Below are 57,671 nucleotides of genomic sequence, written 5' to 3' on the forward strand. Positions count from 1 at the left end.
ACGTGCATATCCACCAGGCCGGGGACGAGATATTTGCCGGAAAGGTCGCGGACCTCGGCTCCCTCGACGGCGAGATTCTCGCCGACCTCGGCGATCTTATCGCCGTCAATCAGGACGTCAACGACACCGTCAAGCTCGACGGACGGGTCGACGACGTGGGCATTCTTAAGAAGCAAGGCCATTATCGGCACCTCCAAGCAGCAGATACAGGATAGCCATACGCACGCAGATACCGGCGTAGACCTGCTCCAGGATGACGGAGCGTTGCGGGTGGTCGGCCATATAGGAGTCGAACTCGACGCCGCGGTTGATGGGGCCCGGGTGACAGATGATCGCGTCGGGCTTCATGAGCTTCTCGCGGTCCTTGGTCAGGCCGAAGAGCTTGTGGTACTCACGAATGGTCGGGAACGGAGCGCCCTCGAGGCGCTCCTGCTGCACGCGCAGCATGTAGACGACGTCCAGCTCGGGGAGTACCGAATCGAGGTCGCTCGTCACGTGGTCGCAGCCCAGGACCTCGGGCGCCGGCGGCAGCAGCGTGCCGGGGGCGACGGCGTAGGTCTCGCAGCCCATGATCTTAAGGGCGGGGATCAGCGAGCCGCAGACGCGGGAGTGCGCGATATCGCCGACGACGGCGACCTTAAGACCGTGGAAGTCGCCCTTGTGCTCCCAGATGGTGTACAGGTCGAGCAGGGCCTGCGTGGGATGGTTGTGCTTGCCGTCGCCGGCGCAGATGACGCTCGCGGGCGAGTTCTGCGTGACGATGTAGGGAGCACCGGCGTGCTTATCGCGAACGACGATGCAATCAATCTTGTAGGCGTTGAGGGTCTCGACGGTGTCGACGAGGCTCTCGCCCTTGACCGTGGAGGTCGAGGAGCCGCCAAAGTTGAGGCTGTCAGCCGAAAGACGCTTCTCGGCGAGCTCGAAGGAGCTGCGGGTGCGCGTCGAAGGCTCGTTGAACATGTTGACGATGGTCTTGCCCTTGAGCGTGGGGACCTTCTTGATCGCACGCTCATTGACCTCGGAGAACGCCTTGGCGGTCTCGAGGATGAGCTTGATGTCCTCTTCGGAGTACTCGGTAATGTCGATCAGGTGCTTATGGTTGAACGCCACGGTACTACTCACCTCCCAGCGGCGCGGAGCCCACGTGGGAACCCGGCGCGACGTCGTTAATCTCGACGGCGGTGTGGCCGTCGACTTCCTTCATATACAGGTGCACGTTCTCCTCATGCGACGAGGGAACGTTCTTGCCGACAAAGTCCGGCGAGATGGGGAGCTCACGGTGACCGCGGTCAACGAGAACTGCCAGCTCGATGCGGCTCGGACGGCCCAGGTCCATGACGGCATCCAGAGCGGCGCGGATAGTACGGCCCGTATACAGGATGTCGTCCACCAGCACGACGCGCTTGCCGTCGACGCTGAAGGGAATGTTGGTAGCGTGGATCGCGGGAGCGAAATTGGTCGCATAGTCATCGCGGTAGAAGCTGATGTCCAGGCTGCCGAGCGGAACGTCGACGCCCTCGATCTCCTTGATCTCCTCGGCGAGCTTCTTTGCCAGAAGGTCGCCGCGCGTGACGATGCCGACCAGAGCGAGGTCTTCACAGCCCTCGTTGCGCTCGAGAATCTCGTGCGCGATGCGGGTCATCGCTCGATTGACGGCGGTCTCGTCCATGATGACCGCCTTGGGGGAAGTCGTGCCCATCGATCTCCTTCCTCACATGTCTTGACTGCTGACACAGTCAAAAAAATAGATGCCCGACCGCTTAAAGCGGACCAGACACCCACAGGAAGGGCTGCTCTTTGGCAGCTATGTAATTCCATGTGGGTATCTCGTACCCCTTTAATGGTCAAGGGATAGTGTAGCCAACCTCGAGCTTAATTGCGAGCATAAATACAGAACAATCCGTAAACGGGCGCAGGCGCTCCATAAACCTATATATATTTGTGGGACGAGCTTGAAAACGCACGCACGAGCTGGCATAATCCCCTCTGCTGCACGCAAATCGGATCTACGTCCAGGGCCGTGGCGTGAGCACTATCGCCAAAAGAGGAATATCTCTGTGTAGATTACGCACAGGGAGCTGCTTCTGTGCTATAGTTCAGGCTTGTTTGTTAACGCGACATGTTCGTTTGTCGCCCAAGGAGGGTCAGTTATGTCCAAAGTTTGCGAAGTTTGCGGTAAGCACCCCGTTGCCGGTCGCTCCATCAGCCACTCTCACCGCGTCACCAACCGTAAGTTCCGCCCCAACATCCAGCGCGTTTACGTCGTCGTCGATGGTCACCGTCGCAAGATGAACGTTTGCTCCACCTGCCTCAAGTCCGGCAAGGTTGCGCGCTCCTAAATAAGGTCTTACCAACAAGTACCTCGGACTCTCCGGGTCAAAGACCTCGCGTTCATATAGAACTTACCAAAGGCGTCCTCCCCCACGGAGGGCGCCTTTTTGCACTCATTGGGGACAGACTTACATGAGTGTTTGCAGATGTCAAAGGAATCATAGCCCAGCTGATATGCCTTGAAGCTTGACCAGCGGTACGCATCGAGCGAGTCGAGCGCGCCTTTCACAGGATTGAGATGGATATAATCGAGCAACTGGACCGCCTGCGTGTCCGACTCGACCGCGACCCGCGAATAGCGATTGTCAAACAGGTGCCCCGTTCTCCCCGTTTTCCCATTGAAATACTCATATAAGTCTGTCCCCAATGAGTGGGGCGATGCGGCAAACGGAAAGTTAAAAGTTATAGTTGAAGCGTTTCAGTTTATTGAAGCGTTTTAGTGTGCCTTTTACGGGAATCTTACCGTTCGCCGAATTATTTCTTGCTATCATGCAAGACGTAGGGTAAATCTCCGATCGCAAGGAGACACAAATGGTGAAAAAGTCACCGGAAAACACTACTCCCGCAATTGTGGACAACGTAGAGGCGCTTGAGGCTAAGCTCGCTCAGATGCGAGAGGCCCAGGCGCTTTTTGCTACGTACACGCAGGAGCAGGTCGACAAGATCTTCTATGAGGCCGCCATGGCCGCCAACAAGGCTCGTATCCCGTTGGCGAAGATGGCCATCGAGGAGACCGGCCGCGGCGTTCTTGAGGACAAGGTCATCAAGAACCACTACGCCGCAGAGTACATCTACAACGCTTACAAGAACACCAAGACCTGTGGTGTCCTGGAGCGCGACGAGGCTTATGGCATCACCAAGATCGCCGAGCCCATCGGTATCGTGGGCGCCGTCATCCCGACGACCAACCCCACCTCCACCGCGATCTTCAAGACGCTGATCAGCCTGAAGACCCGCAACGGCATCATCATCTCCCCGCACCCGGCAGCCGCCAAGTGCACCATCGCCGCCGCCAAGCTCGTGCTTGACGCCGCCGTCAAGGCCGGCGCCCCCGAGGGCATCATCGGCTGGGTCGATGTCCCCTCCATCGAGCTGACCAACATGGTCATGCGTGACGTCGACATCATCCTCGCCACCGGTGGCCCGGGCATGGTCAAGGCCGCCTACTCCTCGGGCAAGCCCGCCCTGGGCGTTGGCGCCGGTAACACCCCGGTCATCATCGACGACACCGCCGACGTGCTGCTCGCCGTCAACTCCATCATCCACTCCAAGACCTTCGACAACGGCATGATCTGCGCTTCCGAGCAGTCCGTGACCGTCATCGACACCATCTATGACCAGGTCAAGGCCGAGTTCCAGAAGCGCGGCTGCTACTTCGTCAAGCAGGGTGCCGAGATGGAGGCCCTGCGTGCCGCCATGTTCAAGAACGGCGCCCTCGATCACCGCATCCCCGGCATGGCTGCCGCCAAGATCGCCGAGCTCGCCGGCATCGAGGTTCCCGCCAAGACCAAGATCCTGATCGCCGAGGTCACCTCCACCGACCCCGCCAAGGAGGAGTTCTCCCACGAGAAGCTCTCCCCGGTCCTGGCCATGTACCACGCCAAGGACTTCCAGGAGGCCGTCGACAAGGCCGAGCACCTCGTGCTCGCCGGTGGCCCGGGCCACACCGCCTCTCTGTACGTGCACCCCGCCCAGGCCGAGAAGATCAGCCTGTTCGAGCACGTCATGAAGGCCTGCCGTATCGTCATCAACACCCCGTCCTCGCACGGCGGCATCGGTGACCTGTACAACTTTGGCATGAAGCCGTCTCTGACCCTGGGCTGCGGCTCCTGGGGCGGCAACTCCGTCTCCGAGAACGTTGGGGTGAAGCACTTGATCAACGTTAAGACTGTGGCCGAGCGCCGTGAGAACATGCTGTGGTTCCGCGCTCCCGAGAAGGTCTACTTCAAGAAGGGTTCCACGCCCGTCGCTCTCGACGAGCTCGGTACCGTCATGGGCAAGAAGCGCGCCTTCATCGTCACCGACCAGTTCCTCTTCAAGAATGGCAACACCCGCGCCATCGAGGCCAAGCTCGACGAGATGGGCATCGCCCACGACTGCTTCTACGACGTCGAGCCCGATCCGTCGCTGCAGTGCGCACGTCGCGGCGCCAAGCAGATGGCTCTCTTTGAGCCGGACGTCATCATCGCCGTCGGCGGTGGCTCCGCTATGGACGCCGGCAAGATCATGTGGATGATGTACGAGCACCCCGAGTGCAAGTTTGAGGACATGGCCATGGACTTCATGGACATCCGCAAGCGTATCTTCACTTTCCCCGAGATGGGCAAGAAGGCCTACTTCGTCGCCGTCCCGACCTCTTCGGGTACCGGCTCCGAGTGCACGCCGTTCGCCATCATCACCGACAAGGAGACCGGCATCAAGTGGCCGCTCGCCGACTACGCGCTGCTCCCCAACATGGCTATCGTTGACGCCGACAACTGCATGACCGCCCCGCGCGGCCTGACCGCTGCCTCCGGCATCGACGTCATGACCCACGCCATCGAGTCCTACGTCTCCATCATGGCTTCCGATTACACCAAGGGCCTCTCCGAGCGCGCTGCTAAGCTCGTCTTCGAGAACCTGCCCTCCAGCTTCACGAACGGCGCCAAGGACCCGCATGCCCGCGAGGAGATGCACAACGCCTCTTGCATGGCCGGTATGGCCTTCGCCAACGCCTTCCTGGGCCTCAACCACTCCATGGCTCACAAGCTCGGCGCCTTCCATCACCTGCCTCACGGCCTCGCCAACGCCGTCATCCTGACCCGCGTTATGCGCTACAACGCCGCCGAGGCTCCCGTCAAGATGGGTACCTTCTCCCAGTATCCTTACCCCAACGCGCTGCACAACTACGCCGAGATGGCCAAGTACTGCGGCATCGAGGGCAAGGACGACAAGGAGGTCTTCGAGAACTTCATCACGAAGCTCGAGGAGCTCAAGGACTTCATCGGTGTCAAGAAGACCATCGCCGACTACGGTGTTGACGAGCAGTACTTCCTCGACACCCTCGACGAGATGACCGAGCAGGCATTCAACGACCAGTGCACCGGCGCTAACCCGCGCTACCCGCTCATGAGCGAGATCAAGGAGCTCTACCTGGACGCCTACTACGGCCGCGAGCCTCAGGACTACGCCGTCTGCTAGTTTTAGCACGGTTTTTAACGGCGGGGGTGCACGGGTGTTTCACACACCCCCGCCGTCGCTTCTATCGCATCGTTGAAAGGATGCAACCATGCTGCTACCCGATTCCAAGACCGAGCTCGTCCGCCGTGGCAACAAGGTCGTTTACGACCTGGGCGACAAGATTGTCAAGGTCTTTAACGAGACCAAGCCTGTCTCCGACGTGTTCAACGAGGCTTTGAATCTTGCCCGCATCAATGAGTGCGGCATCCGCAGCCCCAAGGCTCTCGAGGTTTCCCAGCTCGAGAACGCCAACGGCTGGGCGCTCGTGACCGAGAAGGTTCCGGGCACCACCCTTGCCGAGAAGATGACTGCCGAGCCCCAGCGCTTTGGTGAGTATCTCGAGATGTTCGTCGACCTCCAAATCGAGATCCACGGCTACACCTCCCCGCTGCTCAACCGTCAGCGCGACAAGTTCGCCCGCATGATCGACAGCCTTGATCAGCTCAATGCCACCACGCGCTACAACCTTCAGGAGCGTCTGGACGGCATGACCAAGGAGTTCAAGGTCTGCCACGGCGACTTCAACCCCTCCAACGTCATCGTCGGCGACGACGGCCAGCTCTATGTGTGCGACTGGGCACACGCCACCCAGGGCTCCCCTGCTGCCGACGTTGCCACCACCTACCTGCTCTTCGCCCTCAACAGCAAGGATCAGGCCGAGGCCTACCTGGAGCTCTACTGCGACCGCGCCGACATGCCCATGCAGGTCGTGCGTCAGTGGACGAGCATCGTCGCCGCTTCCGAGCTCGCTCGTAAGCGCAACGTGAACGATGAGTTCCTGAAGAACTGGATCGACGTCGTCGATTATCAGTAATATCTGAGCGATTTATTTCGCATCGGAGGCACAAGAAAACCCCGCAGCTCATATGGGCTGTGGGGTTTTCCTTTACCCATCGAGTTTATTCACGCAACAAAATAGACTGCTCCGCATCTCTTCCTAAGAGAGATACGGAGCAGTCCCGCAATTACATCTAATAGCAGAAACGTCGATTAACGGCGGGCCGCCTTAACAAGCTCGGCAACCTTGGCGACGACCTCGTCAATCGCCACGTCCTCGCGCTCGCCCGTGGCACGGTCCTTGAGCTCAACGGTGCCATTCTTAAGGCCACGCTTGCCAAGCACCACCTGATACGGGAATCCCATAAGGTCGTTATCGGCAAACTTAAAGCCGGGACGCTCGTCACGGTCGTCGACGACGACCTCGATACCCTCGGCGCACAAGCCCTCGACGATTTGGTCGCAGACGGTTGCGCACTCCTCCTTCTTGGGATCGAGCGGAATCACAGCGACCTCGTACGGGGCAACGGAAACCGGCCAGACGATACCGTGCTCGTCGTTGTGCTGCTCCACGACGGCAGCAAGCGAGCGGGACACGCCCACGCCGTAGCAACCCATGATAAGCGGCTTCTCCTTCCCGTCCTCGTCCATAAAGGTGGCGCCCATGGCCTCGGAATACTTGGTACCCAGCTGGAAGACCTGCGAGACCTCGATGCCGCGAGCAGCAGAGAGCGGCTTGCCGCAGTGCGGGCAGGGATCGCCGGCAACGACGGTGACCAGATCTGCCCACTCATCGACGGTAAAGTCGCGCTCGGGGCAGGCACCGGTAAAGTGATAATCGACCTCGTTGGCACCGCAGGCCCACTGCTTGGACTCGCGCAGGCTCTCGTCGCACACCAGACGGATGCCCTCGGGCAAGTTAACCGGTCCGATAAAGCCCTTGTGCAGACCGTAGGTCTGAAGCTCCTCGTCCGTCATCATGCGATAACCCTTGCCAAAGACATGCTCGGCCTTGCAGTCGTTGAGCTCATGATCGCCCGGGACGATGGCCACGACGGGCTTGCCCTCGGCATCGATGAGCGCCAGGGACTTGCGCGTGCCGTTCTCGGGGAACCCAAAGAACTTAGCAACGGCCTCAATGGTGCCCATGCCCGGAGTCTCGACCTTGGTAAGCGTACCGTCACCGGGACCCTCAGTCACGATGACCTTGGTGCTTGCAGCCTCATCATCGGCGGCAAAACCGCAGTCATCGCAATAGACGAGAGAAGCCTCGCCGGCGTCGGCCAAAGCCATGTACTCGACGGAGGTATCGCCACCGATCTCGCCGGAGTCGGCAACGACGGGCAAGGCCTTGATGTAGCAGCGCTCGCAAATGTTAGCGTAGGCCTGCTTCATCTTGTCATACTCCTCCTGCAAGCTCTCCTGCGTGGCGGAGAAGCTGTAGGCATCCTTCATGATGAACTCGCGACCGCGCATCAGGCCAAAACGGGGACGGAACTCGTCGCGGAACTTATCCTGGATGTGATAGAGGTTCACTGGCAGCTGCTTATAGGAGCGCAGCTCGTTGCGCACCAGGGCCGTGACGGTCTCCTCGTGCGTGGGGCCCAGCACGAACTCGCGACCATGACGGTCGTCAAAGCGCACAAGCTCCTTGCCATAGGCATCGATACGGCCGGACTCACGCCACAACTCGGCGTCGACCATAATGGGCATCATAAGCTCCTGGGCGCCGGCGGCGTCCATCTCGTCGCGCACGATGTTCTCAATCTTGCGAATCGAGCGCCATGCGAGCGGCAGGTAGGAATACAGACCGGCGGCCTCCTTGCGGATCATGCCGGCACGGAGCAGCAGGCGGTGGCTGGCGAGCTCAGCGTCCGCCGGATCCTCTTTAAGCGTCGGCGCATAGAGCTTAGACATATACATTGCTCGGGTCATTTATTTCTCCTCAATAAGCTTGTCGACCTCTGCCATAAGCGCGTCGACAATTTGGTCCTCAGCTACTTTACCAATGATCTGGCCATGCGAAAAGAGCAAGGCCTGACCACGTCCGCAAGCAACGCCCAGGTCGGCATCAGAAGCCTCGCCGGGGCCATTAACGGCACATCCCATGACGGCAATCGAAAGCGGCGCGGAATAGTTCTTAAGCCGCTCGGTGACCTCCTCGGCGATGGGAATGAGGTTAACCTGGCAGCGGGCGCACGTGGGGCACGAGACAATCTCGGGACCACGGCGACGCAGGCCCAGCGACTGTAGAATTCCCCAGGCGACCGGCGGCTCCTCAACCGGATCGGCCGTGAGCGACACACGCATGGTGTCGCCGATGCCTTCGGAAAGCAAGATACCCAAGCCTACAGAGCTCTTGATGGTGCCCTGAAGCTTGGTCCCCGCCTCCGTCACGCCCAGGTGAAGCGGAACGTGGGGAATCTCACGTGACAGGGCTCGATAGGTATCGAGCGTCGTTTGCACGCTATGGGCCTTGGCCGAAAGCACAATGTTCGTAAAGCCGCGATCCTCAAAGTGCTTGACGAAGCGCTCGCTCGACATCACGAGCTTTTCGGGCTGCGTGAGGTCGTCGCGCTCGGCAATATCTTGCTCAAGCGAGCCCGCGTTCACGCCAATGCGAATCGCACAGCCCGCGGCACCCGCAGCATCGATCACCGCGTCAACCTTGGCCCAATCGCCGATATTGCCGGGATTGATGCGCAGCTTGGCGGCACCGGCCTCAACGGCACCAATGGCGAGCTTATGGTTAAAGTGGATATCGGCGACAATGGGCACCGGAGACTCGGCACAGATGGTGCGGAAGCCCTCAAGCGCGGCCTCGGAGGGCACGCTCACGCGCACGATATCGCAGCCAGCCTGCGCCAACGCGCACACTTGCGCAAGCGTTGCCTGGGCATCAGCGGTATCGGTGCAGGTCATAGATTGGACCACCACCGGCGCGCCGCCACCGATCTGCACGCCGCCCACATGCACGGGGCGCGTCAGCTCGCGAGGCAAAGGATGGGATAAAGACAATCCAAACACTCCCCTACAAAATAAATCGAAGGATGTCGGAACGAAGCATATAGACAAACAGCAGCGCAAAGAGCGCGATGCCCACATAGCTCACAATCGTCTGGACCTTGAGCGGAAGCTCGCGGCCCGCAATCTTCTGAATGATCTCGATGACTAGCTTGCCGCCATCGAGTGGCGGGATGGGCAGCAGGTTCATAAAGCCAAGCGAGAATGAAATGAGGGCGGCAAACGAAAGGAACGTGGCAGGGCCGGCAGCAGCAGCCTGTGAGGACATAACGCTAATACCCACGATCGAAGAGGACTGATCGAGAATCTCCATCGTATGCTGCGGCTGGAGCAGGCGCATCACGCCCTCCGCTGTCTGCACAACATAGGAGAACGACAGGCGAGCCGACGTGATGGGGTCTAAACGGACCACCTGCGTAGAGGCATACACACCTAGGCGATCGTCCTCTTTGAGCGCAACCGTGGTCGAATGCTGCTTGCCGTCACGCTCGTACTCAATGGCGATATCGTCCTTACCGGCAGCCTTGCCGATGGCATCGTAAACGTCCATCCAGGTAGAGCACGATACTCCGTCGACCGAAAGAATCGCGTCGCCGCCCTCGATTCCCGCCGAGGCGGCAATCGAGCCTTCGTCAACCTGGCCAATCACATTGGTATCCACCGGCACGGTGACACCTGCGATGGAATAGATGCTCATAAGGAGCAAAAAACCCGTCAGGATATTGACGATAATGCCCGCAAGCAGCATAAAGGCACGCTTGACAAAGCCCTGGCCCAAATAGGTGTGCGAGCGCTCGCGCGCAAGGAATTCGGCCTCGTCGCACGGCAGTTCCCATACATCGCCCTCGGCAGTCGCATGCCCGCGATCGAACCGACGGCCGTCAAAGGTGGTATAACCCGCCGCGTCACGCGGCAGAGTCTGGTACTTGGTGGGATAGTAGCTGGGCGAAGGCTTTTCCCCTTCTTCATACCAGGGAGCGATAGAGCCCCAGCCCAACAGCAAAGCACAGGCCTCGAGCACATCCTCCTCGGACAGCTCGAGCTCGACGGCAAGATCGGCCACCGTCACCCGGCCGTGGCGATAGATGGCCGCGAGCACGCGATCGGCACACGAAACATCGGTCGGATCCATACCGCAGATGGCAGCGTAGCCACCCAGCAGCAGCGGGGTCACGCCAAACTTGGTTCCAATGCGACGCGACGTGTAATGGATGTCAAAGCGGCACGGCAGACCCAAAAAGAACTCGGTCACACGGACGCCGCAGGCACGCGCCGCCAAAAAGTGGCCGCCCTCGTGCAAAAACACGAGGACGGAAAGCATCAGCAGGCCCCAAAAGACCGATGAGAGAACGCTCAGAACAGTATCCATAAAACGAAAAAGCAATCCTTATGGGTTAGGAACGGGTTGCGGCGAGCACCTGCGCAGCCTTTTCACGCGCCCACGCATCGATGTCGCGAAGCTGCTCAAACGAATCGACCACCTGCATATCGTGGGCGTCCATGCAGGATTCCACAATGCGATCGATATCGGTAAAGCTGCAGCCATCGTGCAGGAAGGCATCGACGGCGACCTCGTTGGCGGCATTGAGCACGCACGGCATGGTGCCACCCGTCTTGCCGGCACGCTCGGCCAGTGCCAGACAGCGGAAGGTATCCATGTCGGCAGCATCAAACGTGAGCTGCCCCAGCTCGCGGAAATCGATACGAGGCGCCGGAGTATCCCAACGCTCGGGATACGAGAACGCGAACTGGATGGGAATACGCATGTCGGATGCACCGAGATGCGCCATCACGGAGCCGTCGGCGAACTCGACCATAGAGTGAATCTTGGACTGACGCTGCACGACCACGTTAATGAAATCGAGGTCGCAGTTAAACAGATGCATGGCCTCAATGCGCTCCAGGCCCTTGTTCATGAGGGTGGCGGAGTCAATGGTAATCTTGGCACCCATGGCCCACGTGGGATGCGCGAGGGCATCGGCACGCGTAACGCGATCGAGCTCGTCGCGCGTGCGGCCAAAGAACGGACCGCCCGAGCAGGTGAGCCAAATGCAGTGGGCCTCGCGCGGGTTCTCCCCCAGATAGCACTGGTAGATGGCGGAATGCTCAGAGTCGACCGGAATAAGCTGGCCCGGTTGCGCCAACGGCATAAGCAAGTCGCCACCGACGACGAGGGACTCCTTGTTGGCAAGGGCAAGGCGCTTATTCGAGGTCAAGGCCGCATGGCTCGCCTCGAGACCGGCGGCGCCCACAATAGCGACGAGCACGCAGTCGACATCGTCGCGACGCGCGAGCTCGCAAACCGCCTGCGCGCCAACGCCGAGCTGTGTGCCCTCGGGCAATTCCTGCAGCACGGCGTCATCGCCATGAGCGACATCGGCAACGGCAACCGCCGGAACCGAGAACTCGCGGGCAGCGGCAACGAGCTCCGAGGTGCTGGAATTAACGGACAGCGCCGTCACCTGCAGGCGATCGGCATGCTGGCGGCACACATCGAGCGCCTGGGTGCCGATAGAGCCCGTACAACCCAGGATGGCAACGCGAAGGCGTCCATCGGGGCCATACGTCGTCTGGAAGGACATTACAGCACGCCTCCAATCATCAGCAACAGCTGTGCGGTGATGCAACCGAAGATAAGCGAATCGCTACGATCGAGCATTCCGCCGTGGCCCGGGATAAGGTTGCCGGAATCCTTGACGCCCACACCGCGCTTGATGCGCGACTCGATAAGGTCGCCGATAACGCCCAGAATGGACACGACCACGCCGCACAGCAGCGCATAGGGCAGGCTGAGCTTGTAGAAGTGCGTCGCCCACAGGATGAGCCAAATCAAAACCGAGCCCAAGATGCCGCCGGCAAACCCCTCCCAGCTCTTTTTGGGGGAGATCTTGGGAACCATCTTGTGCTTGCCGATACGGCTGCCCACGATGTAGGCAAACGAATCGGAGACCCAAAGGGACGCGCAAACGCCCACTGAAAGCAGGGCGCCGGCAAAACCGGGCACGGCATCGCGCAGCAACACGATAGCCGACAGCATAAAGCCAGTGTAGATGGGACCCATGAGCGTCACGGCCACATCAGAGATGCGGGTACGCGGCGACCAGACATACCAAATGCCCACAGCGAGCATCAAGGCAAAAAGCAGGGCATTCAGCAACATCGAATCGCCCAACGCCGACAGCGGAAAGAGTACGGCGGCAGCGATACCCATGCGCTCGTTAGCCATCTTGCCATCGAGCCTTGTCATACGGAAAAACTCATAGCAGCACAGACCGCTCATGACAGAAACAAAGATGGCCGTGGGCACGATACCCAAAACCAGGCACAGGATAAAGACAACGGCGTAGACGATACCGGCGGCGGCACGGGTAATAAAGCCCGCCAACCACGAACCGGTGCCGCTCTTCGCTGCAGGCGCTCCCGCAGTGGCAGCCTTTCGCGCAGGCGCCGCGGAAACTGGCGTCTTGGGAGCAGATGCCTTGGGACGATCGGACATGATTAAGCCTCCTCGGTCTTGCTCAGTCCACCAAACCTACGGTCACGGCCCTGATAGGCCAAAATGGCGTCGACAAGGCCCCAACGATCAAAGTCGGGCCAATAGGTATCGGTGACGTAGAATTCGGAATAAGCCACCTGCCACAGCAGATAGTTCGAAAGGCGCAGCTCACCAGAGGTGCGAATCACAAGTTCGGGATCGGGAAGACCGGCGGTATAGAGGTGGGAAGCCACCATGTCGTCATCAATTGCGGCAGGATCGATCTTACCGGCGGCAGCGTCGGATGCGATCTGACGGACAGCGCGGGTAATCTCGGCACGCGCGCCGTAGTTGACGGCAAGCGCCAGCGTCATACCGGTGTGATCGGCGCACTCGGCAAGACCGCGCTCAAAAACGTCGCGAGTCTTCTTGGGCAGCGCGGAAATGTCACCCAAAAAGACTACGCGCACATTTTCGCGCTTCAGAAGCGGCAGCTCGTCGATAAACGTCTTGGCAAACAGGTGCATCAGAACGTTGACTTCGTGCTGCGGTCGATTCCAGTTTTCGGTCGAAAATGCATAGGCCGAAAGCACGTCGACGCCCAGGCGCACGCAGGCGGTAATGATCTCGCGCAGCGAGACGATACCCGCCTTGTGGCCCTCGGTGCGTGCAAGACCGCGCGACGTGGCCCAACGACCGTTGCCGTCCATGATGCACGAGATATGGTGCGGAATGTTATTGAGGTCAAGGTCGGAAAAACCGACGCCCGCAGGGGCGTCGGCAAAGTACTCGACCAGTTTATGCTCGTCGTATTGCACCTTAGATCTCCATGACCTCGGCTTCTTTTTCCTTCAGAAGCTCCTCGACCTTGGCGACATACTCATCGGTATGCTTCTGGACCTTGGCCTGCTCGCGACGTACGTCGTCCTCGGTGAGCTCCTCATCGCGCTCGAGCTTGTTGTTGAAGTCGCGACGGATGTTACGGATAGACACCTTGGCCTGCTCGGCGTACTCGCGGCACTCCTTGACGAGCTCGCGACGGCGCTCCTCAGTGGGAGCCGGGAACGGAAGACGAACGACGGTGCCATCGGAGTTGGGGGTAATACCCAGATCGGAAGCGCCGATGGCCTTGACGATAGCATTGATGAGCGCCTTATCCCACGGCTCGATGAGCAGCATGTGAGCCTCGGGGGTCTTGACGGCGGCAACCTGCGTGACCGGCGTGGGGACACCGTAATAATCGACGGTGATGTCGGACAGAATGTTGGCGTTGGCACGACCGGTACGGACCTTGGAGAAGTTATGCTTGAGGGACTCGAGCGACTTGTCCATATGGGCGGTGATGTTCTCTGCCATGCTTAATCCTCCTGATAGACGAGCGTGCCGACGGGCTCACCCGCGAGCGCGCGCTTGACGGTGTCCTCGCCATCGATGTTGAGGACCAAAATCGGCATACGGTTATCCTGGCACAGTGCCGTAGCCGTGGAATCCATAACCTGCAGGCCGCGAACGAGAACCTCGTGATAGGTAATCTTGTCAAAACGGACGGCATCGGCGCACTTGACGGGATCCTTGTCGTAGATGCCGTCAACCTTGGTGGCTTTAATCAGAATCTCGGCGCCGATCTCGCACGCACGAAGAGCCGCGGCGGTGTCGGTCGTAAAGTACGGATTGCCCGAACCGGCGGCAAAAATAACGACGTTGCCCTTGGAAAGGTGGTTGATGGCGCGACGTCGAATATAGGGCTCGCAGATCTCGTTCATCTGGATAGCGCTCATCACACGGCAGGGAACGTCGTTATGCTCGAAAGCATCCTGCAGGGCGAGCGCGTTCATAACGGTCGCGAGCATGCCCATGTAGTCGGCCTGAGCACGCTCCATGCCACCGGCAGCGCCGGCCATGCCACGGAAAATATTGCCGCCGCCGACAACGACGCCGACCTCATGGCCAACGGCGAGCAGCTCCTTGACCTGCTTGGCAAGATGGTCGGTAACCTTGGGGTCAATGCCATATTGGCCGTCGCCCATCAGTGCTTCGCCGGAAAGCTTAAGAAGCACGCGTTTATATCGGATGTCGGACAAAGCGATCCTCCTTTAATTAGACTCTCAATATGATATCAAAGGCTCTGATAAGAGCCATGAAAAAGCAGGCTGTGAGTAAAACCCACAGCCTGCTCATTACCAGCTACAAGAGCTTATTTACTCGCCACGGACCAGACGGTCAAAGGCAACGACGGTAATGGTGTCGCCGAGCTCCTTGGAGACCTGCTCAGCGTACTTCTTGATGGTGAGGGAGCTGTCCTTGATGAACTCCTGCTCGGTGAGCACGGACTGCTTGTAGAACTTCTCCAGACGGCCGACAGCCATCTTCTCCTGGATAGCCTCGGGCTTGCCGGACTCGGCAGCCTGGGCCATGTAGATCTGCTTCTCGTGCTCGACGGTCTCGGCCGGAACCTGATCGCGGGTGGCGCAGATCGGTGCGACGGCGGCAACCTGAAGGGCAACGTCGTGAGCGAAGGTCTTGAAGGACTCAGCCTGAGCGGTCTCGGCCTTCTCGAAAGCAAACTCGACGAGGACGCCGATCTTACCACCCATGTGGATGTAAGAAGCGAGCGCGCCGTTCTCGGCCTTGCGGGCAGCGAAGCGGGAGATCTTCATGTTCTCGCCCATGATGTGAATCATCTCGGTGAGCTCGGAGGAAACGGTCTCCTCGCCCATCGGCTTCTCGAGCAGAGCGTCGACGTCAGCAGGCTCGGTGGTAGCGACAACCTCAGCGACCTTGGAAGCAAAGCCAGTGAACTTGGCGTTGGAGCCAACGAAGTCGGTCTCGCAGGAGAGCTCGAGCAGAGCGCCGGTCTTGCCATCCTCGGAGACGAACGCGGCGACAGCGCCCTCGTTGGTCTCACGGCCAGCCTTCTTGGCAGCCTTGGCAAGGCCGTTCTTACGCAGAACGTCGACAGCGGCGTCCATGTCGCCGTCAGCCTCGACGAGAGCCTTCTTGCACTCCATCATCGGGGAGTCGGTCATCTCGCGGAGCTGCTTGACCATAGCGGCGGTAATCTGGGCCATTGTGGTTCCTTTCAAAGAGATGAAAAAGAATTAACTAAGACTGATTTACTCGGCCTTGGGCTCAGCGGCCATCTCGGCCTCGGAGACCTGCTCCTTGCCGGAGCCAGCGAGGCAGGCGTCAGCCATGAGCTCGCACATAAGGGTGACAGCAGAGATAGCGTCATCGTTGCAGGGGATGCCGTACTCGACCTCGTCGGGATCGGAGTTGGTGTCGATCAGAGCGACGACGGGGATGTTCAGGCGCTGAGCCTCCTTGATGGCGTTCTCCTCGCGCTTGGTGTCGATGACGAAGAGAGCCTGGGGCAGACCCTTCATGTCGCGGGCACCACCGAGGTTGGTCTGGAGCTTGGTGAGCTCCTTGCCGAGAACAGCCTGCTCCTTCTTGGGGAGCACTGCCATGCGGCCGTCCTCGACCATGGCCTCGAGCTCCTCCATGCGGTTGATGCGGGAGCGGATGGTGACGAAGTTGGTCAGCATGCCGCCGAGCCAACGCTGGTTGATGTAAGGCATGTTGGCGCGCTCAGCAGCGTTCTTGACGGCCTCCTGAGCCTGCTTCTTGGTGCCGACGAACAGCACGTTGCCGCCCTTGGCGACGTTCTTGACGAAGGTGTAGGCCTGGTCGGCGTCGAGGATGGTCTGCTTGAGGTCGAGGATGTAGATGCCGTTGCGCTCACCGAAGATGAACGGCTTCATCTTGGGGTTCCAGCGACGGGTCTGGTGACCGAAGTGGCAGCCGGCCTCGAGCAGGGTGCGGATATTAATCTTGGTAGCCATGTTAAACCTCCTGTGGTTTGCCTCCGCGCGGGGTCATCCTCCAAAACCAACCCGGACATGTGCTACCAAAGCCCGGGCACCACGGTATGAAGTAGCCGCGCGTGCGTGATAAAAACCTGTTGCCGTGAAGCAACCCGATGAATGATAGCAGGAATGCATCTTCCTGCCAACCCGCAATCAAAACCACACACCTGAGCGCGGCGCGGGACGTCCCAGCCACTATTCGCCGCGGGGATGGGCTTGAGACACAGCCCGCTTAAGCCGATCGGGTGTGAGATGCGTGTAGATCTGCGTCGTGGACAGGCTCGCATGGCCCAGCAGCTCTTGAACCGAGCGCAGGTCCGCACCGCCCTCGAGCAAGTCGGTCGCAAAGGTATGGCGCATCGCATGCGGGGCGATGTCGGCAGGCATGCCGGCGAGCGTCGCCAGCGTATGAAACCGCCGCCTGAGCATGGCGGCACTCATGCGATTACCGCGCGCCGATATAAGCAGCGGATGCGGCCCGGTAACGGGGTCACGACGCTTTGCCTGAGCGAGCAACTCCGGCCTCCCCTCCTCAATATAGAGACGCGTCGCCTCGAGCGCACGACGATACAGAGGGACGATACGTTCTTTGCTCCCCTTGCCCCACAGGCGCAGCGTGCGTTCGGACCACGCAATGGACTCCACATTGAGTGCTGCGAGCTCAGAGATACGGGCGCCCGAGGCATAGAGCAGCTCGAGCATCGTCGCATCGCGCAGTCCCGCGGGTGTTGAGGTATCAGGCGTCTTTAGCAGCGCCTCCACCTGTTGGGTCGTCAGCACACCGGGTAGATCGCGCGGGAGCTTGGGCGAGGAAATTGCCGAGACCACATCGCCCTCCACGACCCCCTCGGCAGCCATCCATCGATAGAGCGATCGGATAGCCGACAGATGCGCCGCAAGCGTTCGGGGAGCCACCTGCCCACGCGAAAGCTCGGCAAGATAGCGGCGAATGGTGCGCACGTCGGCAGCGAAAGCATCGATATCCTCGCGCTCGCACCAGGCAGCAAAGCGCTCCAGCCTCGAGCCATAGGCCGTCACCGTGTTGGGAGAAAGTCCCTCGACACGTGAGATATAGGCGATAAACGAGTCGACGGTGTCGTACAGGTCAAAGGCTATGACCGGTCGCCTCCAAACAGATCAGGACGAGTGGCCAGATAGGCATCAAGGGCCTCGAGCGCACGGTCCGTATAGGCCTGGTAGCGGTCGCGCTTGCTGTGGCGCTTACCATCCTCGAGTGGCGGCACCAGGCCAAAGTTGACATGCATGGGCTGATAGCCCACGGTGGCAGGATCGGTCGCATAGCCCACGAGCGCACCCAGGGCACCCACACGCGGCAACTCGACGCCCGCGGCACCGATAGCATCGGCATAGGTGTTGAGCGCCGCGAGCAGACCTGTCGCCACGGCTTCCATGTACCCCTCGGTGCCGGTGATCTGACCGGCCAGGCGCACACCGGTACCGGGCACGGCGAAGGTGCCATCGAGCACGTGCGGGGCGTCGACAAAGGTATTGCGGTGCATGACACCGTAGCGGAAGAACTCAGCGTTCTCCAGGCCCGGCACCATATGGAAGACGCGCTTCTGCTCGCCAAAGGTCAGGTTGGTCTGGAAGCCCACCAGGTTATAGGCGGTCTTCTCCTTGTTCTCGGCGCGCAGCTGGATCGCCGCCCAGGGGCGACGTCCGGTACGCGGGTCGGTGAGGCCGACGGGCTTCATGGCGCCAAAGCGAATGGCGTCCTTGCCGGTGCGCGCAACTTCCTCGGCAGGTTGGCAGGCCTGGAACAGATCGCCGCCCTCAAAGTCTTTGAGCACCACGCGGTCGGCAGTGGTAAGTGCCTCGATAAAGGCCTCGTACTCCTCCTTGTTGAGCGGAGCGTTGAGATAGTCGCCGCTCCCCTGCTCCTCGTAGCGCGACTGCGAAAACAGCACGTCCATATCGAGCGTGGAGGCATCGACGATCGGCGCCGCGGCATCGAAGAACGCAAGGGCGTCGCCACCGACGAGCTTCATGACCTCTTCGCTCAGCGCCGGTGAACACAGCGGGCCCGCGGCAATGACCACGTGGCCCTCGGGAATCTGCGTGACCTCGCCGTGCGCGACCTCGATATTGGGACGGGCGGCAACCTCGGCCTCGACAAGCTCGGAAAACTTGACGCGGTCGACCGCCAGGGCACCGCCGGCGGGAACAGCCGCGCGATGGGCGCAATCGAGCAGGACTGAACCCATGCGCTTAAGCTCGGCCTTCAGCAAACCAGCCGCGGAATCCGGACGGGTCGACTTAAACGAATTGGAGCAGACGAGCTCTGCCAGGTGATCGGTATGGTGGGCCGGGGAGCTCACCTGGGGGCGCATCTCGCACAGCTTTACGGAAAACCCGCGATCCGCCAGCTGAATCGCGCACTCCGAACCCGCCAGACCGCCACCGATAACCGTCACCTGATCAAACAGCATCTGCAAACACCTTTCTAATTGACATGTTTTCCATTGTGACCGAAGGGTGTCTGGGCGTGAAGGGCAAACTTGGAGGGCGCATACCTTCCATCCATCATGCGCTCGATAAGGCCCTCGAGCTCAAGCGAACCCAGGAGCTTAAGTACGCCAACGGCATCGAGCGAGACGAGTGCCGCGATGTCGTCGACCTTGAGCGGAGAGGCGATGAGTGCATGCATCACGGTCTGCTGTGTTTGATCCAGGTCGGCAATGCCGGGAGCATCGGGGCGCGAGTAGCGCAGGGTGCCGTAGATGCGTGAAATAGCCATCTCGATAGATTCCTCGTCGATGATGCAGCAGGCACCGTTCGCAATGAGGTAATTCGTGCCACGCGACTCGGGCGATAGGATCGACCCCAGCACGGCAAGAAGTTCTCGCCCCAAATCCATAGCAGCCTCGGCTGTAGAAAACGTCCCGGAAGGCATACCCGCCTCGGATACAAAGAGGGCTTGCGACAGGGCCGCGATCACGCGATTGCGGCGCGGAAAGGCAAACTTGCGCGGACCCATGCCCCACGGAGAGATCGACACGACCGCGCCACCCGTATCGAGCGTGCGCGTAATAAGCCCCGCGCTCGAACGCGGGTAGACCACGTCGGCGCCCGTCCCCAGCACCACGACGTGTTTGCCGCCGGCATTGACCGCAGCCCAACCCGAGGCCTGGTCACAACCGACCGCGCCGCCCGAAACTACCGTCACGCCCGCCTCGACCGCAACCTTTGCCGCAAGCTCTGCCACGGCAAGACCATACGGAGAGGCCTTGCGCGCGCCGATGATGGAGAGCGCGGGCGTCGAAAGCACCTCGGGGTTGCCGCGCACATAGAGTGTCAGGGGTACATCAGAAAGCTCCAAAACGGTCTCGGGATACAACGCGTCACCTGGATGCAGCTCGAAGGTCCCCTCGGCCATCATTGGTCCCTCCTTCCCTGGTACATCGCCGCCTCGAGCACGTAGTCCTGCGTCACTTGCTCGCTCTCGGCGACGTCGGCGATGGTACGCGCGATACGCACCAGGCGCACGATGCCGCGGCCCGTGAGATGCGTGCGCTTCGACAGGCCGAGCACACACTTCTCCGCCGCATCATCGAGCTCAAAGGTCGAAACGACGCCGTCAATGGACCGTGTCTCGTCATCCTCGGCCTCGGCATCCGCATCGTCCATACGGGATTCGCGCCAAGCGCGAAAAGCGCGACCGCGCACAACGTAGTCACGTAACTCGGCAGACGACATACCCTCCGCACCCTCGATAATCACCTGAGGGTCGGGACGGGTCACATCGATCATCATGTCGATACGGTCGGCCAAAGGACCGCGCAGCTTTGACCGATAGCGCTCGACCATCGCCGCCGAGCAGCGACACGGTACCTCACGATCGCCCAAAAAGCCGCAGGGGCAGGGATTGCTCGCAGCCAGCAGCTGAAAGCGCGACGGGAAGGTAAAAGCCCCGTCGACGCGTACGATCCTCACATAGCCGCGTTCGATGGGCTGACGCAGCGTCTGCAGCACACCCGTGGGAAACTCAGCAAGCTCGTCCAAAAATAGCACGCCGCCATGAGCAAGGCTGATCTCACCCGGGTGCACCGGGCGCCCACCGCCGATAAGACCTGCGGTCGAAATACTGTGATGGGGACTGCGGAAGGGCCGGTGCCCTGCCAACAAGCCATCAATGTTCTCACCCAAAACCGAATGGATGCACAGCGCCTCCTGTTGATCCTCAACGGAAAGCTCGGGCAGGATGCCGGTCATACGACGCGCGAGCATCGTCTTGCCCGATCCCGGGGACCCGATCATGAGCAAGCCGAGTTCTCCTGCCGCCGCAAGCGCCATGCCGCGCTTGGCGACCTCCTGCCCCAGTACGTCGGCATAGTCGAGCTCGGGCTCAAAGGTCGCCTCGAGCACTTCAGAATCCAAGTAGTGCCGCGCGGCATCGCCCATGCCATGGGCAAGCTGAGACAAATGATCGATGAATCCACAATCCACGCCCGCAAGCGGCACATGCTGATCGGACCTGCCGGCGATAAAGGACAGCCCCATATCACGCGCCAATAGCTGAAACGCCACCTCGCCCTTGACGGGAAGCACCGTACCGTCCAAGCCGAGCTCGCCGGCGATAAGGCAGCGATCGAGGTTGTCGCGGGGAATCTGACCATCGGCCGCCAATACCGCGATGGCGATGGGCAGATCAAAGCCGCTACCGGTCTTGCGAATATCGCCAGGCGCCAGATTGACCGTAATGCCCGAGCGCGGGATCTCGAACCCGGCGGAGCGCATCGCGCAGCGAATACGACCGCGTGACTCCATCACCTCCATGCTCGGAATGCCGAGCATCTGGATCCCCGGAACGCCACCGGCAAGCGAGACCTCGACCGTGACGTGAATCGCCTCGACGCCGCGGATGCAGGCCGCGTGAACGGCAAACGTCTCGAACGCCATCACGACACCTGCCAATCGAACGCGTTGTACTGATGCTCGATCTCGGCGATATGCCCGCCACGAATGGTGACGCCCACGGCATCGAAGCGAATCGCCTTGAGCGGATAATGCTCCATGAGGTAGCAACTTGCGATGCGGCGGTAGCGGCGTTGCTTTTGGGCGTCCACGGCCTCCTCGGGAAAGACCCGCGTGCTGCAATCCAGTGCAACTCGTCTGGTTTTGACCTCGGCCATCACCACGACATCGTCGAGCTCATCGAGCAGCACCAGATCGGCCTCGCCCTCGGTGCAACGATAACCCTGCTCCAGCAAGGTGTAGCCGCGCTCGTTAAAGTAGTCGATGGTGATCAGCTCGCCCAGCATGCCCAGCTCGCGGGGACTGAGTCCCTTGATAAAGTCGGGCGCCATCGCCCCACAGTCGAGCTCGCCGTTTTCCCAACGCTCCTTGAGTTGCTGCGTCTTGCTCTTTTTGCTTGCGGCACTCATGGGGTCTCCTTTCCCGCACACTGCATTGCCCCGATGATGAGGGCACCTTTCATGCGGGTAAGTACCGGAAGCAAACCAAAAGCTGACCAAATGCCGTCAAAAAACGGGCCGTACGCAGCAATGGTGTTGCATACGGCCCGCTTCCAGCAGGTTTATAAAACCCCTGAGGTCCCTGTCTCCACAATTGACCTAGAAAAGGCGCTCAGTCTGCAGAAAGTTTCCGCAAAAGCTCACGCGGTGCAGTGGACAAAGCCCATGTTTGCGAATGGCCTCGATATGCTCGGGGCTTGCATAGCCCTTCGACTCGGCCAGATGGTACTCGGGATACTCGGCGTCGTACTCGACCATCATCTCGTCACGCGTGACCTTGGCCATGATGGACGCCGCGGCGATGCAGGCGATTTTGGCATCGCCCTTCACCACGTCGCGCTCGTTGGGAACGGCGCCCAAGGGGTTACCGTCCATAAGCACGCAATCGGGCTCGAGCCCCGTATCGGCCACGGCGCCCGCGACAGCGGCTCGAATGGCGCGGGCCATGCCCATCTCATCGATATCCTTAGGCGCGATATGGCAAAAACCAATTGCCGTCGCCACCTCGGCTATCTTCACCGAGAGCAACTCGCGGCGCGCGGGCGTGAGCTTTTTGGAATCGTTGATACCCCAGACGCGCGGCTCCATAGGAAGACAGACGGCGCATACCGTCAAAGGACCGGCCACCGATCCGCGGCCCACCTCGTCGACACCAACGACCACCCCATCGCCACCAAGCTCATGCATAAGCTCGTACATGTCATTGACACGCTCGCGCTCGGCAAGCTCTTTGGCATGGCGTTTGAGGGCGCGTTCACAAGCCTTGATCACCTGCTGGCGTGGGTCCTCGCGATAATGCTCCACGAGGGCGGGAATCTCCTCAAACGTAGCGCTCGCCAACTCACCGGCAACCTGCGATGCCGAAACCGAGCTCGTCATGTTGGCCATACCAGGCCCTCCTTGCATGCAAATCAGATAAAAAGAAGGGCCACCCGAAGGTGACCCTTGTGTCCAAACGAGTGGACAGACGCTGCGATCTTCTTAGCGCTTCTCGGGGATGCGAGCAGCCTTGCCCACCTTGTCGCGGAGGTAGTACAGCTTGGCGCGACGGACGCGACCATGACGAACGACCTCGAGCTTGGCGATCTTGGGGCTGTGAAGCGGGAAGGTACGCTCAACACCGACACCGAAGGACATCTTGCGGACGGTGAAGGTCTCGCGGGCACCGGCGCCGGCCATGCGGATGACGTCGCCCTGGAAGACCTGGATGCGCTCGCGGTCGCCTTCCTTAATGCGGTAGTGAACCTTGACGTTGTCGGCGACGCGAACCTGAGGAATGTCCTCGCGGATCTGCTGACGCTCGATTGCGCGGATGTAATCCATGTGCAATTCCTTACTCTTCTAGAGGTGCCGTACCACCCTGGCCGGCACGTAGTTGAACAAACGTATTCGAGTATACACGCGCGGGTTTGCGCTGCAAGAACAATTTTTTACGCAGACAAAAAGACAAAACCCGCACATGATAACCGCCCGCCTCACGAATGAGACGGGCGGTATGAAGGGGGACTATGCCAGGCGTCGATGCGCAGGGCGCTAGGCGTTGCGCTTGGCCTCGAGCTTGGCCTGAGCGGCAGCCAGACGCGCCAGGGGCACGCGGTAAGGCGAGCAGGACACATAGTCCACATCGGCCACGTTAAACAGGCCCTTGATGGACTTGGGGTCGCCGCCGTGCTCGCCGCACACGCCAAAGTGCATGTCGGGGTTGGTAGCGCGACCCTTCGCCACGGCCATGCGCACCAGCTCGAGTACTGCCGTGTCGATGGTCTCGAAGGGGTTGTCCTTCAAGATCTTCTTATGCAGGTACAGCGGAATGAACTTAGCCTCGGCGTCGTCACGCGAGAAACCGAAGGTCGTCTGGGTGAGGTCGTTGGTGCCAAAGCAGAAGAAGTCGGCGTGCTGCGCGATCTCGTCGGCGACCATGCAAGCGCGCGGCAGCTCGAGCATCGTACCCACGGGAATGTTGAGCTCGACACCTTCCTCGGAGGAGACCTCGGCGATCACGCGCTCGATGACCTCGCGAGTCTGAACGTGCTCGGCCGTAATGGAAACGAGCGGAACCATAATCTCGGGACGCGGGTCGACGCCTTCCTTGATAAGGCGGGCGGCAGCCGTTGCCACGGCACGGACCTGCATGAGCGGCAGGTCACCGAAGACGACGGACAGGCGCACGCCGCGCAAGCCCAGCATGGGGTTGGACTCGACCATGCCGTCGATACGACGCAGGCGGGCACGCAGGGCGGCAAGCTCTTCCTCGCTGGCGCCGGCGGCCTCCTTCTTGGTGATGGCGACCTCAAGCTCACGCGGATCGTCAAGGAACTCGTGCAGCGGCGGATCGAGCAGACGCACGACCACATCGCGACCGGACATGGTCTTGAACATCGCCAGGAAGTCCTCGGTCTGGACCTTGAGCAGGTCGGCCAGGGCCTGCTGCTTTACGGCCTCGTCATCGGACAGGATAAAGCTCTGGATGATGTTCTTGCGGTCGCCCAGGAACATATGCTCGGTGCGGCACAGGCCGATGGCCTCGGCGCCAAACTCGAGCGCGAGCGCGGCATCCTCGGGGTTGTCGGCGTTAACGCGCACGTGGTTGGCGTGGCCGCAGGTCTCGTCCAAACGGATCTCGTCGGCCCAGGACAGGATGGTGTCCAGGTCGCCGGTGAGCTCGGCCGAAACCAGGTCGACGGCGCCGTCGACGACGATGCCCTGGGTACCGTCGATGGAGATGACATCACCCTCGCGCAGCACGCGGTCGCTGCCCTCGATGTGCACGACCTTCTCGGCAGCGTCGATATGGAAGCGCTCGACACCGCAGACGCAGGGCGTACCCATGCCGCGGGCGATAACGGCTGCGTGGCTCGTCTTGCCACCATGGCTGGTGAGGATGCCCTCGGCGGCGACCATGCCCTTCAGGTCATCGGGGTTGGTCTCCCAGCGAACCAAAATGACCTTGTGACCCTCGTTGGCGCGCGCGACGGCGTCATCGCTCGAGAACACGACCTCGCCCACGGCGGCACCGGGGCTGGCGTTAAGGCCGGTAGCAAGTGCCTCATACTTCTTGGAGGCATCGAACTGCGGGTGCAGGAGCTGATCGAGCTGTGCGGGGTCGATGCGCCCCACGGCTTCCTCGCGCGTGATCAGGCCCTCCTCGACCATCTCGATGGCGATGCGCAGGGCGGCCGTGGCGGTACGCTTGCCCACGCGGGTCTGGAGCATCCAGAGCTTGCCCTGTTCGATGGTGAACTCGATATCGCACATATCGCGATAATGATCCTCGAGGGTCAGGAACACGCGCTCGAGCTCCTCACCTGCAGACTCGAGGCCCGGGGTGGTCTTGAGGTCGGCGATGGGCTCGGTATTGCGGATGCCGGCGACGACGTCCTCGCCCTGGGCGTTAACCAGAAAGTCGCCGTAAAACTCCTTGGTGCCGTCGGCCGGGTTGCGCGTAAAGGCGACGCCGGTCGCGGAGGTCTCGCCCTTATTGCCAAAGGCCATAGCCTGAACGTTGACGGCGGTGCCGAGTTCGTCGGAGATACCATGCTGCTTGCGGTAGATGCAGGCGCGCTCGTTCATCCAGCTGCCAAAGACGGCCTGGATGGCAAGACGCAGCTGGAGCTCCGGGTCGTGCGGGAAGACGGGCTTGCCGTCAGCGACCTCGAGCTCGGGGTACAGGGCGGCCTCGACGTTCTCGGAGAAGATGCCCTTGAAGGTCTCGACGAGCTCCTGCAGGTCCTCGGCCGAAAGCTCGGAATCGACACGAACGCCGGCGACCAGGCGTGCCTGGGTCAGAGCATTCTCGAACAGGTCGGCGTCGACGCCCATGACGACGTTGGAGAACATCTGGATAAAGCGGCGGTAGCTATCCCAGGCAAAACGCGGGTTTTGCGTCTGGGCGATAAGGCCCTGAACGGAATCGTCATTGAGGCCCAGGTTGAGGACTGTGTCCATCATACCGGGCATGGAGAACGGAGCGCCCGAGCGAACCGATACGAGCAGCGGATCGGAGGCATCGCCGAGCTTTTTGCCGCAGCGGGCCTCGAGGTCTGCCTCGGCGGCAACGATCTCATCGAGTGCGCCCTCGGGCCAGACGTTACCGGCACCGGAGTACGCAACACAGGTCTGGCAGGTAATGGTAAAGCCACCGGGGACCGGCAGGCCGATGCGGCTCATCTCGGCAAGGTTTGCGCCTTTGCCGCCAAGCACGAAATTCATGGACTTGTCACCCTCGGTGACACAGGTGCCCTGGGCGTCGGTTCCAAAACGGTAAACCCTCTTGCAATCGCTCACGATACTTCCCCTTCCATGCGCTCTCGCGCACGACCGTGGTAACGAATTGGCCCGCCGGATGCGAGCCGTGAGGGAACTATACGGCGGGTTTTGGACAGGCTTGAGCAGAGGATGCGCGGTTTGGTAAACGTGGTAAATATGACGGTAAACGGTAGGTAAAGGTGGTTGCCTTATGAAGATACCACTGCAAGTAACTTGCAGGTCAAAAGCGGTAATAACTGCTAAATCGCTTTACCATAATCATGCATTATTTTGAGGTAGTCTCTTTGGGTAGCTAATTTGGGACGGGGCTATTTTAGCTACCCAGACAAACCCGTCCCACATAAGCTAGCTTTGTTGAGCGCGACGGACGGCACGGCGGGCCCTGGCTTCCTGAATCTCTTCGAGGTGGGCAATGATCTCGGCAGCGCTTTCCTCGATGGCTTTGCCGTCGGTGCGCACCACAAAGCAGCCCAAACGCTTCATGAGGGCACGGGCTTCCTCGAGCTCGCTGCGCACGCTCTCAGGCTCGGCATAGGAGCCGGCGACGGCGCGGGCGTAGTCATCACCCAAGCGGCTATCGCGAATTTCAGAAATAACGTCGACGGTCGAAATCAAGCCAAACAACCTCATCGGATCAACCTGATAAATCGACTTTGGCGGCTCCATACCATGAGCCAGTGGGACATTGGCGACCTTGTAGCCCTGATAGGCCAAATACATCGACAGCGGCGTCTTGGAAGTACGCGACACACCCAGCAGCACGATATCGGCACCCGACAGATCATCGCACCCGCGCCCGTCATCGTGCTCAACAAAATACTCCATGGCCTCGATGCGATGGAAATAACGGTCGTCGGTCTTATGAATCACACCCGCGACACCCTTGGGCGACGCACCGATAAGCGAGGACAGGACGGCAAGCGTCGGGCCGATCAGGTCGACCGAACGGATATGCAGCATGCCCAGGTAATCGAGGACGCGGGCGCGAAGCGCCGGATCGACAATGGTGTGGAACACGGCAATATCGCGATGGTCCGCATCGACACGCGGACCCACAAACGACTTGACCTGCTCCACCGAGGTCACCTTGGGCAGGCGCAAAAGACGAAAAGCCCCTTCATCAAATTGCCCGGACGCCGCAAGCACCACCTCACAAGCGGTATCACCGAGCGAGTCGGAGATAACGATAACGGTGGGACGAGCGGTGACCGGGCAATCCATGCGGGGCTCCTTTTGCGCTTACGCGCAGGCTAGCTTACTTTTTGCGGGCAAGCTCACCGATGTTGGCGATGCCGGAGAAAACGGCCTCAAAGCGGTTGAGCAGCTTAAGGCGATTATCGCGAAGCTGCTCGTCCTTGTCCATGACCATAACCTCGTCGAAGAAACGGTCGATGGGGGCGCGAAGGGCGGCGAGGGCGGCAAATGCGGCCGGGTAATCCTCGGCAGCGAGGGCGGCATCGACAGCGGTCTGGGCAGCCTCGGAGGCATCGGCAAGCGCAAGCTCAACCTCGCCCATCAGGCTGCGGTCGTACTCCGCACCCAACACGGGCTTGGAGATATGCGCGGCGCGGGCATAGGCGGTGGCCAGGTTATCGAAGGTCTCGGCGTCGTTCTTGCGGGCCTCGTCGAGGGCGGCGCAGCGGGCGAAGAAGACGGACGGGGCAATGATGTGCACCGCGGAGACGGCGGCGACGGTATCGGCCGGGATCTTCTCGTCGCGGGCCATGCTCACCAGGCGGCCATGGAAGAAGTCGCGAACCTGCTGGGCGACCTCGGCGGCGTCGAACTCAATGCCCTGCTCACTGTAGAGCTCAAGGGCGAAGTCGATGAGCGACGTGGGATCGATCGGCAGACGGTCGCGCAGGATGTTGATGATGCCGATAGCGGCACGACGCAGCGCGTAGGGGTCGGAGGAGCCGGTCGGGGGCTCGCCGATGGCAAAGATACCGGCGATGGTATCGAGCTTGTCGGCGCAGGCCACGATGCAGCCAGCGGTGCCCTCGGGCAGCTCGTCGCCGGCAAAGCGGGGACGATAGTGATCGCGAATGGCATGAGCGACCTCGTCGTTCTCCCCCATCGCGCAGGCGTAGTAACCACCCATCACGCCCTGCTGGCTCGTGAACTCGACAACGGCATTGGAGACCAGGTCGGCCTTGCACAGGTGCGCGGCGCGAGCGGCATCGGCGGCAAGGTGGGCGCCCAGATGAGCCTCGCGGGCAATAGCGAGCGCGAGCTGCTCAATACGCTCGGACTTGGCGAGCACGCTACCGAGCTTCTCCTGGAAGGCGACCTTGGCCAGACGCTCGCGGAACTCGTCGAGGGAGATCTTCAGGTCCTCCTCGTAGAAGAACTTAGCGTCGTCCAGACGGGCGCGCACGACGCGCTCGTTGCCGTCGATCACGCGCTCGGCATTCTCGGGCTTGCTGTTGGAGACGACCACGAACTCACGCGTAAGCTTGCCCTCGCTGTCATAGATCGGGAAGTAGCGCTGGTTGGTGAGCATGGACTCGCAGATGATCTCGTGCGGGACCTTGAGGAACTCCTCATCGAAGGTACCGACGAGCACCGTCGGCCACTCGCAGAGGTTGATAACCTCCTCGAAGACCTTCTTGGGCGTATCGACATGGCAGCCGGGACGGGCAGCCTCGACCTCGGCGATACCGGCTAGAATCGCCTCGCGACGGCGCTCGGCAGAAAGCACGCCGGCGTCCTCGAGCACCTGCTCGTAGGCGGCGGGGCTAGCGACAACGTGGTCACCGGGGCCAAGCACGCGATGGCCGCGCGTAGTGTTGCCGCTCGTCACGTCGGCAAACGACACGGGCACAACATCCTCGCCCAGAAGGCAGCAGATCCAGCGGACCGGGCGCACGAAGGTGGCGTGCTCGTGGCCCCAGCGCTGACTACGGTAGTTGGGCCACTGCAGGCCGGCGATGGTCTTCTCGCACAGGGCCGTCAGGATCGGAGTAGCCGGAGCAGAAGGAATGTTCTTCTCGGCAAAGACGTACTCACGGCCGTCGGTGTCCTCGCGACGGACCAGATCCTCGGCAGCCACACCGCACTTGCGGGCGAAGCCCTGGGCGGCCTTGGTGGCGTTACCGCCAGCGTCGAAGGCGATGTTGGCCGCAGGGCCACGCTTGACCTCGTGAACCTCATCGGTCGCGGTGGCGACGTTGGCCACGAGCGCAGCCAGGCGACGCGGACTCGAGATCACGCGGACCTCGCCATGGGCCAGACCGGCCTCGTCGAGGCCCTTGGCGATCATGGTGCCAAGCTGCTTGACAGCATTGTTCAGCGGTGCGGAGGGCATTTCCTCCGTACCGATCTCAAACAGGAAATCCTTAGCGTCTGCCATGGCTTACGCCACCTCGCCTTCCTGGTCGGCATTCTCGTTGACTCCGGCGACCTCGGCCATATAGGCCTCGCAGCACGCCTTGGCGACGGCGCGGACGCGCAGGATGTAGTTGGCACGCTCGACCGCGGACAGGGCGCCGCGGGCATCGAGCAGGTTGAAAGCGTGGCTGCACTTCATGACACAGTCATACGCTGGCAGCGGCAGCTTGCGCTCCAGGCAGGAATGGCACTCGGCCTCGTAGTCGTCAAACTTCTGACGCATCATCTCGACGTTGGCGACCTCAAAGTTATAGGCACTGAACTCGCGCTCGTTCTCGAGGAACACGTCGCCATAGGTCATGGGCGTACCGTCGGGCAGGTAGCTCCACACCAGGTCGTAAACGGAGTTGACGCCCTGGGCATACATGGCGATACGCTCCAGGCCATAGGTGATCTCGACGGGCACGGGGTCGACCTCGATGCCGCCCACCTGCTGGAAGTACGTAAACTGCGTGACCTCCATGCCGTTGAGCCAAACCTCCCAGCCAAGGCCCCAGGCGCCCAGGGTCGGGCTCTCCCAGTCATCCTCGACAAAGCGGACGTCATGGTCGTTGGGGTCCAGGCCAATGGCAGCAAGAGACCCCAGGTAAAGCTCCTGAGCATTAACCGGAGAGGGCTTAATGAGCACCTGGAACTGATAGTAGTGCTGCATGCGGTTAGGGTTCTCGCCGTAGCGGCCGTCGGCGGGACGGCGGCAGGGCTGCGCATAGCAGGTGCGCCACTCGGCGGGACCGAGCGAGCGCAGCGTGGTCGCGGTATGGAAGGTACCGGCACCGACCTCGGAGTCATAGGGCTGCATAATGACGCAGCCCTGCTCGCCCCAGTACTGCTGGAGGCGCAGGATGATGTCTTGGAAGGAAAGCGATGAAGCGTTCATGCCTCTAATATCCCCTCGTCGAAACGATTACACGGTTAGGTACTGTACTATAGCGGTTTTTAGTCGATAGCGCCGATGCGGTTGAGCGGCCAGTAGCGCACAAGCGCCACAGCGATCAAATCGGAGCGATCGACGGGACCAAAGTAGCGTGAGTCGGCAGAGTTCTCTCGATTGTCGCCCATCACCCACACACAGTCATCGGGGACGGTGTAGGGATAGCTCACCTGGGCGGCGGGCGCCTGGACCGAAAGCGGCCAACTCATGCCGGTCGTATAGTCCTCATCGAGTGCCTGGCCGTCAACGACCACGCGACCGTCCTGCAAATCGACCGTCTGGCCGGCCGTGGCGATAACGCGCTTGACAAGAACGTCGTGCTCGGAGGTGGCATCGGGGTTGCGAAACACCACGATATCGCCCTGTTTGACAGGCTGCCCGAGCTCCAGGCTCACCTTTTGCGCCAGGATCTGGTCGCCAATCTCGATCGTGTCCTCCATGGAGCCGGTGGGCACCACAAAGGGCTCGACCACAAAGGTGCGGATCAGGAAGGTGGCCACGAGCGCGATTGCGATGACCGCGATCCACTCAAAGGCGCCCCTCAACGCGGAATGCTGCGATGGAACCATTCTCACTCCTCGCTCTGCGAATACGAAGCGTCCAGAATCTCCTGCGCGTATGCGCGCTCCTGGGGCGTAAGCCGCGCCGTCTCGATCAGGTCGGGACGCCAGCGGCAGGTGCGCTCGATGGCATTCTTACGGCGCCAGGCGTCAACCTTGGCATGGTCACCGCTCACGAGCACGGGCGGCACGCCCTCGCCGTTGAATTCGGCAGGACGGGTGTACTGCGCATACTCGAGCAGGCCTCCGTCCTCGGCGGTCGAGAACGACTCGTCGACGTTGCTCATCTCGTCACCAAGGGCGCCGGGAATGAGGCGCACGACGGCATCGGCAACGACCATAGCGGGAAGTTCGCCGCCCGTAAGCACGTAGTCGCCGATCGACAGACGCTCATCGGCATACGCATACGCGCGCTCGTCGACGCCCTCGTAGCGGCTGCACACAAACAGCAAGCGCTCACTTTTGAGCAGGCGCTCGGCCACATGCTGTGTAAAGGACTCGCCACAGGGGGTAAAAAACACCACGGTGGGCTTAGGACCCTCGGAGCTGATTGCCTCGATTGCCTCGGCAATGGGCTCGACCTTCATGAGCATGCCCTGCCCGCCGCCGTACGGCTCGTCATCGACGGTACGATGGCGGTCGTGCGTCCAGTCGCGCAGGTTATACGCCTTAAAATCAAAAAGGCCGGCCTTGCGGGCGCGGCCCAAAATCGATGTGGACATGACGGGCTCAAACATCTCGGGAAAGACCGAAAGGGTCTCAATCAGCATGTTGTCCTCCCTACTTGTCCATATCGATCAGGCCGTCCATAACGTGGACGGAAATTGTTCCTGTGTCGGGAAGATCGAGCACAACCTGCTCGATCACGGGAATCAGTACCTCGCCGTACCGATCGCCCTCGACGACCCAAACATCGTTAGCGGGCGTCGACATGATCTCGACGATCGTACCGAGTGAACCGAAGCGCTCGTCGACCACCTCGCGACCCATCAGGTCGGAATAGGCGGCGTCGAGTGAATCGAGCTCAAAATCGTCACGATTTGCCAACACATAGCATCCCGTGATGCCCTCGGCGGCCGTCAAGTCGTCAATGCCCTCAAACGAGACCAGATCGCCATCGCCCGTATCGGTGACGGACACGACCGTGCAAAAGCGGTCGCGCTTGAGCGCCGGCGGCGTCAGGGCGACGCGCATACCCGGCTCTAATACAGAAGGAAGCCCCCGCAGCGGCTGCGCGAGGACCTCCCCCTTCCTTCCGTGCGGCTTGACCACACGGGCGATGTTTTTGTACTGGGACCTCAAGGTCCTAGCCCAGAACCTCTACCTCGACAGCAGTGTCGAGGCGAGCGGCCAGTGCACGGGCGAGCGTGCGAATGGCCTTGATGGTACGGCCACGACGGCCGATGACCTTAGCGACGTCATCCTCGGCGACCGAAACCTCAATCGTGGAGGCGTCGTCACCATCGATGACCTCAAGGCTCACGGAATCCGGGTCGTCGACGATCTGAACAACGAGATATTCGACGAGATCGGCGATGCGATCTGAGAGCATTGCCTCACCCTCGAGCTGTGCAGCGTCAACCTCAGGCACGATTTACTCCTCGGCGCCCTCAGCGGCCTCAGCGGCAGCCTTAGCGGCCTCGGCCTCTTTGGCGAGCTGCTTCTTGGACTTCTTGACGACGGTCTCGGTCTTCTCGCCCTCGTTGGCGGCCTTGACCAGAGCGGCGACGGCGTCGGTGAGCTGAGCGCCCTTGGACTGCCAGTCGGCGATCTTCTCGAGGTCGAGATTGATGGTCTTGGGGGCGGTCATCGGGTTGTAGCGGCCAACCTCCTCGATGATACGACCGTCACGCGGGGCGCGGGAATCGGCGACGACGACACGGTAGTACGGACGCTTCTTAGCGCCGTGACGAGCAAGGCGAATCTTGACTGCCAAAGGAAACTCCTCCAACCAAGCAGCTTTAGGCTGCAACTACAAACAAACAGTTGAACATAATACGCCATCGACGCGGGCAGGTGAAGTCCGTGAGACCAACTTCTTCGGTGTAGTCGAGGGCAAATCCATATCTTAGACAAGAATTCGGGATTTGCAAGCACATACACGCACCCCACATGAGCTGCGCGGTATACTCATGACATGGAAAGACGCGAACATACATACGGTTATGAGGATGCCATGGGCGTCACGCCGCCGCCCTGGACGGGTCCGGCGGTGGGCCTCATGGACCTCGATGCGTTTTTTGCGAGCGTGGAGATGCTCGATCATCCCGAATGGCGCGGAAAGCCGCTCATCGTGGGCGGAGACGCCGATTCGCGTGGCGTCGTGTCCACGTGTTCGTATGAGGCACGTCGCTTTGGCGTGCACTCTGCCATGGCCTCGGCCGAGGCGCGGCGCTTGTGCCCGCAAGCCATTTGGACGCACGGGCACTTTGATCGCTACCGCGAGGTGAGCGCGCAGGTCATGGCGATTCTTGCCGAGGAGACGCCGCGCGTTGAGCGCGTATCCATCGACGAAGCCTTTATCGATATCACACCGGGTCGCTTTGCGCCCGAAGACCCGCTACTGGTTGCGCGGCGTATAAGCGACCGCGTGGCAGCGCTGGGAGTGACCTGCTCCATTGGCGTGGGCTGCAACAAGACGGTCGCAAAGATCGCAAGCGAGCGGGATAAGCCGTTTGGGCTGACCATCGTGCGCCCCGGAACCGAGCAGCGCTTTTTGGCCGCGCTGCCGGTATCTGCCATGAGCGGCATCGGGCGCTCGGCCGAGGAGCGACTGCGCCGCATGCGCATCTACACGCTCGGCGAGCTGTCACGTTCACCGGAATCAACCTTGGCCTCTATTTTTGGCGTCAACGGCGAACGCATGCGCCAGCGTGCGCTGGGACTCGAAATATCCGAAGTAACAAGCCTCGATGAGGAACGCGAGGTTAAATCCGTGAGCAATGAGCGCACCTTTGCGAAAGATTTGACTGAGCGTGGGGACATCGAAGCGGCGATTGCGCTGTTGGGAGAGTCGGTTGGACGCCGCCTGCGCCGTCAGGGACTGACGGGCGGCACGGTAACGCTCAAGCTTAAGTATTCGTATGGCAGCGGACGCACGGCGCAGCGGCGGCTTCCCCACCCCACCGACGATGAGAACATCTTTGTGGCGGTTGCGCTCGAACTGCTCGACAACATCTGGCAGGAAGGCATGCATGTGCGTCTGGCGGGTATCGGGATGAGCGACTTTGACCATCAGGGCGGCATCCAGACCGACCTGTTCTGCGAAGTCGACGACCGCGGAGCCCAATCAAGCGACCGTCGCGACCTCTCAGTCGCGATCGATGCCGTCCGAGACAAGTTCGGCGACACCGCCCTATCTTTCGGCCGCCAATCCCGCTTCAATGATTAACCGCCTTTGTAAAAATAGAAAGCCGGGCAGGTGCGGAAAACCGCAACTGCCCGGCGAAATGCGCGAGGCTAGCTAAAAGCCCCATATCAAATGAGCCACTAGAGGAGGTCGAGGGGGAGCTGGGGGGCGTCACCCCAGAGCTTTTCTAGGCGGTAAAAGTCGCGGGCTTCGGGAGTGAAGACATGGACGACAACCGAGCCGTAGTCCATGAGCATCCAGGTCTTCTGCTCGCGGCCCTCGATGGAGAACGGATGCTCGCCGCAAGCCTCGGCAACCTTCTCCTCGATCTCGTCGACAATCGAATCGACCTGGCGGTTGTTGGTACCGGTGGCAAGCACAAAGTAGTCGCACACGTCGGAAAGCTCGGTCAGGTCGAGCACCTGCACGTCCTCGCCCTTCTTGTCGTAGGCGGCCTGCGCGGCGGCGCGGGCGACATCCTCGGCGGCGACACCGCTCGCGGACAGCGAGGCGGCGGTGCGGTCGGACGTGGCAGCGAAACTCTTGTGCTCCACACCTTCAAGAATCTGCTCGTCAGTCATGGTCTCGTCGGCCATGGAATACCTCTTTCTAGACACACCCGAGCTAGCGCAGCTGGGCGTAATGGTTGTAAATCGTAATAGCCGTGGGATAAAGATAGCGCCCGGACTGGATCACAAAGACCAGACCCTGCGCAAAACAGGAGAAGAACAACTCATCGAGCGAGGACTTCCCCACCATCTTGCGCAGCGCATGGGCATAGTCGCCGTGACGGTTGGGCTCGATGGCATCTGCCACAAAGACCACCATATCGAGCGGCGTCATGTCGCAGGCACCCACGGTGTGACGGTCGACAGCCTGGAAAACGGCCGGTGACAGCTCGGGAAAAAGCTGCGGAAGCTCATAGGCGGCAACAGGGCCATGCAAAAGCGGCGTCGCGGCGGAAGGAGAGCCGGCAACCTTGATGCCATAGTGAAGCGCGCGGGCCACGAGCTCGTCATCGGAAAGAACCTTGTCCCAGTCGTGAATTAAGCCGGCGGCAGCCGCATCAAAGCGGTCAACGCCGTAGACCTCGGCCAGATGAAGTGCGGTCTCGGCAACACCCAGCGAATGCACATAGCGCTTGCGCTTATCTTTCATGCGAACATCGAGCAGCTCTTGAATGCGCTTGAGCAGCGCGCGCTCATCGCCCTCAAACTGATCCTCTACCGACAACGTAGCCCCCATCACTCAAAATCTTCTTGGCCCAAATCGGCATATAGCCTGCGCTTGCGAATGTAGCCGAGCACGGACTCGCTCGTAAGATAGCGCACGCTCATGCCGCGAGCAACCCGCTTGCGAATGTTGGTCGAACTAATCGCCAGTGCCGGAATCTGGATATAGCGCACGTCGAATGGCAGTCCCGATTCCTTAATCCGCGCTCGCGCCGTATCGATGTCAAAGCCGGGACGCGTCGCAGCAATAAAGGTTGCCAGCTCGGCAATCTCATCAGCATTGTGCCATGTCACAATATCGATAATCGCGTCGGCGCCCGTAATAAAGTAGAGCTTTACCTGAGGCGGGTAAAAGTCGCGCAGGGCGCGCAGCGTATCGGCTGTGTAGGTGACACCGGCACGATCGATCTCGAACCGGCTTGCCAAAAAGGCTGGGTTCGCGGCGGTCGCGAGGACCGTCATGGCATAACGGTCCTCGGCGGGCGTCACCGGTTTGTCGAGCTTAAAGGCGGGAGAGCCGGCCGGCATAAAGAGCACGGCGTCCAAGTCGAGCGACTCGCGCGCCTGCTCGGCGGTAACCAAGTGCCCGTAATGAATCGGGTCGAAGGTGCCGCCCATAATGCCAAGCCGAAACTCCCGCCCGTCCTCGATGGGAAGCTCGGGCAGACCGATTCCACCGCGCAGCGACATGGCTTACTCGCCCTCCGGGGTCTCAATGACGTCGACTTCGGCAGTGCCTTCGGAGCCCTCGGTGGCATCAACCACGTCCGCGTCCTCGGCCGCTACGTCAATAACCTCAACGCCTGCATCCTCGAGCTCGTCCTCGTATTCCGAGAAGTCCTCGGCGCCCTCAAAGTCAAAGGCGCGCTGGCAAATGCGAACCTCGTCGCCGGCACGGCAGCCGGCCTTTTCGAGCGCGTCGTCAACACCCATGCGGGAAAACTTATGCTGCAGGTAGATGACAGCTTCCTCGTTTTCCCAGTCGGTCTGGATTACCATGCGCTCGATGGCGCGACCAACCACACGGAAGGCACCGGGCTCCTCCTGAACAATGCGGAACCGCTTCTCGCGCTGCAGACGGCGGAGCTCCCACTCCTCGTCGCGCAAATCGACCGGCTCATCAGAGACCGCCAGCTCGGCGCGAAGCTTAGCCACCTGCTCGCCCACGGCAAGCATCAGCGTATTGAGTCCGGCACCCGTCACGGCGGACACGGCAAAGAACATATGGCCATCGTCGAGCGCCGCACGCTTAAGATCGGCGATCTTGTCGGCCGTGCCCGGCGCATCGCACTTGTTGGCGACAACGATCTGCGGGCGCTCCGAGAGCTCTGCGCCATACTGCTCGAGCTCACGGTTAATAATGCGATAGTCCTCGACCGGATCGCGATCTTCAAACCCGCCTGTCATGTCAACGACATGCATGATCAGGGCCGTGCGCTCAATGTGGCGCAGGAACTGATGGCCCAGGCCACGCCCCTCGCTCGCGCCCTCGATGAGACCGGGGACATCGGCGACGACATAGGAGTACTCGCCGGCACGCACCATGCCCAAGTTGGGTACGAGCGTGGTAAACGGGTAGTCGGCAATCTTGGGGCGGGCGGCACTCATACGTGCGATGAGCGAAGACTTACCCACCGAGGGAAAGCCCACGAGCGCGGCATCGGCCATAAGCTTCATCTCGAGCTCGATCCAGTGTTCCTCGGCCGGCTCGCCCAGCTGGGCAAACGCGGGCGCGCGGCGCACCGACGTCACAAAGTGAGTGTTGCCCAGACCGCCAGCACCACCGGGCGCCACGACAACGCGCTCACCGTCGTGCACCAGGTCGGCAATCTCGAACATCGGGGTCTGCGTCTCGGGATCGAGCTCGCGCACCACGGTGCCCATGGGAACCTTCAGGATCAGGTCCTCACCGCTTTTGCCGTTGCGGCGGGCACCCTGGCCATGCGTTCCGCGCTCGGCACGGAAGTGATGCTTAAAGCGGTAATCGATCAACGAGGACAGCTGAGCATCGGCCTGGATAACGACATTGCCGCCACGACCGCCGTCGCCGCCATCGGGGCCGCCCTTGGGAACAAATGCCTCGCGCCTAAACGACATGCATCCGGCTCCGCCGTCGCCGCCGCAAACGTTAATTCGGCTGATATCGGTGAACTGTGACAACAGAATCGCCTCCTACAAAAAAGAGGGAGACCCTTGAATCCTAAAACCCAAGTGCCTCCCACATATGTGCTCTATGAAGGGTGAATTACGCGTTCGCGAGCGGGCGTACGCTGACCCTGTGCTTGATACCCTTGTGGAACTCAACGGTACCGTCGACCAGCGCGAACAGCGTGTCGTCCTTACCACGGCCAACGTTCTCACCCGGGTGGATGTGCGTGCCGTGCTGACGGACGAGAATCGTGCCCGTGGTTACCGTCTGGCCGGCATAGCGCTTCGTGCCAAGGCGCTGACCGCGGGAGTCACGGCCATTACGGGAGGAACCGAGTCCTTTTTTGTGTGCCATTGTGTATACCTACTCTTTCGTTACGAGTGTAATCTACTCGGCGACGGGAGCCTCGGCAACAGCCTCAGCCTCTGCCTTGACAGCCTTCTTGGCGCGGGAGGTAGCCTGAACCTTCACGATCTTCAGCTTGGTGAGCTGCTGACGGTGACCCTTCAGACGACGATAGCGCTTGCGCTTGTGGAACTTGAAGACCAGCTGCTTCTCGCCCTTGAACTGCTCAACGATCTGAGCGGTAACCTTGGCCTTGGCCAGCTTGTCGGGATCGGTGACGATCTTCTTACCATCGTTGAGGAAGATAACCGGCAGGGTGATCTTGTCGCCCTCATTGCCCTCGATCTTCTCGACGGTGATGACATCGTCGGTGGCGACCTTGTACTGCTTGCCGCCCGTGTTAACGATTGCGTACATGTTTACTTGCCCTTCATGCATCAGTTAGTGCAACAGCCGAATATAGTAGCAGGCGATAATACCCCCGTCAACGAGTATGTGGAGCAAATCCACAAGTTCGCACAGGTATGGGGCTGACGAGTCGGCCCTCGTCGTCCTCGCATGCTTGATTCTGACGCTCGACATCGTAGGAGCAGATGGTCACGAGGTCTTGCATACCGGTGGAAACAATAGGGGCATCGACGCCCGGGGTCAAGCCCTGCAACAAAACATCAGCGGCAGAAAGCAAAATTTCCGGACGCATGGAGCCCTCGTTGTCGGCATGGGTGTCGAGCATGAGCACCAGATGGTCCTCACATTCCCCCGCCGTGAGCTCATAGCCAACGAGCGTATGGTCCAGATCAAGTCGCTTGCTCTTTTTGCCGCGTGCGTAGTCGATGCCATGGCCTGCACGCAACGTGTCGATCGCGGCGCGTACCTCATCGGCGCTCACGGGCGCCTCGGGATCCAGGTGCAGGTCGATGCGATACGACAGGCGCGTGAGCTGAGCCGTGAGCGCCGGCGTGCGCACGTCGATGTAGGCAGCCTCGATAGGCGCCAGATCGACCGGAGACGCCGCAACCAGGCGCCCAAACGCCTCGTCGAGCGCGACGAACTCGGTCATAAACAGGTCATACCACTCGCAGGTCGACGACGTGCCCACGGGCAGCGCCGACGAAAAGCCCACGCGCATATGCGGTGAGAAACCCTGCGTCACGGCATAGGGCAGGCCCGCACGGCGCACGATACGCTCAATGGTATGGATTAGTTCCAAATGGCCCAGGTACTTGAGGCGATCACGCTTGCCGTAGCGAACGCGCAGCCTAAAGAGCGTGGGATTGTCGGTCAAACGCTCACTCATGCGCGATCACCCATCAATACATTCTTGGCGTGGAGCGTGGGGCAGATTCCGCAACCGGTGCACGACGTGCGGGTGCAGTCGGGCGTCGTGACGCCCTCGAGCGAACGGCGGTATTCGCGCTCGAGGAAGCCGCGCGAGCAGCCGGGGCTCACGTGCTCCCAGGGCAGACGCCAGTCCAGCTCATAGGGCAGGTGCACGAGCTCGTTGAGGTCGATGCCGTTTTTGGCAGCGGCCTCCTTCCAGTTGTCGAGCGAAAAGTGCTCCACCCAGGCGTCGAAGCGCGAGCCCGCACGCCAGGCATCGATGATGACCGGCGTCATATCGCGACCGGCACGGGAGAGCGCAGCCTCGATGAGCGAGGTCTCGGCATCGTGGTAATGCACGCGGACGGCACGGTTACGAACGCTCGTGATGAGCAGCTTCTGGCGGCGCTTGACGTCGTCGTAATCGAGCTGCGGGCACCACTGGAAGGGCGTTGCCGCCTTGGGGATGAACACCGAAACCGAGATAGACACCGAGATAGACCCGCGGCGCGCCTTGGGCACCACGGAACGGCCAAGCTCCAGCACGTGATCGGCCAGGTTGGCGATAGCCACGATGTCCTCATCGCGCTCGCCGGGAAGGCCCATCATGAAGTAGAGCTTCATGCGGTTCCAGCCGGCCTCGAAGGCTGCCTTGGCCGCGCGATCCAAGTCCTCCTCGGTCACGTTCTTGTTGATGATGTCGCGCATACGCTGGCTGCCCGCCTCGGGCGCGAACGTCAGGCCGCCCTTCTTTTCGCCGGCGACCGACTCGGCCATATCCACGCCAAACGAATCCAGGCGCTGCGAGGGAATGGACACGCGAATGCCCGTGTCTTCCAGACGGCGGTTAAGGCGACCGAGCACATCGCGGATGCAGGAGTGGTCGGTCGTCGAAAGCGAGGTAAGCGACACCTCGTCATAGCCGGTCTTTTCCAGGCCCTGGATCACCGACGAGACGATCTGGTCGGCCGAACGCTCACGCACCGGGCGATACGTCATGCCGGCCTGGCAAAAACGACAGCCGCGAGCGCAGCCGCGCAGAATCTCGATAGACAGGCGGTCGTGAACCAGCTGCGCATAGGGCACGCACGACTGCGACAGCGGATTCGTGGCGCCGAAATCCTCGACGACGCGTTTGTAGACCACGGTCGGCGCATCCTTGCCCTCGCGCGGCACGGTGTAGCCATGCGGCGAGCAGGGCTCGTCGTGACGAACCTCATAGAGCGACGGCACGTAGTTGCCGGCAATGGATGCAAGCTGCTCAACAATCTGCGCGCGCGGGACTCCTTCGTCGCGCAGGCGGCGATGCAGCTGGCAGGTCTCGAGCAGCGATTCCTCGCCCTCGCCGATGAGGATGGCATCGAAGAAGGCCGCGTACGGCTCGGGGTTGTACACCGAGGGGCCGCCGGCGATGATGATGGGGTCGTCTTCACCTCGGTCGGCCGCTAACAGCGGAATGCCAGCGAGGTCGAGTGCCTCAAGGAAGTTCGTCACCGCCATCTCGTGCGGCACATGCAGACCGACGATATCAAACGAAGCGACGGGGGCGGCACCCTCGAGCGACAGCAGCGGAATACCCGCCTCGCGCATGGCGTCACCCATATCGGGCCACGGCACATAGCCACGCTCGCAGGAGATGCCCTCGGCCTGGTTAAGGATGTTGTAGAGGATGGCGATACCCTGGTTGGGCAGACCGACCTCGTACACATCCGGGTAGATCAGGCAGCAACGGTAGTCGGCATCGGCCTTTGAAAGCGTGCCCCACTCGTGATCGATATAGCGACTCGGCTTTTCGACCTTGGCGAGCAGCGGCTCAATTAAATGAAAACAGTCTTGATACGGAACGCGCAACGGAAAACCCCTAAGCAGCGAGATCGGATGCGTCCTCGTAGGACGCCATAGGACGGGTAGCGCCCGCGACCGTGGTCACCAGATCGCGAACGCGGGAGAACGTGGCAGTGACCACCTCGTTGGCACGGCTGTAGTCGACATCGCGCTCGTAGAGCGAAACGAGCGCACGGCCCATGCCATAGGTGCCCGCGGCGGCAGTAAGCGCCTTGACGGCAAACCCAATATGCGGCGTCTGCTTGACGAGCGCGCGGGTGAACGCGCGGATCACAAGACCGCCGGCAAGCACGCCCGCGACCTCGTAGCCGCGCTCAGGCTTAATGCCGCGTCCAAAGACGGCAGCGAGCTCAAAGAGCATGCCCACCTGCGCCAGCGCCATCACGGGATAATCGGCGCCCGGCAAAAACACCAGCGCACCGGTCGCCATATTGGTGAGCGCGCACGAGGTGATGATACGATTGGCCGCCGCGATGCGCATGAAGGCAAAGTTCGCCGCAAAAGCCGTTTCCTTGTCGGTGCGATCGAGAATCCAGCGGGCAAGCGTCTCGAGCAGATACGTCTTATCGGTTGCCGCTACCACGCCGAGCATAGGCGTGGACTCCTCGATAAACGGCACCTCCACAGCAGACTCGGCAAGCACGCACACGGGCGCGCCGGCGATCACGAGCTCCTGCACGGCACTCTCCAAGCGGTCGGAGCCGCACGAGAGCACCAGTACCACATCGGTATCGGTCTTTGGAGCAATTCGCTCCTCCCCCAGACGCTCGACGCGCACAATGCCCGAGGTCGTCTGCGGTACAAAGGCGTCACGCACCGTCTCGGCCAGAAAGCGCGAGGCGGACGAATCCAAATAGACCGAGACGCGCACCGGCGTATCGGAATCCTTCTTAACGGACGCGCCCATCTTAAAAGCGCGGGTCAGCTTATCTACGGGAATTTTCATAGCAAACCCCTCCAGCGGTTACGCGGCGCCCGAACGATGCCGCCATATGGATTGTACGATACCCACCGTCAGCAGCTGAATCATCATCGAAGACGAACCGAAGCTAATAAACGGTAGCGGAATACCGGTAATCGGCATCATGCCGATGCACATGCCGATGTTTTCGAAGGTCTGGAACGCCCACATGCCAACGATGCCCACACACGATAGGCGCAAGAACAGCGACTCACACTTAAAGGCGACGCGAATCGTCGAAAAGATCAGCAGCACGTAGAGGCACAGGAGCAAAAAGGAACCGCAAAAGCCAAAGTTCTCGGACAGGAAGGCGAAGACGAAGTCGGTGTGGAACTCGGGCAGAAAGCCGCCGGCCGACTGCGTCGCATGGCCCAAACCCTTACCAAAGAAGCCGCCCGAGCCAACGGCGATAAGCGACTGCTGCAGGTTGTAGGCATCGTCCGAATCGGCATTATCGGGGTCGATAAAGACCGTCAGACGGTTCATCTGATACTGCTTGATGAGCACATCGTGGCCGAGCAACGAATCAAAGACCGAATCGAGCGCCAGGACGAGGGCCACCAGGCCCACGAGCAGGGCCAGGGTCGACAGCACCCATTCGCGGCGTGCACCGCTCATGCAGATGACGATGGCGCCCGAGACCAGCACGACCAGGCCCGAGCCCAGGTCGCCCATGGCGACGACGGCCAAAAACGGAATGGACAGCATGCCGCAGAGCTTGACGTAGTCGCGAACGGTATCGATGCGGCCGTTATACTGCGAGCCAAGCGTGGCGATAAAGAAGATGGTGATGAGCTTGGCAAGCTCGACCGGCTGGAATGTCAAGCCGATACCGGGAATCTTGATCCAGCCTGTCATGCCCAGACCGCCCGTATAGGACAGACCCGGAATCTTGGGCGAGAAGATCACGATCAGGTCGATGACGAGCAACGCCGTCGAAAAATTGGAAATACCGCGCAGATCGGTACGCCAGACGAGCACCGCAAGCACCGCGCCAATGCCAATGCCCAGCAGGTGGCGCGAGAATGAGGCGTCGGCCTTAAACTGTGACGCCGACCAAATAATGATGGCGCCATAGGCAACGAGCGCGACGGTAGCCAGCAGCACACCGATATGCACCTTTTGGCGAAACGTACCGCGCGAGGCCGAAAGTTGCTTGTTGACGCGGTCCAGGCTGCTGCGAGAGCCGGTCTTGGTTGAACGGAACAGATCCGCCGGAGAAAAATCCATCGCAACCTCCTATCGAACCGAAGAATCGCCCGAGGCCGAAGAGGTATCGGGCTCGTCATAAATCACGCCGAGCACGTCGCGCACGACATGCATCGCGGTATCCGAACCACCGCCGCCCTGCTCCAGGACAGTAGCGATGACATACTTGGGGTCATCGGCCGGTGCATAGGCGCAAAACCACGCGTATTCGTCCTCGCCGCTTTTCTCGCCCGTGCCCGACTTGCCGTACACCTGCGGCGTCAGGGTGCCAAAGTGAGCCGCCAGGGACGTCGATGCCGTGTAAATCACGTCGTGCATGCCGTTGCGAACAAGAGTCAAATCCGAATCGCTGTTGATCTTGGCCTCCAGGCGCTTCTTCTTGCCCTTGCCGTTGTACTTATAGGCATCGCCGTCGCCATCGCGCGACACGGCAGACAAAAACACGTGAGGCACGTACTGTTTGCCGCCGTTGGCAAGACCCATGTAGGCGCACGCCATCTGCAGGGGCGTCACCAGGATGTCGCCTTGGCCGATGGCAATGTTGGTCATATCGCCGGCATTCCACTTGCGGTCCTCGGCAGAGGCGTCGGTAAAGTACGACTCTTTCCACTCGGCATCGGGAATACGGCCCGCGCCCTCACTCGGCAGATCGATACCGCAGGTCTTGCCTAGGCCCCAGCGACGAAAGACCTCCTGCAGGCCCTCGGAATGTTGCTCGTCATAAAAGAAGGCCTTGCCCATGTCGTAGAAGACGGGGTCGCACGAGTTGGCGATACCCGACTGCAGCGTCATGGTGCCGTGGCCAGACGTCAGCCAGCAGCGCTTGCCCCAAGCCTTGCCCAGGCCCGTCCAATAGCCCGTGCAGTTGGTTGTCTGCGTTGAAGTGTAGGTTCCAAACTCAAGACCGGCCAGTGCCGAGAGCGGCTTGATGGTCGAGGCCGACATGTACTGTCCGCTAATGGCGCGGTTGAGCAGCGGGTGCGAACCCTTGTCATCGTTGAGCTCGGTCCACACGTCATTTGAGACGCCGCCGATAAAGACGGACGGATCGAACTTGGGCTCGCTCGCCATGCCCAGGATCTCGCCATTGTTGGGATCGAGACACACCACAGCGCCGTTGCCGGCATTGCTGTAGCCAGTGGTCTTGGCAAGCTCGATGGCGCTCGCCAGCGCCGTCTCACAGGCCTGTTGGATCTTAAGATCGAGCGTGAGCTTAATGTCGGAGCCGGCCTTGGCGGGCACGGCGCCGGCCTGACCGGTCACATTGCCCGAGGCATCGACCTTGACGGTCTGCTCGCCACGAATACCCTGCAGCAGGTTTTCGTAGTAGCTCTCAACACCCGCCTGGCCCACGATATCGCCCGACTGGTACGTAATCCGGCCAGCAGAAGCATCATCATCACCAGAGGTTTTCTTATTCTGGGCCTCGAGCTGCTCGGAGGTAATGGTGCCGGTATAGCCCAAGATATGGCATGCCGTCTCGCCATATGGATACTGGCGCTCGGTACGCTCGGCAATCTTGACGCCCGGGAACTCGCCGGCGTGCTCCTGAATATAGGCAACCGTGGAGCGACGGACGTCCGTCGCGATGGTATGCAGGCTCTGAGCGCCCTCGGAATTGTCCTGAATATTGCGCAGCACCGCCACGTAGGGCATACCGAGCACGTTGGCAAGATGGCGAACCAGAACCTCATCCTCGGCAAGGTCGCGGTAGGCCACGACAGCAAGTGAGGGACGGTTCTGGACAAGCGCCACGCCATTGCGGTCGAGGATGCGGCCGCGCACAGCGGGTGTGGTAACGGTGCGCGTCTGATTGCTATTAGCCTGCTTTTCGTAATAGTCCGACGAGACCATCTGCATGCCCCACAGCTTGACGGCAAGCGCCGCGAACATCGCGCCCACACCCGTGGTGAGGATGGAGAAGCGGCCCTTAAAGGCGGTCGCCGCGGTATTGCCCTCGCCCTCGGTGGCGCGCGGGGCCGTCCCATGCTGCGTATCGTAGGTAAAACGAGAATCGCCGCGACGCATAATGACCAGTGCGACCACGATGGCCACAACCAGCACGATACCGGCGATAATAACCGTCATCTGGGAAGACATCTACGAGCCTCCCCTATTTGAGCTTACGGGTCTTGGGCTTAAAGCGCATGCCCGTCTGGCGTCCGCCACGTGCGGAGAATCCATAACCGGACTGCGGCACGACGCCGGACATCAAAAACGGAATGGCAACCAGACCCGTCTGGATCGAAGACGGCAGCGCATGGCCGAAGATCGCCACGACAAAGCTCGTCTCCAAACCCATAAACAGCAAGATGATGCTGTAGATCACATTAATGACGAACGCGAAGGCGCCCACCGTGATGCCGCGCGCACTCGGGGCACCGCCCGTCTGACCGGCAGCGCTATGCACCAGGGCAAAAGAACCCACGGTCAGCAGGAGCGACATAACGCCCACCGGCACGGCAGCGGAAAGGTCATAGAACAAGCCGCTGCAAAAACCGCACACGACGGCACGGGTCGGGTCGCCCGAGAACACGCTTAGGCACACCAGGATAATCATAAAGTTGACGCGACCGCCCGCAATGGAGATCTGCGGTGCCAGGCCTGCCTGCAGCAGCACGCACACAATGGCGGCGATTACAAACGTGCGGGAGCTCATCCCCTGCTCGTGTAGATCCATGGACATGCCCCCTATTCGCTCGAGCCGGAATCGGTCGTCTCGGACGTGTCGGAACTGTCATCCGGGCTCTCGTCCTTCGTCTTGGTCGCAGCATCGCGCGACGTTCCCTGCGGCGTGCTGTTGGCCGTGTTCACGTCCTCATCCGAGGCCGACTGTTCGTCGGTCAGCGAGGTAATGACCAGCACTTCCTCGTTGTTCTCGGCCGTCGTCTGGGCGCGCACCACAATGGTGTAGTACACGTCGTTAGCCGATTTCTCAACCGACGAGACGGTGCCGAGCGGTAGACCCTTGGGGAACACACCGCCAATGCCCGAGGTCACGATGATGTCGCCAACCTTAACGTCGGAATCGACGCTCACGTACTCAAGACGCAGCGTGCCGTCAGCCTGACCCTGCAGCATGCCCTGGGCGCGCGTGTCCTGCACCATAGCGGACACGCCCGAGTTCTCATCGCCGATCAGGCGCACGGTGGACGTCTTGGCCGAGACCTCGATAATCTGGCCTATGACACCGGCAGAACTCGTCACAGGCATGTTGATGGTAAGACCGTCGGCAGAACCCTTATCGATGGTGACGGTCGAGGTCCAGGCATCGCCCGAAGCGCCGACGATACGAGCTGCGGTTGATTTGAGGTTGTAGGTCGACTGCAGGCCGACCAGCCCCTCCAGTCGCTCGGCGGTCTTTTGAGCCTCGGAGAGCTCGGCAACCTTAGAGGTCAGTTCCTCGTTTTGCTTCTTAAGCTCGTCAAGCGTGTCCTGCGACGCCGTAAGGTTAGAGAACACGTTACCGATCGCATTGAAGGGAGCCGCCACAGCCGAGCCCACAAAGCGCACCGGCGAGGTAATCGTCGTCACGCCCGAGCGCACGGCATGAATCGGTCCTGCCTCGCCCTCGCGGATGTAAAACGTGAGCAGCAACACCGAAATCAGGCTGAAAACAATCAACGGGCGCATACCCGTTGATTGTCGCTTGGTATTCAGATTTGTGGAGAAACCCGAAGATCGTGCCAAATGGAATCCACCTTTTGGAAATTAAGCATTGGTCTGGACGAAGCCGCCATCAAACGCATTGGCCTCGAGCACGCGGGCACAGCCGTTAACAACGTTATCGAGCGCCGTGGGGCTGACGTTGACCGAAACGCCGGTCTCATCGCGCAGGCGCACATCGAGACCGCGCAGCAGCGCGCCGCCACCGGTCAGCAAAATGCCATAGTACATAAGGTCCGAGGCAAGATCGGGAGGCGTAGCGTCGAGTGCGTCCTTGACGGCCTTGGCCATCTCGTCGAGCGGCTTGTTGAGTGCGCGACGAATCTCCTCGCTCTCGATGCGCACGGTCTTGGGCAGACCGGTGATCACGTCGCGGCCGTTGACCTCGACGTCGAGCTCATCCTTGAGCGGCACGGCGGAGCCGACCTTGATCTTGATGTCCTCTGCCGTACGCTCGCCGATGGCCAGGTTGTAGGCATCACGAACGTGCGTGAGGATGGCCTGATCGAACTCGTCGCCGGCAATACGGATGGACTGCGAGACGACGATGCCGCCCATAGCGATAACGGCAACCTCGGTGGTACCGCCACCGATGTCGATGACCATGGAGCCGGTGGGTTCCTCGACGGGCAGGTCGGCGCCGATGGCAGCCGCCATGGGCTCTTCGATCAGATAGGCCTGGCGGGCACCGGCCTGGATCGTGGCCTCAAAGACAGCGCGCTTCTCGACCGACGTGACACCGGAGGGAACGCAGACGACAACACGCGGACGCGGAGTCCACGGATAGCGCTTCTCGGACGCCTTGTCGATAAAGTAGCGAAGCATGGCCTCGGTAACATCAAAGTCGGCGATGACGCCGTCCTTCAGGGGACGAACGGCCACGATGTTGCCGGGCGTACGGCCGAGCATGCGCTTTGCCTCGATACCGACCGCCAAGATGCGCTCGTCGTTCTTGTCGATGGCGACAACAGAGGGCTCGCGAATGACGATGCCCTTGCCGCGCACGGAGACAAGCGTATTGGCGGTGCCGAGGTCGATGGCAAGATCGCCCGCATAGCTACCGAAGAACATATCCATCAAAGAAAACAACGCAACTCCTGATGTGTTGGATGATTGCTGGAAAACTACTAGCTCATCATACTAGCGCAAGCCCGGCGCCTCACTTGCGGTGAAGCGCCGGGCAAAGCTAAATCCCATAAGGTCACTACTGGTTGTCAGCAGCCGAGAAATCCATATCAAGCGAAGAAACGGCCCAGCCGATATGGTTGTCGGAGCGCACGAATTTGACGGTGTACTCCTGCTCGCCGCCCTTGGACAGCGATGCCTTCACCTTGGCGGTCGTCTCGGTCATGGACTGATCCATGCCCTCGACGGACACGGTGGCACCCTGCGGAATCGAGGAGATGATCATCGACTTAGCGTCCTCGGACAGGCTCGAGGCCAGGCAAGACTCGGCCTTTGCGGCGTCACCGTCGCCGGCAGCCTGGAACAGATCGGTAACGACAGACTCCTGAGACGGGAAGCCAAAGCCGCGCGTGTAGGCAAAGCCCAGACCGCCCGCGGCGATCAAAATAAGCAGAAGCAGCACGATGAAGACTTTAAGACCCGTATGGCGATGGCGACGACGGACCTTGGCCTGCTTACGATCCTGACGGTCCTGCTGGACCATCTCGGACTCGGACAGCGTAAAGAAGCCGGTGTCCGAGGGATCGGGCATAAACTGACCGGTCGCGCCCGTAGGATCGAGAGGATCGACGGCAGGAGCGTCCATCGCGGGCGCCGGAGCCGTGGCCATAGCCGTCTGGGCAGACAGCGCGGCAAGCGAATCGTGCACGCGGGCAAGCTCATCGGCCTGCTCGGAGGTGAGCTGGTAGATGCCATCGGCAGTAGCGGCGTTAAAGGCATCGAGTGCGTCGGAGGGGCGGCCGGCGGCAGAAAGCGCCTGACCCATGCCGGCGTTGAGCGCACGCGTGTCGTCGCGGGGGCCGGCAAAGTCGATAGCCGTGCGGTAAGTCTCCACGGCATCCGCCGGACGGCCGAGCTTAATGAAGCAACGACCGAGCTCGCCGAGCGCGGCGGCAGGAGCCGGATTGGCGCCGTCGATGGCAGCCTGACGGAAGGCGGTTCCCGCGTTGGCATAGTCGCCCGACTGGAACAGCGCATTGCCCAGGCCCAGATAGGCCTTGAACGGCGTGGCATAGGAAGCATCCTGCGTAGCAGCAGAGAACGCCTGAGCGGCCGTCGTGTAGTCGCCCACGGCGGCAAGCGCCTTGCCGCGGTTGGTGAGCAGCGCGCCGCGCTTGCCGTAGGTGCCGTCGTTGAGGGCGGCGGCATAGGCCTCGGCGGCCTCGGCATACATGCCCAGGTGCATCAAGGCGTTGCCACGAAGGTGATCGGCCTCGCCCATAATCTCATCGGGAGTCTTTGCCGCCCCAAGCATCTGGGCTGCAGCGGAAAAATCACCCGCGCGGTAAGCGGCGCGGCCCTGTTGGATCAGCTGGCTATTCAAGGAAGTCCCCTTTACTCGTGAACGATCTCGACATGGACGATCTCGTCGCCGGCACGCAGCTGCGAAATCACATCGAGACCCTCGACCGTGGTACCAAAGACGGTGTAACCGGAATCGAGGTTATGCTGGGCACCCAGGCAGAAGTAGAACTGCGAACCCGCGGAATCGGGGTCCATGGAGCGTGCCATGGCAAGGGCGCCATCGACATGGCTGTTGCGCGGATTGGTGGCAAACTCGCCCTTGATGCAGTAGCCGGGGCCACCGGTACCGGGCATGCCGTCGGGGCCCTCAAGACCGGCGGCGACGTCGGCGCCGGACATGTCGCGGGTATTGGGGTCGCCACCTTGGATAACAAAACCGGGCACATAGCGATGGAACTTAAGGCCATCATAGAAACCCATCGTGGAAAGCTCGCAGAAGTTCGCGACATGAATGGGAGCGCCCTCGCCGTCAAACTTGACCTTGATGGTACCCTTCGACGTCTCGATTACGGCGCACTCGTCGCCGACAAGCTGATACTCGGGCGTGTAGAGCTCTTTCTTAAAACCAAACATGTGGTTCCTTCCTCGTGCGTTTAAAGCATATTTGTACGAATTGTAGCAATAAGCACGGGCTTACATCAATTGCGCACGTAGGTTATGCCGACTATGGCGAACTAATTTTAGGAACGCTGCTGCGGCTTCCAGGAACCCACATTGGCGTCGTACTGGTTCAGCGCGCTGTTGCCGCCCTGCGCGATGGGCGCCAGGATCTCGCTTTGGTGGGAACTCATCGACTCGCCATCGGGAATGGCCAGCGAGATATCCCAGCTCTGGCAGATCACGTCGACGCGCTCATACATCCACTCGGCAAGCTGCTTTAAGTGGGCGATGTCATCCGCATAGACCGTATCGTCCTGTACTTTCAGGTTGTTAAGCTCATCTTGCGTCTTTTTGATCTGATCACGCAGGGCGTAGGCACTCTGCGACAGCTCCTGACGGGTGGACAGCGGCGTTCGGAGATAGCCGTTGTTAAAGGAATCGATGACCTCGCCGATCTGATCCTCGTCAGCATAGGACACGATGGTCTGATACAGACCGTCGAGCCTGGTATAGAGCTGATCATCGGTGAGCACGGTTTCTTCCTGGACCACCTCGGCAGAATCGTCCTGCTTGGTATCGTCCTCAGTGGCCTCGCCCTTTTGACGCGTGGGGAAGGTCGTCTGCGCGGCCTGGCCAAACTGGTCGTAGAAGCCAGGCATGACACCCATAGGATCGGCCGTCACGAACCAATAGGCACCGCCGCAAACGACGGCAAGGACCGCGATGATAATGAGCGGCTTGGGGATATGACGCTTGTGCTTGTGATAGGCGTCCTCGTCGGGATGCACCTTGCGCTTGGGTTTTTGAGCATCGTCATGCAGGGAAACGGGCGTGGGAATATCGACCTTGGGGATACCGAAATCCATATCGAAAGCTGGCAGCACGCAGGTCTCATTGGGGTCGGCGGCGTCCGAAAGCACCGCAGCGGCAGAGGCCGGCGCATGCGGCACCTCGGTATCGATCTGCTCTTGCGTTAGGCGCGGAAAGCCCGCCGTGCGGCCCGCTGCCAGGTCGGATGCTGCCGCATCCTCGGAGAGGATACCCGGAGCGGGGCGTCCGCATTTGGGGCACGTACGATCATGCGGAGAAAGACGGGCACCGCAGCCCTCACAGAACACGAATTCGGTGTGCTCGGGACCATCGCCCGGACCCACATAGGCGTTGCAGTAGGGGCAGAACGAGGCGCCGTCCTCGATAGTCTTAAGGCAATGCGGGCAGATCACGGCATCCTCTTTTCGAAGCAATTCAAATAATCGAGGTTAGAGCATAACATCGCCACGGCCCTACAGGAGCAAGGCACCAATTCAACATCGCCAGGGCGCGTAGTTACTTCTTCTTTTTGCTCGGCATCGAGACTTTGATGCCTTGGGCGGACTTGGTTACGCGAGAGCGCTTGGCTCCGCTACCCTTCTTTTTCTTGGGCTGGGCCTGGGCCACGCCCTCGAGTGCGCGGGCCTCGGCCTCGCGAGCGGTGCGATCTTCGCGGCGCTGCGCCATGTCGGCGGCGACGCGCTTGGCAAAACGCTCGGCCGTCGAACCCGTCGAGCTCACCTTGCCGCCACCGCGACCCAGGTGGACGCGCACACCGCGGCCAAAACCAGTTGCGGCATGACGACGACGCGGCTTGAGCGAATCCATCATCGTGGCGAGCTTAAAGAACACCGAGCAGGTAAAGACCACGATGACAGCCAAGATTACCATCTGGCCCATCGACAGGTTGGCAATAGACAGCAGCTCCGGGAATCCGATAACGCCCACCAGGATGCCGGCGACAACAAACACGAAGAGCACCACACGTAAGGGCGTGAGAGGCTGCGAGATGCGCCAGATCAGGCTGACGCTCGCCGCGCACGACGAAAGCAGGCACATCGTAGACAGCGTGAGCTGGCTAAAGCCAAACACGCGCGCCACAAAGATATCGAGCGCCGCGGCCAAAATGACCGCAATCGACGCCGGCAGTGCCCGCTTGAGCACGTTCGTCAGGAACGACCCCTTCACGCGAGCATTGTTGGGCTCCAGGCCCAACACAAAGCCCGGCGCGCCGATGCAGAAGAAGTTGATGAGCGTCATCTGAATCGGCTCGAAAGGGTACGGCGGCAGCGCGATGCACAGCGCCGCCAGGCCCATCGAGAACAGCGTCTTAGTCAGGAACAGCGAAGCCGAACGCTGCAGGTTGTTGATGGAGCGACGGCCCTCGGCCACCACGGCGGGCATCGAGGCAAAGTCGTTGTCGACGAGCACGATCTCGGCCACGTTACGCGCGGCATCGGAGCCGGCCGCCATGGCCACGGAGCAGTCGGCCTCCTTGAGCGCCAGCACGTCGTTGACGCCGTCGCCTGTCATGGCCACGGTGTGCTCGCGGCGCTTGAGCGCCTGCACGAGCTCGCGCTTCTGCTGCGGGGTCACACGACCAAAGACATGGTAGCGGTCCACTGCGGCATCGAGCTTGGCCGGCGTATCGAGCGTCGTGGCGTCCACATAAGCGTCCGCCCCCGGCACGCCCACCACGCGCGCGATCGACGACACCGTACGCGGGTCGTCGCCACTGATCACGTTGAGCGTCACGCCCTGCTCGTTAAAGTAGCCGATGGTCTCGGCCGCCGAGGTACGAATCTCGTCGCGGATGGTCACAAAGCCCACGGGCTCGGCCTCGCCCACCATTTCGCCATCGGGCGTAAAGCCGTCCACGCGCGCCACCACGAGCACGCGGCAGGTATCGGCAAGCTCGGCGACACGGTTCTCGACCTGGGCAAACGCACGATCAGAGAGCACAAACTGCGCCGCACCCATCACATAGGAGCCCTGTGCAAACGACGCGCCGCTCCACTTTTTGGAAGACGAGAACGGAATGACCGACAGCGGCTCGGACACCTCGACCGGACGGTCGGCGTAATAGTTGAGCAGCGCCTGACAGGTCTCGTTGGCATCGGCCGAGGTCGCACGCGCCACGTTAGCCAGAGCAAAATCGAGCACCGTGGTATCGACGGGAACGGCGGCGTCGCCCTCCCCCGCACCCATACCCTCGACCGGCAGCGGATACGTACCCTCGACCTCCATGCGACCCGACGTGATGGTGCCCGTCTTGTCCAGGCACAGCACGTCGACGCGAGCGAGCGTCTCGATGCAGTAAAGCTGCTGCGCCAGCACCTTGCGGCGGGCCAAGCGCACCGTGGCGATGGCGAGCACCGACGAGGTCAGAAGCACCAGGCCTTGCGGGATCATGCCCAGCAGGGCGCCCACCGTGGACAGCAGCGCCGACGAGGGCACGCGGCCGGCCAGCAGCTCGGAGAAGCACCACGAAAGCGCGCTATCGCCCGGGGTTCCCGCGGCATCCCACAGCTCGCTCACACTCGAGGCAAACAACGCCAAACCGAGCGGGATCATGATGATGCTCGCAAAGCGCACGATGGCGTTAAGCGCGTTCATGATCTCGGAATTGACCTTTTTGACGTACTTGGCCTCGTTATTAATTTTGGCCACGTAGTTGTCGGCGCCGACATGGATCACGCGGGCGCGCAGCAGGCCCGAGTCGATAAAGCTGCCGCTCATGAGCTCGGAACCGGGCTGTTTCTTAATAAGGTCGCTCTCGCCCGTCAGCAGACTCTCGTTCACGAGCGCCTCGCCCGAAACCACCACGGCGTCAGCGGGAATCTGGTCGCCGCGCCCCAGGCGGATGATGTCGTCGAGCACGATCTGGTCCAGGTCGAGCTCCACCTCGGAGCCGTCACGCACCGCGATGGCCTTCTTGGAGGTCAGCAGCGTGAGCTTATCGACCATCTTCTTGGAACGCATGGCCTGAATGACGCCAATAGCGGTATTGAGGAACACCACGAACAGGAACGTCAAATTCTTAAACGAACCGGTCAAAATGACCAGGAACGCCAAGATCACGTTGATCAAATTGAACAGCGTGCAGAGGTTCTCGATGATGAGCTCTTTGACCGACTTGGTCTTGAGCTCCATGTTGCGGTTGATCTTACCGGCGGCGATGCGCTCCTCGACCTCGGCGGTCGAGAGTCCGCGCTCGATATCCGTTGCTGCCATACCACGTCCCATCACGTCGCGTCGGTATAAGAAAAACCGCCCGGACCATGCGAGGTTCGGACGGTCTCACGTTCGATGGTGCCCCATGTTGGATTCGAACCAACGGCCTTCTGCTCCGGAGGCAGACGCTCTAATCCCCTGAGCTAATAGGGCCAACGTTTGGCATTATACCCAAGTGCACCACGGGCTATCAAAATAAAAGAAAAAGCTTTGCAATTCCGAGGAAGACGCGGCTCAACGGCCCACTTTAGAAGGCAAAAGCGAGTCGGATAGTATAAACTCTCATGCACCATATGTACACGGCTCGCGATGCGGGCCGTTTTTGCAAGGGTTATCCATCGAGGTGAGAGGCACACCATGATTGCAATTTTAAAAGAGAGCGCCAGCGACGAGGCCGTCAGCCATATCGTCAGCTGGATTGAGAAAAAGGGCCTGAAGACCGATGTCTCGCGCGGCGAGAATGAGACGATCATCGGCCTGGTGGGCGATACGACCAAGATCGACCCGTTCCTGCTCGAGTCCATGGATGTCGTCGAGCGCGTGCAGCGCGTCTCCGAGCCGTTCAAGCGCGCCAACCGCAAGTTCCACCCCGAGGACTCCGTCATCGACTGCGGCCACGGCGTCAAGATCGGCGGCGATCAGTTCCAGGTCATCGCCGGCCCGTGCTCCGTCGAGGGCGAGAACCTCATCCGCATCGCCCGCCGCGTGAAGGCCGCCGGTGCCACGATGCTGCGCGGCGGTGCCTACAAGCCCCGCACTTCCCCGTACGCCTACCAGGGCATGGGCCCCGCCGGTCTGGACCTGCTGTGCGAGGCGTCTGCCGAGCTCGACATGCCGATCGTCACCGAGATCATGGACCCGCGCGACGTGCAGGTCTTCCTGGACAAGAAAATCGACGTCATGCAGATCGGCGCCCGCAACGCCCAGAACTTCCCTCTGCTCAAAGAGGTCGGCAAGACCAAGACTCCGATCTTGCTTAAGCGCGGCATGTCCGGCACGATCGATGAGCTGCTCATGGCCGCCGAGTACATCATGAGCGAGGGCAACGACAACGTCATCCTGTGCGAGCGCGGCATCCGCACCTTCGAGACCCGTACTCGCAACACATTCGACCTCAACGCCGTGCCGGTGCTGCACCACCTGTCGCACCTGCCCGTCGTCGCCGACCCCAGCCACGCCACCGGCTACACCCGCTACGTTGAGCCCATGGCGCTTGCCGCGACCGCCTGCGGCGCCAACGGCCTGGAGATCGAGGTCCACGACGAGCCGAGCCGCGCCTGGTCCGACGGCGCCCAGGCCCTCACCCCCGATCAGTTCGACGACACCATGCGCCGCATCCGAGCCATCCGCGAGGTCGTCTGCCAAGAGACCATGGAGTAGCCCATGGGTACAGTGAGAAACGCGCGCGTCAACCAGGGCGGCCCCAAGTGCGCCGGCATCGTCGGCCTTGGCCTCATCGGCGGCAGCTTTGCCCGCGGCTATGCGCAGGCGGGCGTCCGCGTGCTGGCCTGGGATCCCGATGACGATGTCATGACGGCTGCCAGCATGGGCACCGTTGCCGGCGAGCTCAACGACAAGACGCTCGGCGAATGCGACATCATCGTCCTTGCCTGCTATCCCGAGGCATGCATCGAGTGGCTCGAGGCGCACGCCCAGGCGCTCGCCGACGCCACCGACACCGAGGCCATCATGGGCCCCGTGGTGATCGACACGGTGGGCGTCAAGGGCATCGTGTGCGAGCGCGCCTTTGAGCTTGCCCGCGAGCACGGCTTTTACTTTGTGGGCGCGCACCCCATGGCGGGCACGCAGTACTCGGGCTATGCGCACTCCCGCGCCGACCTGTTCCAGGGCGCCCCGCTCGTGCTCGTACCGCCCGCGGTGGACGATGCGCTCAAACTGGAGCTTTTGGGCCAGGTGCGCGAGATGGTACGCCCCTTGGGCTTTGGCAAGTTCAGCGTGACCAGCGCCGCCGAGCACGACCGCGTCATCGCCTTTACGAGCCAGCTCGCGCACGTCGTCTCCAACGCCTATGTTAAGAGCCCGACCGCTCAGGTCCACCACGGCTTTTCGGCCGGCAGCTACCGCGACCTCACCCGCGTGGCGCACCTCAATCCGCAGATGTGGTCCGAGCTCATGATCGACGACGCCAATGCGCTCGCCTTCGAGATCGACCATCTGATCGAATCGCTCGGCGCCTACAGCCGCGCCCTTAAAGACCGCGACCAGCGCTATCTGGAGAATCTCCTTGCCGAGGGCGACCGAATTAAGCGCGCACTCGACGACGAGGCCTCCCACTAGACCACCTATCACGCCAGGTCGAAAGGACCGAAGCTTATGGCGATTACCATCGATATCGACACCGCACGCCCCTACCAGGTGCATGTTGGCACGTTTTTGCTGGAGCAGGCGGGACCGCTCGTGCGCGCCACTGCCGGCGGCACCAAGGCCGTCATCGTGACGGACACCAACGTGGGCCCGCTCTACCAGATGCCCGTTAAGCAGAGCCTGGAGGCGTCAGGCTACGAGGTGAGCATCTGCACCTTCGAGGCCGGCGAGGCCCATAAGCGCGCCGAAACCTATGTTGCCATTTTGGAGTTTGTGGCCGAGCACGAGCTTTCGCGCTCCGACGTGATCGTGGCACTCGGCGGTGGTGTCGTGGGCGACGTGGCGGGCTTTGTGGCCGCCACCTACATGCGCGGCTGCAAGTTTGTGCAGATCCCGACGAGCCTGCTCGCCATGGTGGATTCGTCTGTGGGCGGCAAGACCGCCATCGACCTGGCTGCCGGCAAGAACTTGGCCGGCGCCTTTTGGCAGCCGAGCGTGGTCATTGCCGACGTGGGGTGCCTGGCCACCCTCACGCCCGAGCAGTTCGCTGACGGCTGCGGCGAGGTCGTCAAGCACGCCGTGATTGCCGATCCGGAGCTTTTCGCCGAGCTGGAGAAGACCCCGCTCACGCTGGAGCTGCTCAACCACGATGTGGCCCGCGTAGCACTCATCATCGCCCGCAACATCGACATCAAGCGCGCCGTGGTCGTCGCCGACGAGCGCGAGACTAACCAGCGTAAGCTCCTCAACTTTGGACACAGCGCCGGACACGCCGTCGAAGCCTGCGAGCACTTTGAGCTCG

Annotated in this window: 54 protein-coding genes and 1 tRNA gene (2 of these 55 cut by a window edge); 7 read left to right on the forward strand and 48 right to left on the reverse strand. The window is 61.1% G+C overall.

The window, feature by feature from the left end:
• The 3 genes in view from DW850_RS01490 to pyrR are tightly spaced (at most 4 nt apart) and all read right to left on the reverse strand, a layout consistent with a single transcriptional unit that may run on beyond the window.
• Positions 1-182: the 5' portion of a dihydroorotase gene (locus DW850_RS01490; protein WP_117786050.1), read on the reverse strand. It extends 1,108 nt beyond the left edge of the window; only the first 182 of its 1,290 coding nucleotides appear in the window; the start codon lies at positions 180-182; its stop codon lies beyond the left edge, outside the window.
• Positions 166-1,110, reverse strand: a complete 945-nt coding sequence (locus DW850_RS01495) for an aspartate carbamoyltransferase catalytic subunit (protein ID WP_035138537.1) — start codon at positions 1,108-1,110, stop codon at positions 166-168. Before DW850_RS01495 ends, DW850_RS01490 begins: the two co-directional genes overlap by 17 nt.
• 4 nt (positions 1,111-1,114) lie before the next feature.
• On the reverse strand, positions 1,115-1,699 hold the full coding sequence (gene pyrR / locus DW850_RS01500; protein WP_006236123.1) for a bifunctional pyr operon transcriptional regulator/uracil phosphoribosyltransferase PyrR: 585 nt from the start codon (positions 1,697-1,699) through the stop codon (positions 1,115-1,117).
• Positions 1,700-2,150: 451 nt separating this feature from the next.
• On the opposite strand from pyrR, the gene rpmB reads away from it, so the two are divergent.
• From rpmB to DW850_RS01515, 3 genes are all read left to right on the forward strand, one after another.
• A complete protein-coding gene (rpmB, locus tag DW850_RS01505; RefSeq protein ID WP_022094725.1) occupies positions 2,151-2,339 on the forward strand; it encodes a 50S ribosomal protein L28 in 189 nt (62 codons plus the stop codon).
• A 523-nt stretch (positions 2,340-2,862) separates the two neighbouring features.
• Positions 2,863-5,511, forward strand: a complete 2,649-nt coding sequence (gene adhE, locus DW850_RS01510) for a bifunctional acetaldehyde-CoA/alcohol dehydrogenase (RefSeq protein ID WP_117758530.1) — start codon at positions 2,863-2,865, stop codon at positions 5,509-5,511.
• 88 nt (positions 5,512-5,599) lie between these two features.
• Positions 5,600-6,364, forward strand: coding sequence for an aminoglycoside phosphotransferase family protein (locus tag DW850_RS01515; protein WP_006236119.1), 765 nt, complete (start codon positions 5,600-5,602; stop codon positions 6,362-6,364).
• A 176-nt stretch (positions 6,365-6,540) separates the two neighbouring features.
• Here the strand turns inward: DW850_RS01515 and DW850_RS01520 are convergent, their stop codons facing one another.
• The 26 genes from DW850_RS01520 to rpsP all read right to left on the reverse strand — a co-directional run bounded on the left by DW850_RS01520 (position 6,541) and on the right by rpsP (position 33,270).
• Positions 6,541-8,262 carry a proline--tRNA ligase gene (locus tag DW850_RS01520; protein ID WP_233540584.1) on the reverse strand — a complete coding sequence of 574 codons (1,722 nt, stop codon included), beginning with the start codon at positions 8,260-8,262 and terminating at the stop codon, positions 6,541-6,543.
• The gene (gene ispG, locus DW850_RS01525) at positions 8,263-9,345 is read right to left on the reverse strand and encodes a flavodoxin-dependent (E)-4-hydroxy-3-methylbut-2-enyl-diphosphate synthase (protein WP_117779087.1); all 1,083 of its coding nucleotides are present in this window, start codon (positions 9,343-9,345) and stop codon (positions 8,263-8,265) included. It lies immediately after the preceding gene.
• 13 nt (positions 9,346-9,358) lie between these two features.
• Positions 9,359-10,720 (reverse strand): RIP metalloprotease, encoded by a 1,362-nt coding sequence (locus DW850_RS01530; RefSeq protein WP_117786051.1) that lies wholly within the window; start codon positions 10,718-10,720, stop codon positions 9,359-9,361.
• A gap of 25 nt (positions 10,721-10,745) precedes the next feature.
• A complete protein-coding gene (gene dxr, locus DW850_RS01535; protein ID WP_117564265.1) occupies positions 10,746-11,933 on the reverse strand; it encodes a 1-deoxy-D-xylulose-5-phosphate reductoisomerase in 1,188 nt (395 codons plus the stop codon).
• Positions 11,933-12,847, reverse strand: a complete 915-nt coding sequence (locus tag DW850_RS01540; protein WP_233502344.1) for a phosphatidate cytidylyltransferase — start codon at positions 12,845-12,847, stop codon at positions 11,933-11,935. The genes dxr and DW850_RS01540 overlap by 1 nt, the downstream gene beginning before the upstream one ends.
• A 2-nt stretch (positions 12,848-12,849) precedes the next feature.
• Positions 12,850-13,644, reverse strand: coding sequence for an isoprenyl transferase (locus DW850_RS01545; protein WP_117637242.1), 795 nt, complete (start codon positions 13,642-13,644; stop codon positions 12,850-12,852).
• A 1-nt stretch (position 13,645) separates the two neighbouring features.
• Positions 13,646-14,182 (reverse strand): ribosome recycling factor, encoded by a 537-nt coding sequence (gene frr / locus DW850_RS01550; protein WP_006236112.1) that lies wholly within the window; start codon positions 14,180-14,182, stop codon positions 13,646-13,648.
• Positions 14,183-14,184: 2 nt separating this feature from the next.
• On the reverse strand, positions 14,185-14,907 hold the full coding sequence (gene pyrH / locus DW850_RS01555) for a UMP kinase (protein WP_040359955.1): 723 nt from the start codon (positions 14,905-14,907) through the stop codon (positions 14,185-14,187).
• Positions 14,908-15,024: 117 nt separating this feature from the next.
• A complete protein-coding gene (tsf, locus tag DW850_RS01560) occupies positions 15,025-15,894 on the reverse strand; it encodes a translation elongation factor Ts (protein ID WP_022094736.1) in 870 nt (289 codons plus the stop codon).
• 45 nt (positions 15,895-15,939) lie between these two features.
• Positions 15,940-16,668, reverse strand: coding sequence for a 30S ribosomal protein S2 (gene rpsB / locus DW850_RS01565; RefSeq protein ID WP_006236109.1), 729 nt, complete (start codon positions 16,666-16,668; stop codon positions 15,940-15,942).
• Between the two features lie 219 nt (positions 16,669-16,887).
• Positions 16,888-17,808, reverse strand: coding sequence for a tyrosine recombinase XerC (locus tag DW850_RS01570; RefSeq protein WP_117786052.1), 921 nt, complete (start codon positions 17,806-17,808; stop codon positions 16,888-16,890).
• Positions 17,805-19,142, reverse strand: coding sequence for a methylenetetrahydrofolate--tRNA-(uracil(54)-C(5))-methyltransferase (FADH(2)-oxidizing) TrmFO (gene trmFO, locus DW850_RS01575; RefSeq protein WP_117639925.1), 1,338 nt, complete (start codon positions 19,140-19,142; stop codon positions 17,805-17,807). Before trmFO ends, DW850_RS01570 begins: the two co-directional genes overlap by 4 nt.
• Before the next feature lie 14 nt (positions 19,143-19,156).
• The gene (locus tag DW850_RS01580; RefSeq protein ID WP_117786085.1) at positions 19,157-20,089 is read right to left on the reverse strand and encodes a DNA-processing protein DprA; all 933 of its coding nucleotides are present in this window, start codon (positions 20,087-20,089) and stop codon (positions 19,157-19,159) included.
• Positions 20,089-21,612, reverse strand: a complete 1,524-nt coding sequence (locus DW850_RS01585) for a YifB family Mg chelatase-like AAA ATPase (RefSeq protein ID WP_117786053.1) — start codon at positions 21,610-21,612, stop codon at positions 20,089-20,091. Before DW850_RS01585 ends, DW850_RS01580 begins: the two co-directional genes overlap by 1 nt.
• Entirely contained in the window at positions 21,612-22,097 is a 486-nt protein-coding gene (locus DW850_RS01590; RefSeq protein ID WP_117786054.1) for a YraN family protein, read from the reverse strand. Before DW850_RS01590 ends, DW850_RS01585 begins: the two co-directional genes overlap by 1 nt.
• A 189-nt stretch (positions 22,098-22,286) precedes the next feature.
• Complete coding sequence (locus DW850_RS01595; protein WP_117639929.1) at positions 22,287-23,075, reverse strand: ribonuclease HII; 789 nt, start codon at positions 23,073-23,075, stop codon at positions 22,287-22,289.
• 93 nt (positions 23,076-23,168) lie between these two features.
• Positions 23,169-23,510, reverse strand: a complete 342-nt coding sequence (gene rplS / locus DW850_RS01600) for a 50S ribosomal protein L19 (protein WP_006236098.1) — start codon at positions 23,508-23,510, stop codon at positions 23,169-23,171.
• Positions 23,511-23,720: 210 nt separating this feature from the next.
• Positions 23,721-26,471, reverse strand: coding sequence for a pyruvate, phosphate dikinase (gene ppdK / locus DW850_RS01605; RefSeq protein WP_117786055.1), 2,751 nt, complete (start codon positions 26,469-26,471; stop codon positions 23,721-23,723).
• Positions 26,472-26,798: 327 nt separating this feature from the next.
• Positions 26,799-27,674 (reverse strand): pyruvate, water dikinase regulatory protein, encoded by an 876-nt coding sequence (locus DW850_RS01610; RefSeq protein ID WP_117786056.1) that lies wholly within the window; start codon positions 27,672-27,674, stop codon positions 26,799-26,801.
• 34 nt (positions 27,675-27,708) lie between these two features.
• Positions 27,709-29,805 (reverse strand): glycine--tRNA ligase subunit beta, encoded by a 2,097-nt coding sequence (gene glyS / locus DW850_RS01615; protein ID WP_117786057.1) that lies wholly within the window; start codon positions 29,803-29,805, stop codon positions 27,709-27,711.
• 3 nt (positions 29,806-29,808) lie between these two features.
• The gene (locus DW850_RS01620) at positions 29,809-30,720 is read right to left on the reverse strand and encodes a glycine--tRNA ligase subunit alpha (RefSeq protein ID WP_006236091.1); all 912 of its coding nucleotides are present in this window, start codon (positions 30,718-30,720) and stop codon (positions 29,809-29,811) included.
• Between the two features lie 59 nt (positions 30,721-30,779).
• Positions 30,780-31,343, reverse strand: coding sequence for a signal peptidase I (gene lepB / locus DW850_RS01625; RefSeq protein ID WP_117786058.1), 564 nt, complete (start codon positions 31,341-31,343; stop codon positions 30,780-30,782).
• A gap of 2 nt (positions 31,344-31,345) precedes the next feature.
• Entirely contained in the window at positions 31,346-32,104 is a 759-nt protein-coding gene (trmD, locus tag DW850_RS01630; RefSeq protein WP_117786059.1) for a tRNA (guanosine(37)-N1)-methyltransferase TrmD, read from the reverse strand.
• Positions 32,105-32,114: 10 nt separating this feature from the next.
• A complete protein-coding gene (rimM, locus tag DW850_RS01635; RefSeq protein WP_089573449.1) occupies positions 32,115-32,636 on the reverse strand; it encodes a ribosome maturation factor RimM in 522 nt (173 codons plus the stop codon).
• A 4-nt stretch (positions 32,637-32,640) separates the two neighbouring features.
• Positions 32,641-32,886 (reverse strand): KH domain-containing protein, encoded by a 246-nt coding sequence (locus DW850_RS01640; RefSeq protein ID WP_171021534.1) that lies wholly within the window; start codon positions 32,884-32,886, stop codon positions 32,641-32,643.
• Positions 32,887-32,928: 42 nt separating this feature from the next.
• The gene (gene rpsP, locus DW850_RS01645) at positions 32,929-33,270 is read right to left on the reverse strand and encodes a 30S ribosomal protein S16 (RefSeq protein WP_022094749.1); all 342 of its coding nucleotides are present in this window, start codon (positions 33,268-33,270) and stop codon (positions 32,929-32,931) included.
• 201 nt (positions 33,271-33,471) lie between these two features.
• Here rpsP and dinB point away from each other — a divergent pair, with 201 nt between their 5' ends.
• Positions 33,472-34,725: a DNA polymerase IV gene (gene dinB / locus DW850_RS01650; RefSeq protein ID WP_197032155.1), complete on the forward strand. Its 1,254-nt coding sequence runs from the start codon at positions 33,472-33,474 to the stop codon at positions 34,723-34,725.
• A 98-nt stretch (positions 34,726-34,823) separates the two neighbouring features.
• Here dinB and rsfS read toward each other — a convergent pair whose 3' ends face one another.
• The 19 genes from rsfS to DW850_RS01745 form a co-directional block, all read right to left on the reverse strand.
• On the reverse strand, positions 34,824-35,279 hold the full coding sequence (gene rsfS, locus DW850_RS01655) for a ribosome silencing factor (protein ID WP_117786060.1): 456 nt from the start codon (positions 35,277-35,279) through the stop codon (positions 34,824-34,826).
• Between the two features lie 28 nt (positions 35,280-35,307).
• Positions 35,308-35,841 (reverse strand): bis(5'-nucleosyl)-tetraphosphatase (symmetrical) YqeK, encoded by a 534-nt coding sequence (gene yqeK / locus DW850_RS01660; RefSeq protein ID WP_199410567.1) that lies wholly within the window; start codon positions 35,839-35,841, stop codon positions 35,308-35,310.
• An 86-nt stretch (positions 35,842-35,927) separates the two neighbouring features.
• Positions 35,928-36,605 carry a nicotinate-nucleotide adenylyltransferase gene (gene nadD / locus DW850_RS01665; protein ID WP_117786061.1) on the reverse strand — a complete coding sequence of 226 codons (678 nt, stop codon included), beginning with the start codon at positions 36,603-36,605 and terminating at the stop codon, positions 35,928-35,930.
• A gap of 3 nt (positions 36,606-36,608) precedes the next feature.
• Positions 36,609-38,075, reverse strand: coding sequence for a GTPase ObgE (obgE, locus tag DW850_RS01670; RefSeq protein WP_199575469.1), 1,467 nt, complete (start codon positions 38,073-38,075; stop codon positions 36,609-36,611).
• 85 nt (positions 38,076-38,160) lie between these two features.
• The gene (rpmA, locus tag DW850_RS01675; RefSeq protein WP_006236075.1) at positions 38,161-38,418 is read right to left on the reverse strand and encodes a 50S ribosomal protein L27; all 258 of its coding nucleotides are present in this window, start codon (positions 38,416-38,418) and stop codon (positions 38,161-38,163) included.
• A 33-nt stretch (positions 38,419-38,451) separates the two neighbouring features.
• Positions 38,452-38,826 (reverse strand): 50S ribosomal protein L21, encoded by a 375-nt coding sequence (rplU, locus tag DW850_RS01680; protein ID WP_117786063.1) that lies wholly within the window; start codon positions 38,824-38,826, stop codon positions 38,452-38,454.
• Positions 38,827-38,893: 67 nt separating this feature from the next.
• Positions 38,894-39,706, reverse strand: a complete 813-nt coding sequence (locus tag DW850_RS01685; protein WP_117786064.1) for a TIGR03936 family radical SAM-associated protein — start codon at positions 39,704-39,706, stop codon at positions 38,894-38,896.
• Positions 39,703-41,580 carry a TIGR03960 family B12-binding radical SAM protein gene (locus DW850_RS01690; RefSeq protein WP_117786065.1) on the reverse strand — a complete coding sequence of 626 codons (1,878 nt, stop codon included), beginning with the start codon at positions 41,578-41,580 and terminating at the stop codon, positions 39,703-39,705. Before DW850_RS01690 ends, DW850_RS01685 begins: the two co-directional genes overlap by 4 nt.
• A 10-nt stretch (positions 41,581-41,590) precedes the next feature.
• Positions 41,591-42,520 carry a YcjF family protein gene (locus DW850_RS01695; protein WP_117786066.1) on the reverse strand — a complete coding sequence of 310 codons (930 nt, stop codon included), beginning with the start codon at positions 42,518-42,520 and terminating at the stop codon, positions 41,591-41,593.
• An 18-nt stretch (positions 42,521-42,538) separates the two neighbouring features.
• Positions 42,539-43,765, reverse strand: coding sequence for an FtsW/RodA/SpoVE family cell cycle protein (locus DW850_RS01700; protein ID WP_117786067.1), 1,227 nt, complete (start codon positions 43,763-43,765; stop codon positions 42,539-42,541).
• 9 nt (positions 43,766-43,774) lie between these two features.
• Entirely contained in the window at positions 43,775-45,844 is a 2,070-nt protein-coding gene (gene mrdA, locus DW850_RS01705; RefSeq protein WP_055249986.1) for a penicillin-binding protein 2, read from the reverse strand.
• Between the two features lie 13 nt (positions 45,845-45,857).
• Positions 45,858-46,424 carry a hypothetical protein gene (locus DW850_RS01710; RefSeq protein ID WP_117786068.1) on the reverse strand — a complete coding sequence of 189 codons (567 nt, stop codon included), beginning with the start codon at positions 46,422-46,424 and terminating at the stop codon, positions 45,858-45,860.
• Between the two features lie 11 nt (positions 46,425-46,435).
• A complete protein-coding gene (gene mreC, locus DW850_RS01715) occupies positions 46,436-47,377 on the reverse strand; it encodes a rod shape-determining protein MreC (protein ID WP_117564242.1) in 942 nt (313 codons plus the stop codon).
• Positions 47,378-47,455: 78 nt separating this feature from the next.
• On the reverse strand, positions 47,456-48,487 hold the full coding sequence (locus tag DW850_RS01720) for a rod shape-determining protein (protein ID WP_006236061.1): 1,032 nt from the start codon (positions 48,485-48,487) through the stop codon (positions 47,456-47,458).
• Positions 48,488-48,614: 127 nt separating this feature from the next.
• Entirely contained in the window at positions 48,615-49,919 is a 1,305-nt protein-coding gene (locus tag DW850_RS01725) for a tetratricopeptide repeat protein (RefSeq protein WP_231500813.1), read from the reverse strand.
• An 11-nt stretch (positions 49,920-49,930) separates the two neighbouring features.
• Positions 49,931-50,473, reverse strand: a complete 543-nt coding sequence (locus DW850_RS01730) for a peptidylprolyl isomerase (protein ID WP_055249980.1) — start codon at positions 50,471-50,473, stop codon at positions 49,931-49,933.
• Positions 50,474-50,580: 107 nt separating this feature from the next.
• On the reverse strand, positions 50,581-51,723 hold the full coding sequence (locus DW850_RS01735) for a zinc ribbon domain-containing protein (RefSeq protein WP_158557002.1): 1,143 nt from the start codon (positions 51,721-51,723) through the stop codon (positions 50,581-50,583).
• 103 nt (positions 51,724-51,826) lie between these two features.
• A complete protein-coding gene (locus tag DW850_RS01740; protein ID WP_117786070.1) occupies positions 51,827-54,544 on the reverse strand; it encodes an HAD-IC family P-type ATPase in 2,718 nt (905 codons plus the stop codon).
• 76 nt (positions 54,545-54,620) lie between these two features.
• Positions 54,621-54,697 (reverse strand) — tRNA-Arg (locus tag DW850_RS01745).
• Positions 54,698-54,901: 204 nt separating this feature from the next.
• On the opposite strand from DW850_RS01745, the gene aroF reads away from it, so the two are divergent.
• The 3 genes in view from aroF to aroB are tightly spaced (at most 36 nt apart) and all read left to right on the forward strand, a layout consistent with a single transcriptional unit that may run on beyond the window.
• Positions 54,902-55,924 carry a 3-deoxy-7-phosphoheptulonate synthase gene (gene aroF, locus DW850_RS01750; RefSeq protein ID WP_117786071.1) on the forward strand — a complete coding sequence of 341 codons (1,023 nt, stop codon included), beginning with the start codon at positions 54,902-54,904 and terminating at the stop codon, positions 55,922-55,924.
• A 3-nt stretch (positions 55,925-55,927) separates the two neighbouring features.
• Positions 55,928-56,842: a prephenate dehydrogenase/arogenate dehydrogenase family protein gene (locus DW850_RS01755; RefSeq protein ID WP_117766673.1), complete on the forward strand. Its 915-nt coding sequence runs from the start codon at positions 55,928-55,930 to the stop codon at positions 56,840-56,842.
• A 36-nt stretch (positions 56,843-56,878) separates the two neighbouring features.
• Positions 56,879-57,671, forward strand: partial view of a 3-dehydroquinate synthase gene (gene aroB, locus DW850_RS01760; protein WP_117786072.1) — the 5' portion only. The gene runs 314 nt beyond the window's last position; 793 of the gene's 1,107 nt are visible here — the first part of the coding sequence; its start codon is at positions 56,879-56,881; the stop codon falls past the right edge of the window.

This window comes from Collinsella sp. AM36-4AA (genome assembly GCF_003467795.1).
Lineage (GTDB): Bacteria > Actinomycetota > Coriobacteriia > Coriobacteriales > Coriobacteriaceae > Collinsella.

Bases quoted from the DNA above. Each gene is read 5' to 3' on its own strand.
- pyrR (WP_006236123.1), bottom strand. From the start codon at position 1,699: ATGGGCACGACTTCCCCCAAGGCGGTCATCATGGACGAGACCGCCGTC.
- rpmB (WP_022094725.1), top strand. From the start codon at position 2,151: ATGTCCAAAGTTTGCGAAGTTTGCGGTAAGCACCCCGTTGCCGGTCGC.
- adhE (WP_117758530.1), top strand. From the start codon at position 2,863: ATGGTGAAAAAGTCACCGGAAAACACTACTCCCGCAATTGTGGACAAC.
- DW850_RS01515 (WP_006236119.1), top strand. From the start codon at position 5,600: ATGCTGCTACCCGATTCCAAGACCGAGCTCGTCCGCCGTGGCAACAAG.
- DW850_RS01520 (WP_233540584.1), bottom strand. From the start codon at position 8,262: ATGACCCGAGCAATGTATATGTCTAAGCTCTATGCGCCGACGCTTAAA.
- DW850_RS01530 (WP_117786051.1), bottom strand. From the start codon at position 10,720: ATGGATACTGTTCTGAGCGTTCTCTCATCGGTCTTTTGGGGCCTGCTG.
- dxr (WP_117564265.1), bottom strand. From the start codon at position 11,933: ATGTCCTTCCAGACGACGTATGGCCCCGATGGACGCCTTCGCGTTGCC.
- DW850_RS01540 (WP_233502344.1), bottom strand. From the start codon at position 12,847: ATGTCCGATCGTCCCAAGGCATCTGCTCCCAAGACGCCAGTTTCCGCG.
- frr (WP_006236112.1), bottom strand. From the start codon at position 14,182: ATGGCAGAGAACATCACCGCCCATATGGACAAGTCGCTCGAGTCCCTC.
- tsf (WP_022094736.1), bottom strand. From the start codon at position 15,894: ATGGCCCAGATTACCGCCGCTATGGTCAAGCAGCTCCGCGAGATGACC.
- rpsB (WP_006236109.1), bottom strand. From the start codon at position 16,668: ATGGCTACCAAGATTAATATCCGCACCCTGCTCGAGGCCGGCTGCCAC.
- trmFO (WP_117639925.1), bottom strand. From the start codon at position 19,142: ATGCTGTTTGATCAGGTGACGGTTATCGGTGGCGGTCTGGCGGGTTCG.
- DW850_RS01580 (WP_117786085.1), bottom strand. From the start codon at position 20,089: ATGGCCGAGGGGACCTTCGAGCTGCATCCAGGTGACGCGTTGTATCCC.
- DW850_RS01585 (WP_117786053.1), bottom strand. From the start codon at position 21,612: ATGGCGTTCGAGACGTTTGCCGTTCACGCGGCCTGCATCCGCGGCGTC.
- DW850_RS01590 (WP_117786054.1), bottom strand. From the start codon at position 22,097: ATGAGTGCCGCAAGCAAAAAGAGCAAGACGCAGCAACTCAAGGAGCGT.
- DW850_RS01595 (WP_117639929.1), bottom strand. From the start codon at position 23,075: ATGGCCAACATGACGAGCTCGGTTTCGGCATCGCAGGTTGCCGGTGAG.
- rplS (WP_006236098.1), bottom strand. From the start codon at position 23,510: ATGGATTACATCCGCGCAATCGAGCGTCAGCAGATCCGCGAGGACATT.
- DW850_RS01610 (WP_117786056.1), bottom strand. From the start codon at position 27,674: ATGGATTGCCCGGTCACCGCTCGTCCCACCGTTATCGTTATCTCCGAC.
- glyS (WP_117786057.1), bottom strand. From the start codon at position 29,805: ATGGCAGACGCTAAGGATTTCCTGTTTGAGATCGGTACGGAGGAAATG.
- DW850_RS01620 (WP_006236091.1), bottom strand. From the start codon at position 30,720: ATGAACGCTTCATCGCTTTCCTTCCAAGACATCATCCTGCGCCTCCAG.
- lepB (WP_117786058.1), bottom strand. From the start codon at position 31,343: ATGGTTCCATCGCAGCATTCCGCGTTGAGGGGCGCCTTTGAGTGGATC.
- trmD (WP_117786059.1), bottom strand. From the start codon at position 32,104: ATGCTGATTGAGACCCTTTCGGTCTTTCCCGAGATGTTTGAGCCCGTC.
- DW850_RS01640 (WP_171021534.1), bottom strand. From the start codon at position 32,886: ATGCTCTCAGATCGCATCGCCGATCTCGTCGAATATCTCGTTGTTCAG.
- dinB (WP_197032155.1), top strand. From the start codon at position 33,472: ATGGAAAGACGCGAACATACATACGGTTATGAGGATGCCATGGGCGTC.
- rsfS (WP_117786060.1), bottom strand. From the start codon at position 35,279: ATGGCCGACGAGACCATGACTGACGAGCAGATTCTTGAAGGTGTGGAG.
- yqeK (WP_199410567.1), bottom strand. From the start codon at position 35,841: ATGAAAGATAAGCGCAAGCGCTATGTGCATTCGCTGGGTGTTGCCGAG.
- nadD (WP_117786061.1), bottom strand. From the start codon at position 36,605: ATGTCGCTGCGCGGTGGAATCGGTCTGCCCGAGCTTCCCATCGAGGAC.
- rpmA (WP_006236075.1), bottom strand. From the start codon at position 38,418: ATGGCACACAAAAAAGGACTCGGTTCCTCCCGTAATGGCCGTGACTCC.
- rplU (WP_117786063.1), bottom strand. From the start codon at position 38,826: ATGTACGCAATCGTTAACACGGGCGGCAAGCAGTACAAGGTCGCCACC.
- DW850_RS01685 (WP_117786064.1), bottom strand. From the start codon at position 39,706: ATGAGTGAGCGTTTGACCGACAATCCCACGCTCTTTAGGCTGCGCGTT.
- DW850_RS01695 (WP_117786066.1), bottom strand. From the start codon at position 42,520: ATGAAAATTCCCGTAGATAAGCTGACCCGCGCTTTTAAGATGGGCGCG.
- DW850_RS01700 (WP_117786067.1), bottom strand. From the start codon at position 43,765: ATGGATTTTTCTCCGGCGGATCTGTTCCGTTCAACCAAGACCGGCTCT.
- mrdA (WP_055249986.1), bottom strand. From the start codon at position 45,844: ATGTCTTCCCAGATGACGGTTATTATCGCCGGTATCGTGCTGGTTGTG.
- DW850_RS01710 (WP_117786068.1), bottom strand. From the start codon at position 46,424: ATGGATCTACACGAGCAGGGGATGAGCTCCCGCACGTTTGTAATCGCC.
- mreC (WP_117564242.1), bottom strand. From the start codon at position 47,377: ATGCGCCCGTTGATTGTTTTCAGCCTGATTTCGGTGTTGCTGCTCACG.
- DW850_RS01720 (WP_006236061.1), bottom strand. From the start codon at position 48,487: ATGGATATGTTCTTCGGTAGCTATGCGGGCGATCTTGCCATCGACCTC.
- DW850_RS01730 (WP_055249980.1), bottom strand. From the start codon at position 50,473: ATGTTTGGTTTTAAGAAAGAGCTCTACACGCCCGAGTATCAGCTTGTC.
- DW850_RS01740 (WP_117786070.1), bottom strand. From the start codon at position 54,544: ATGGCAGCAACGGATATCGAGCGCGGACTCTCGACCGCCGAGGTCGAG.
- aroF (WP_117786071.1), top strand. From the start codon at position 54,902: ATGATTGCAATTTTAAAAGAGAGCGCCAGCGACGAGGCCGTCAGCCAT.
- DW850_RS01755 (WP_117766673.1), top strand. From the start codon at position 55,928: ATGGGTACAGTGAGAAACGCGCGCGTCAACCAGGGCGGCCCCAAGTGC.